Below are 55,146 nucleotides of genomic sequence, written 5' to 3' on the forward strand. Positions count from 1 at the left end.
GCGTCGATCGGCGCTTTACGTGCCCGCCAAGAACAAGCTGAAAAACAGATGCGATGGAGGTGACGGTGGAAGTCCTGCAAGCCAGCCCGATGCCCTTCCCGCCCTTGCCCGGTTCGGCGATCGCGCCGGTCGAGCGCGCACCGCGGACCATGACGACGTTGCTCGTCGGCAAGCTGCTGTGCGGCGCGGCGGGCGATCATCCCTGCCGCATTCGAAACCTCTCCGCGACGGGCATGCTCGTCGAGACCAGCCAGCCGCTTTTGCCCGGACAGCCGGTCACGGTCGAGCTGCGCGGCGGCGACCGGCTGGACGCCGCCGTCGCCTGGGCTGCGTCCGGCCGCGCCGGCTTGCGGTTCCTCGTCCCCGCCAGCGTCGACGCGATATTGGCCAACGCCCGGCCGCACGACGCCGTGCAGTCTTTCGCAAGGCTGTGGGCGCCAGCGCGCGGACCCTCCGCCGCTAGCTGATCACGCAAAAAGGGCCGGCGCGCTATCGCAGCCGGCCCTCCCTGGTCCGCCCCCTTTCCCTGGTCAGGTGGCGAAGCTCTTGATCAGCGATCCCGCGACCAGCGCCCATCCGTCGACGAGCACGAAGAAGATGATCTTCATCGGCAACGCGATCGTCGGCGGCGGCAGCATCATCATGCCCATCGCCATCAGCACCGCCGACACTGCCAGATCGATGACAAGGAACGGCAGCAGCAGCAGGAAGCCGATTTCGAACGCGCGGCGCAGCTCGGAAATCATGAACGCCGGGGCCAGCGTGCTCAACGGCGTCGCGGTGCGATCGGCGATCGGCTTGCCCGCCAGATCGGCGAACATCTTGAGGTCGCTGTCGCGCACCTGCCCCAGCATGAATTTGCGGAACGGCTCTGCGGTGCGCTCAAACGCCTGGGTCTCGGTGATCTTGCCCTTGGTATAGGGATCGACACCCTGGTTCCACGCCGTCTCGAACGTCGGCGCCATCACGAAGAACGACAGGAACAGCGCCAGGCTGATGATCACCGGGTTGGGCGGCACGCCGGGCGCGCCGATGCCGGTGCGCAGCAGCGAGAGTGCTACGACCATGCGCGTAAAGCTGGTGACGGTCATCAACAGCCCCGGCGCGAGGCTGAGCACGGTCAGCATCAGCACGAGCTGGATCGCCCGCGCGGACATCGCGCCTTCGCCGCCGATGTTGATCGTGGCGCCTTGCGCCTGGGCGTGCGCCGTCAGCGGCAGCAGCACCAGCAGCAGGGCGGCCCCGGCGAGCTTACGCATTCAGTGCCTCGCGGACCGCCGCGCGGTTCCACCGCGCCGTCACGCGCGGCGCGCGCGCACGCGGGCGGCGCGGAGCATGGGGCCGCTGGACAGGGGGAAGGTCGATATAGGTCTCAAATGCAGGCACGACGGGCGCAGGCTGGGGTGCAACGGGCGCAGGCTCAAGGGCCGCGACGGGCTCCGGCTGCGGCGCAGGCTGAGGCGGGGATGCGACGGCCTGCGCGGGTGTCGTCGGCGCCGTCGTGATGCCGGTCTCGATCATCGCATGCCCCTCCGGCCCCATCAGGATCAAATGCTCGCACCCGTCGCGCCGGATCAGCGCGACCGATCGCTTGGCATCGACCGTCAGCCGCTCGACAAGCTCGACTCGCTTGCCGCGCCCGCCGGCGATGCGCCCGGGCAACTTCAGGTCGTACCGGCGCACCGCCCATAGCGAACCCGCGAGCATGCCGAGCACCAGCCCGAGCGCCCCGAGCGTGCGGACCATCGAAAAGATATCCATCAGTGCTGCTGCTTCCGGACGATCTCGGAAACCTCGATCGACATCTGGTCCTCGTCGACCAGGATGCGTCCCATCGCGACGAGTTCGCCGTTGACATAGATGAGGCTGGGGTCGTCCTGCCCGCAATCGAGCGGGATCATCGCGCCGCGGCTCATCTGTAATATCTGCTTGATCGGCACCTCCGCCGATCCGAGCACGATCGACAGGTCGATCATAATTCCATCGAGTACCGACATGGGTTCCCCTTTCAGGATAACTTATAGGAACCTTTTTTCCGCCCCAGCGGCCCCTCCCGGCAAAAATTGCCTATTATGCTCGCAGTGACAGCAACGGCCCGGAAGGACGTGACGGAATGGACTTGAAGGCATCGCTCGGCGTCTCCGCATCGGGGCTTCGCGCCCAGTCGTTGCGGATGCGCGTGATCGCGGAGAATCTGGCCAACCAGGATTCGGTCGCGACCACGCCGGGCGGCGACCCGTATCGCCGCCGCGTCGCCAGCTTCCAGGCCGAAGTCGACCGCAACACCGGCGCCACCGGCGTCAAGCTGACCGGCATCCAGACCGACAAATCCAACTTCACCCGCGTCTATCAGCCCGGCCATCCGGCGGCAGACGGCGAGGGCTATGTGCTGAAGCCCAACGTCAACGGCCTCGTCGAGGCCGCCGACATGAAATCGGCGCAGCGCAGCTACGAAGCCAATCTCAATGCCATCGAGGCCGCGAAGAGCCTGACGATGCGCACCATCGACCTGCTCAAGTAACTCCAGGGGAGCATCATCATGTCTATCGGAGCATTGGACGCGACGTCCGCCTATGGCCGCGTCGCGGGGCTGGGCAACAGCATCGGAAAGTCGGTCGGCAAGACCGAGGAAAGCGGCGGCTTCGGCGCGATGGTCGAGGGGCTGGTCACCGGCACCGCCGACCAGATGCGCGTCGCCGAAAAGGCCTCGACCGCACAGGTCGCGGGCAAGGGCGACCTGATCGACGTCGTCACCGCGATCGGCGCGGCGGAAACCGCGCTCGACACGATGGTCGCGGTGCGCGATCGCGTCGTCAGCGCCTATTCCGACATCATGCGCATGCAGATCTGACGTGACGCCGGACCAGGTCGTCGAGTTGGCCGAAGCCGCGCTGCTGCTCGTCCTGACCGTGGTCGGGCCGCTGCTGCTGACCTCGCTCATCGTCGGCAGCATCATCGGCCTGCTCCAGGCGCTGACCCAGATCCAGGAAACCACCCTGACCTTCGTGCCCAAGCTGTTCGCGATGGGCATCGTGTTCCTGCTCACCCTGCCCGCAATGGGCCAGGCTTTGTCGGGATTCATGGCGAAGATCAGCGACCTGATCATCACCGGATGATCGTCCCCGCCGACCTGGAGCTTCAGGTCACTGCCTTTTTCATCGTGTTCGCGCGCGTCGGCGCGGTGCTGATGCTGTTGCCCGTGTTCGGCGAAGACGCCGTGCCGGGCCGCATCCGGCTGATGATCGCCTTTGCGATGTCGGCGGCGCTGTACGGCATCCTCGGCGCCCCTGCCCGCGCGGCGGTTGCGGGCGGCGCGGTGCTGCCCGCGGTGATCGTGGCCGAGCTGATGACGGGCCTCGCAATGGGGATGATCGTCAAGATCCTGTTCTTCTCGATCTCGATGGCGGGATCGATCGTCAGCATGCAAATCGGGCTTTCCGCCGCCATGATCTTTGATCCGGCCCAGTCGAGCCAGGCGCCTTTGCTGTCGAAATTCGCTGGGATCGCCGCGGCTTTGGTGTGCATGGGGATGCAGGTCCACCATCTCTGGCTGGGCGCGATCATCAACAGCTATCAGAGCTTCCCCATCGGCGGCCTGCCCCCGATGCAGGATTTCGCGCAGCTCGCGATCGAGGCGATCGGGCGGTCGATGACGCTGGGGATCAGCCTCGCGGCGCCGCTGATCGTGTACGGCATCGCGTTCAACGTCGCGCTGGGGCTCGCCGCGCGCATATCGCCTGCGATCCAGGTGTTCTTCATCGCCCAGCCGCTGAACCTGCTGCTCGGCCTCAGCCTCGCCGCCGCGACGATCGGGACGATGCTCACCTTTTTCGGCCAGGCGATGGGCGACGCGATGCAGGGCGGCTGGTAAATGGCCGAGGGCAGCGAAGAAGACAAAACACTCGACCCGACCGACAAGAAGCTCGACGATGCGCGCCAGAAGGGCGACGTGCCGATGGCGCCGGAAATGCGCCATGCGACGATGTTCGTCGCGATGCTGGTCGTGATGGGCGGATTGGGCGTGATCACCGTGCAGGGGCTGGGGATGATCCTGGTCCGGCTATGGGGCGGCGCCGACGAGTTTCGGATGAGCCCCGACGGCGCACAGGCCTTTGCCACCGGCATTTTGGGCGCCTTTGCCACCGCGATGGTCCCGGTGCTTTCCGCAATGTTCGGCTTCGCGCTGCTCGGCGGCATCCTCCAGGGGCGACCGATGATCGCGTGGACGCGGATCAAGCCCAAATTCTCCAAGCTCAATCCCGTCAGCGGCGCGGCGCGGCTGTTCGGCAAGCAATCGCTGGTCGAGTTCCTAAAGACCCTCGCCAAGCTCTGCATCGTCGTCGGCATCACCTATTCGGTCGCATGGCCGCACGCGGCGGGGATCGAGCGGCTGGTCGGCGCCGACCTCCAGGCGACCGGCGCCGCCGCCAACGGCATCGTCTGGGCAATGCTCCAGCCGATCGCGACGCTGGTCGGCGCGCTGGCGCTGTTCGATTTCGTCTGGCAGCGCCGCGCCTATCTCAAAAAGATGCGGATGAGCCTTCAGGAAGTGAAGGACGAGCATAAGGAAAGCGAAGGCGATCCCAAGATCAAGGGCAAGATCCGCCAGATGCAGATGCAGCGCGCGCGCAGCCGGATGATGGCGAACGTGCCCAAGGCCAGCGTCGTGATCACCAACCCGACGCACTATGCGATCGCGCTCCAATATGATCACGGCGCAATGGCGGCGCCGGTGGTGGTGGCGAAGGGCGTCGACGCCGTCGCGCTCAAGATCCGCGAAATCGCTGCTGCGAACAATATCCCGCTGGTCGAGAACCGCCCGCTCGCGCGCGCACTATACGCCAGCGCCGAGCTGGACCGCCCGATCCCGGTCGAACATTATGCGGCGGTGGCCGAAGTCATCAGCTTCGTGATGCGGATCGCGCGCAACCGGCGGTAGGCTTGCGCGGACATGCGCGGCATCGCGCATGCGCCGCCCGCCCCGCTCCTCACGCCTCGACGTCGAACTTCGCCAGCTCCACGCGCACGCGCAGGTCGATCTCCGACAAAATGTCCTTGAGCACCGGATCGTCGGGATTGGTGAACCCCTGCGACCATTCGGCGATCTCCTGCAACCGCGCGACGCTGGGCGTGCCGGCCAGCACTTCGCGGTGCAGCCGGTCGAGCGCGTCGAGGCCGCGTTCGGCATCCACGGCCTGTTTGCGCCGCCGCTCGATCCCCGGATCGCCGGCGGCGAGCGCCACCAGCATCTGGACGCTGGGCATCGGCGGGGCGCCCGGCCCGGACACCGGCGGTTGCGGCATCGCGCGCGGCCCGTCCTCGTTCATCGGAAAGCTCGGCACGACCTTGGGCAGCGCCGCAAAGGCGCCGCGGAGCAGGATCGTGGAAAGGCCTTCGATGCGCACGAAATACGGTCCCCCGGGCCATCACGGCCCACCTTTATCCTATAAGAATATTACTGCGGCTTTTCCACTTTCCCGAGGGTTTATGAAGCGCATTGCCGCTCTGATACTGGTCCTGATCGCCACGCTGGCATTTGCCCCCTACGCGGCGGCACAGACGCGCATCAAGGACGTCGTCGATGTCGAGAATGTCCGCGAGAACCAGCTCGTCGGCTATGGCCTCGTCGTGGGTCTCGCGGGCACCGGCGATCGCATGCGCAACGCGCCGTTCACCGAGGAATCGATGCAGGCGATGCTCGAGCGGATGGGGGTCAACATCCGCGGCACGCAGATGCGGACCCAGAATGTCGCCGCCGTCTCGATCACCGCAACGATGCCGCCCTTTGCCCGCTCGGGCTCGCGGATCGATGTGCAGGTCGCAGCGCTGGGCGATGCCTCCAGCCTTCAGGGCGGAACGCTGATCGCCTCGTCGCTGCGCGCGCTCGACGGCGAGATCTACGCCGTCGCGCAGGGCAATGTCGCGGTGTCGGGCTTCAAGGGCCAGGGCGCCGCCGCCAGCGTCAGCCGGGGCGTCACCACTTCCGCGCGCATCGCCAATGGCGCGATCGTCGAGCGCGAAGTGCCCTATGCCCTCACCTCCGCCGTCAGCCTGAAGCTGGCGCTCAAAAACCCTGATTTCGCCACCGCCGCGCGGATTGCTGCGGCGATCAACGGCAAATATCCGGGCACCGCCGAGGTGCTCGATCCCGGCACGGTCGAACTGTCGCCGGGCACCCGCTTCGCCGGCGGCGTGATCGACCTGGTCACGCGCATCGGCGACCTCGAGGTCCGCGTCGACCAGCCCGCGCGGATCGTCATCAACGAAGCCTCGGGCACCGTCGTGATGAACAACGACGTGCGCGTGACCCCGGTCGCGATCGCGCAGGGCGGGCTCACCATCACCGTGAGCGAAGCGCCGCAGGTCTCGCAGCCCGCGCCGATGTCCAACGGAGAGACCACCGTCGTCCCCCGCACCCAGGTTCAGGTCAATGACGGCAACGACGCCTCGCTGGCGACGATCACGGGGGAATCGCTGCAATCTTTGGTCAGCGGGCTGAATACGCTCGGCGTGTCCCCCCGCGACCTGATCACCATTCTCCAGGCCGTGAAGAGCGCAGGCGCGCTCCAGGCCGAAATCGAGGTCCAATAATGCCCGACATCGCCCCCGTAACCCCCGCCGCGCCGCCCCCTGCCATGCCCAGGGTCGATGCCAGGAACGCCGCCACCGCGCGCAATTTCGAGGCCGTCTTTCTCGGCCAGATGACCCAGCTAATGCTCGAGAGCGTCGATCGCGAGGGCGGTTTCGGCGGCGGGCATGGCGAAGACATGTTCCGCGGCGTGCTCGCGGAGAAGCTGGGCACCGAAATGGCCAAGCGCGGCGGCATCGGCCTCGCGCCGGCGGTGCTCGATCAGATCCTCAAGCTGCAACAGGGCCGATAATGACCGCGCATCTGATCGACGCCATGCTCTCGCTGACTTCGCTGATGGAGGAAGAAAGCGAGAAGCTGTCGCGCACCCCCTATTTGCCCGAACTGCCCGAGATCGCCAACGCAAAGCTCCGCCTGACCGGGCGGATCGAGGCCGAAGTCGCGCGGCTCAAGCGCGGGTCGGAGGATTGGCTGACCCAGCTCGACGCCGACACGCGGCTCCAGCTGGCGGACGCCAGCCGCAACCTGCGCGACGCCTGCACCGTCAACGCCCAGATCCTGTCGCGCCAGATCGAGCTGTCCGTCGAAATGATGGCCGCAATCGCCGCCGAGGCCCAGCGACTGACCGGCAGCCGCAGCAGCACCTATGGCGCCGGCGGCGGCCTGGGCGGGCTGGAGGCCCCCGCCCCGATCTCGATCAACGCGCGGCTCTAGAGCGGGGTGACGTCGACGCCCGTCAGCTTGATCGAGCGATCCCAAAGCCGTTGCGCAATCGTCGCATCCACAGCGTTCGGACTGCGGCCCGACGGCCCAGAGGGCCCTTTCAATTCATTCCATCCGATCGGGCCATAATAGCCCCCCGGGTTGACGACGCTTGTCGCAGCCTGAAGCGATGGCCATGCCCCCATCGCTGCCGTGTTGAACCGCAATAGCTTTGCCAGCGGGACAACGATCGATCTCAACAGCCGCTGCTCTCGGCCGAGACTCGTTATCGCCAAGCCTGGATGAGAGCCGATCGCGATTATCGGCGAACCCGCGGCCCTGAGACGCTGGTCGAGTTCGAAGAGGAACAACATGTTCGCGAGCTTGCTGTTGGCGTAGCGAGACGAGTGACCGTATCCCTTTCCCGCGTTGTCGAGGTCGTCGAAGTCGATCACTCCGGTCCTGTGCGATGCGCTGCCGGTGATCACCACGCGCGGTACTGAGGCTTCTGCCAATTTTGGAAGCAGCAGGCAGGTGAAGGCGAAGCTTCCCAGGTGATTTGTTCCGAAGTGCTGCTCGAACCCTTGTTTGGTTTGGGAGAGAGTAAACTCCATCACGCCTGCATTGTTGATCAGCACGTCGATCACAGGGCCTGCGGAAAGCGTTTCAGCGGCAGTGCGGATGCTGTCGAGATCGCTCTGATCGTATGCGAGAAATTCCAGCTCGGCGCCCGGGTTCAGCGCGCGGATACGCATGATCGCGGCGTCCGCTTTGGGCTTGCTGCGGCAGGCCATGACGACGCGCGCGCGCCGAGCCGCTAGTACGCGCGTTATCTCAAATCCCAATCCGGAATTCGCGCCAGTGACCACGAATGTCTTGCCGCTCTGATCTGTCACGTCGCTTTCGGAAAATCCGCTCATCCTGCGCTCTCTTTCACTTCAAGTCATCGTCGAATGACGCACGGAACGCCGAGATCGCGCCTTAACATCTCGATTTGAACGATGTACAGATCGACCATAGAGGGTATCTGAACAATGTCTAGATTGGAAAACGATTGAGCGATTCTGGTCCTGTGCGCGGCTACCATCATGGCGAATTGCGGACGGCCATGATTGACGCCGCCGCCGCCATCATTTCCGACGAAGGGGTAGAGGGCTTTACATTGCGCGCAGCGGCACGCCGGGCTGGCGTTTCTCCCGGGGCACCCGCCCATCACTTCGGCAACATAAAAGGTTTACTGACCGAGGTGGCCACGCTCGCCTATAAGGAGCTTTATCACTGTTTCAGTACGGTCGAGCGCGGCGCCACGCCTGGGGCGACGCTGCGGTCCATGGCGCGGGCCTATATTGACTTCGCCCTGAACAACCCGGGCCGTTTTCAATTGATGTACCGCAAAGATCTCGTGAACCGGTTGGATGCGCGATACGCACAAGCCAGCAAAGCCACGCTGGAGATGTTCGCCCTTGCAGCAGCAGACGTCTACGGGGTCTCCGACCTTGCGGTCGAAGGCCAGAGCACGGGATATGCAGGCATCATCGCTGCGTGGTCCACTGCCCACGGCATCGCTCACCTGGCTCTGGAAGAGAAGCTGGATTTCGTGACGCAGGGCGAGCACAGAATGCGCGACTTCATGGATCGCGCTTTGCCATCGATTCTTGAGTCCCAATGGCCTGGGTGAGTTGCCCTCTTGCTAACAGAGAAACGTTGATACGGCCTCCCGAGTCGGCAACTGTAGGAACATCCGCTTTCGAAGGTACCTGTCCAAAAGCAGTCAGAGCACTCCCCACCCAATTCCGGGCACTCGCGGCGAGCTTCGCCCGTACCGTCCGACGCACCAGTCGCCCCCTTGCAATCGCGGCGATGTTCCCCATATGTACCGAACTTGTCCCCTTCCGGCGACCGCTCTTTGATTCCGTTAGTAACCCCTCCTGTGCGCAAGGCGGCGCGCTTCGCAGGCTCGACCCATGTTCCGGCTGGCGGTTCCCGCCAACGCTCCACGAGCCTAAACTTCCTAAACTTCGCATCCCCGCGCCGGCCCGTGGCGAGGCCTGCCGAAAAACGCGCATACGCCTAAACTTCCTAAACTTCGCTCGGTGGCCACCACCCCGGCGCGGTGGTTCTCCACCAAAATCGGTCCACAAATTGTGAGTGTGTCGCCGCAAAAAAGGCGCCACCCCAAACCGGGCAGCGCCTTCCGCAGCATCCGTCCCACCACGCCGGCCTCAGCCCCCGCCACCACGCCCCAGCGCAGTCTTCAGCATCAGTTGCTGCTTCCGATACAAACTCGTCATCGCCGTAAAATCCGCCTGGACCTGCCCCAGCTTGAGCAACTGGTCTTCCAGCGTCACGTTGTTGCCGTCCGGCTTGGTCTCGGTAATGTCCTTGTCGAGCACGATCCCCGCCCCCACCGGCTGCACCGCGCCCAGCCGCTTCATCGCCGCCGTCAGTTCGACCTTCGGGCGCGCGACCATGCCGCTGCCGCCGACCATCGCCGCGAAGTTCGGCTCGGCGACGTCGCGCGTCTTGTAGCCTGGGGTTTCGCTGTTCGCGATGTTCTGCGCGATCACGCGCTGGCGTTCGGACAGGTTCATCATCCGCTCGCGGATGCCGGCAAGCAGGGGCAGCGTGCTCATGTCAAAGTCCCGTGATGCTGGACGAGGTGCTGTTCAACCGCTTCAGCGCGGCGGTGTAGTTGGCGAGCTGGGCGGTCTCGCGCACCGTCGATCCCTTGCCGGTCTTGGTGTTCTTGACGCCGTCGACCAGCCTGGCCTTGCCATCGTCCCAATAGAGCGATCGATAGGCGGTCTGGCTCATCGACACCGCCTCGCCCATTTTCTTGAGCGCGACCTTGGCGTCGTCGAGCGTCGTCAGGTTGAGCGCCTCGCTCAGTCCCAGCCCGAACGTGCCGCCGGGCCGCACGCGCGGCGCGCCGCTGGCGACGGTCGGATCGGCCTGGATGCGCTGCGGGTCCAGCCCAAGCTTGGCGAGCGCGTCGGTGCCGTCCGGCCCGGCGAGCAGCTCGATCGCGTTCCCCGCCTTCATGTCGATGCGGAGCGATCGCCCCTCGCCGATCTTCGGCGTCGTCACCGTCGCCTTGCTCGCCCCCGCAATCCCGCGGATGCGATCGGCAAGCGTCGTCAGCGTGTCGTCGGCGGAGATCGTGATCTTGCGCACCGTGCCCTCGTTGACGCGGATCGAGAAGCTGTCGCCGGGGCGCAGCGCGGTCTGGGTCGTCAGCTTCTCCGAAACCTCGGGGTTCACCGTCCCGCGCGCAAAGCCCAGCGCGGAGAGCGCGTTCGCGCCCCCGACATTCGCCGCGATCCGCACGGGCTCGGTGCGCAACAGCGACGCGCCGAACTGGTTGGTGTCGGCGATGCCGCCCGTCGCCGGATCGATCCGCGCGACGAAGCCGTCGGTCGCGCCCAGCTTCGCAGCACCTAGCGTGCCGGTGGTGCGCCCGCCCGCGTAGAGCGTGCCCCCCATGAAGGCGAGCGAGTCGACCTGGTCGTCCGCCGACGATCCCAGATAGGTGACGCTGGCGCTCGACAGCGCGGAATCGATCCGCGCGACAAAGCCGTCGCGGCCGCCGCCGGTGGCGTTGACCTGCGTCCCCGTCAGCGCGGCGTCGGTCGCCCCGCCCACTGCGATGCTGCCATCCGCGCCCACTGCGATCACCCGCGCATCGGCACTGCCCAGGCTGATCCGCCCCAATTCGGTCGACAGGGCGGCGGCATCGAGCTTGCGCACCTCCGCGACGCCGTCCGACGCCATCAGCGCCAGCACATTGCCGTCGCCATCGATCGCCAGCCCGTTGAGCGTCTCGCTGCCGGTGCCGGAAAGCGTGCTGCGCTCGGCAATCGCGCCCGTGCTGTCGATCCGCGCGACAAAGGCGTCGCCGCCGCCGGTCGACACCCGTCCGCCGACAAAGATCGACCCGTCCGCGCCGACCGCCAGCGCACGCGCGGTATCGGCGCCGACTGCGCGGACCACGGTGGAGAATTGCTCGTCGCCCTCGGCGTCGAACTTCGCGACCGCCATGTCGCCATCGGCAGTCGCGCCGTTGAAGCTGCCGTTGACGGTTGCCGCGACGACGATCCCACCGTCCGGCGCGATCGACACCGCCGCGCCGGTGGACGAACCGCCCGCACCCAGGCTGCGCTGCCAGACGATCTTGCCCTCGCCGTCCATCTTGGTCAGGAACAGATTGTCGTCGCCATCGGAGCGGTTCGCGCCCAGATCGCCCTGCGTCGTGCCGACGACATAGCTGTTGCCCTGTGCATCGGTGGCGACCGCCGCCGCGTCGGTCGGGGCATAGACGTTGTTGGTCTTGGTCGTCTGGGTCTTGATCTTGCCGTCGAGGTCGGTCTTCGTCGTCGTCAGCGTCGTGGTCTTGCCGAGCAGCGTCGCGCGCGCGGTCTCCTGCCGATCGAGCGCGGAGAGTGTCGCCATCGTCTTGCGCGTCGCGGCGCCGCTGGGGTCGTCGATCCGGAACACGCTGGTCGCGGTGGGTGCGTCGAGCGCGGTCTGGCCGGTGGCGACGACCAGCGCGTCCTTCGCGCCGACCTGGTCGAGCGTCACGCGCTCCAGCCCGCTGGGCGCCTTCAGCGTCAGCCCCCATTTGTCGGTGCCTTTCTGCACCTCGAACTGCGCCAGCCAGCGCGGCGCGGACTCGCCATTTTCGTCGAGATAGACGCTGCCATCGGCGTTGCGCCGCGGGATCGCGGTGATCGCCGCATTGATCGCGGCGGCGACCGAGTCCAGCGTCGGCGGCTGCGTCCCCTGCGCCAGATCGACGGTCACGGTATCGGTGGCGCCGGGCTTGTCGAGCTTGATCGTGAAGACTTCGCTGCCGGTCAGCCCGGGGATCGCGTCGGTGCGGTTCTTGACCAGCCCGGGCCCTTTGACGGCATATTGGTCGGGCGCGGACAGATCGATCGTCTTGGCGCTGCGGCTGGGCTGGGCAAAGGCGAGGTTGACCTTGTCCGACGGCGCCTTGGCGAGGAAGGCCTGGACATCGGCCAGCCCCTTGGCAAAGCTGGTCTGGAGCGTGGCGCGCTGCGCCGACGACGCGGTCTTGACCGACGCCGCCTCGGCCAGCAGCCGCAGGCGATCGAGCGCCTTGTACGCGATGAAGCTTGTCTGGACGTCCTCGGGCAGCAGCTCCGATCCGGTGCCGGCCTTGTCGATGACGGTCTTCATCGCCTTGATCGTCGATACCTGGCTCGACAGCGGCGCGCTGGTCTTGGTTTCCTTCCAGGGCGGCGTCGTGGCGGCGAGCGTGAACTGCGCCTTGGCGGTGCGTACCGCCTTGCTTTCATAGGCAATCGTCTCAAGCGAGCTGCTCGAGACGCCCGTCCCGGTCAGCAGGCTCAGCCCCGCCAGACTGTTCGATAAATTCACCGCCATGCGACTGCCTCTGCCCCCTTGATCCTATAATAGACGAGCCGGCGCCTCCGCAGAGTCGCGCGGGCGCAAATTTATAAGAGGGACGAGAATGAGCCTGATGGCGCCGATCGCAGAGCCGGCCGAACTCAAAAAGTACAGCGGGGCCCAGCGCGCGGCCGCGCTGATGCTGGCGCTGGGCCGCGAACATGGCGCGCCGATCTGGGAACAGCTTTCCACCGACGAGATCAAGGAATTGTCGTCGACCATCGCCGGGCTGGGGCGCATTTCCTCCGCGGTGGTCGAGCATCTGCTGATCCAGTTCACCGGCGAAGTCGCCAGCATGGCGTCGCTCCACGGCAGCTACGAAACGACCGAGCGGCTGCTCGGCGGCATCCTGCCCGGCGACAAGGTCAAGGAGATCATGGAGGACATCCGCGGCCCCTCGGGCCGGACGATGTGGGACAAGCTCTCCAATGTCAGCGAGTCGGTGCTGGCGGGTGCACTTCGCCACGAATATCCGCAGACGGTGGCAGTGATCCTGTCCAAGCTGCGCGCCGATCACGCCGCGCGCGTCATCGCCGAGCTGCCGCGCGACTTCTCGGTCGACGTGGTGATGCGGATGCTGCGGATGGATACCGTGCAGAAGGACGTCATCAACCAGGTCGAGCAGACGCTGAAGAGCGAGTTCATGACCAACCTGTCGCGCTCGAACAAGCGCGACCCGCACGAGGCGATGGCGGAGCTGTTCAACTCGCTGGATCGCGCGACCGAGGAAGCGATGCTGACCGCGCTCGATGGCCGCGCGCCCGAAAGCGCCGAGCGTATCCGCGCGCTGATGTTCACCTTCGAGGATCTGTCGAACCTGCTCCCCGCCGCGATCGCAGTGATCGTCCGCAACGCCGACAAGCGCGAAATGGCGCTGGCGCTGAAGGGCGCGCCGGAGCAGCTCAAGCAGCTCTTCTTCGGCGCGATGACCGAACGCGCGTCGAAGCTGATGCGCGAGGACATGGCCGGGATGGGCCCGGTCCGCGCCCGCGACTGCGAGGAAGCGCAATCGTCGCTCGTCCGCCTGGCCAAGAGCCTGGCAGATCGCGGCGAAATCATGCTCGTCGACCCCAAGTCCGACGACGCGATGATCATCTGACGAGGACGCCAAGATGAGCCTGCACAGCGTCGAGCGTTTCGCTTTCGATCGTATCTTCACCGTCGCCAGCGGCGATTCCGCCCCGACCGGCGACAGCCTGCTCGAACTGGCGGCGCTCCGCGTCGAGATGGCGGCGCTGAAGGCCGAGCAGGGCGCGCAGGTCGCGCTCGCCCGCGCGCAAGGGTTCGACGCCGGGCTGGCCCAGGCGCGGGCGGAGCGCGAGGTCGCGTTGCTGAGTGCCGTCGATGCGCTACAGGCGGGGATCGAGACGCTCGACGAACGCTTCGCCGACGTCACTCGGCGCGTGACCAGCGACGCCGCCGAGATCGCACTGGCAGCCGCCGACATGATCGCGGGCCGCGCGCTCGAAACCGCGCCCGGCGACGCGATCGACGCCGCGATCGGCCGCGTGCTGGCCCAGGTTGCGCGCGGCACCGAACTCGAAATCCGCGTCCACCCCGACATTATCGACGCGGTCGAGGCGCGCATCGCCGAGCGCCAGTCACGCGACCGGCGCAAGCTGTCGCTCACCGTCATCGGCGACGTCACGCTCGCCCCCGGCGACGCCATGATCGGCTGGGAACAGGGCGGACTGGCGCTCGACGCCGCGGCACGCCGACGCGCAGTCGAGGCCGAACTACACTCGCTGCTACACCCCTAAAGACGGGACTTCCCCCTCCTGATTGCGGGAGGGGGAAGACGGGCGAGCGAAGACGCAGAGCCACTAGGCAAAAAATTCCCACCCGGCACAATCTGCCGTCCAACCCCTCCTATAATTAGGATAAGGGGCACCCAGCCCCCGGTCACGCAACGGGGCGGCTTTGGAAGCGATCACAAACTTTGCCGGGCAACTCGGCCCCAAAAGGCTGCTGCTGATGGGCGGCGTCGCCTTGGCGCTGCTCGCCGCGCTCGCCTTCGTCGCCTCCAGCGGCTCGAACGCGCAGATGGGCTTTCTCTACACCGATCTGGATGCGTCCTCGGCCGCGACGATCACCGACAAGCTCAAGGCACAGAATATCGATTATACGCTGTCCGCCGACGGCACGTCGATCATGGCGCCACAGGACAAGCTCGCCGAACTGCGGATGAGCCTGGCCGGCGAGAAGCTGGGCGGCAAGATCGGCTATGACGTGCTCGACGCCGAACAGCCCTTCGGCGTCTCCTCCAGCCGCGCCAAGATGAACGAGACCCGCGCGATCGAAGGCGAACTCGCCAAGTCGGTCGAGACGATCCAGGACGTCACGGCGGCGCGCGTCCACATCGTGATGCCCGAACGGACGATGTTCGCCAGCGAAACCCGCAAGGCGACCGCCGCCGTCACCGTCAAGACCAAGGGGCGGATCTCGTCCGAGACGATCGCCGCGATCCGCTATCTCGTCGCCTCCTCGGTGCCCGAGCTTTCACCCGACGCAGTGTCGGTGGTCGACCAGACCGGCGCCTTGCTGGCGCGCGCGGGCGATCCGGGCACCGCCGGCGCCGGCGATGCGGACGAGCGCCAGGCGGCGGTCGAGGCCAAGCTTCGCTCCGAGATCGAATCGCTGCTCGAGCCGATCGTCGGCCAGGGCAAGGTCCGCGCCGAAGTCTCGGCCCAGATCGACCGCGACCAGACCCGCGAGGAATCGACGATGTTCGATCCCGACAAGCAGGTCATCTCGCGCCAGGTCAGCGTCGAGAGCGGCGACCAGAACAGCGAGACCGATGCAGCCCCCGGCACCACGTCGATCGGCAACCAGCTTCCCGAGGCGCAGGGCCAGGGCGGCGGCGGTGCCGGTCCTTCGAAACAGACGACGAGCAACCAGACTTCCGAAGACACGACCTATGACAACAGCGCGACCAAGACGGTCACGCTGCGCGCGCCGGGCAAGGTCACGCGGCTGTCGGTCGCGGTGATGGTCGATGGCGGCGAAAAGGGCCTGCCCCAGCCGCAGATCCAGCGGCTCCAGCGGCTGGTGGAGAATGCCGTCGGCGCGGATGCCGAACGCGGCGACAGCGTCGTGGTGGAGAGCATGGCGTTTTCGGGCGGCGACGCGCTGGCCGACAAGGATGCCGGGCTGCTGTCGCTGCTCCCGATGGACCGCATCTGGAGCCTGTTGCAGCTCATCGTGATCGGCGTGGTCGGATTGGTCGCGCTGCGGATGCTCAAGCCCAAGACCGTGCCCGGCATGGCGGACGGTGCCCCCGCGCTCGCCGGCCCGACGCCGGAGATGCTCGCGCTCGCGGAGCGCGCCGCGGGCGGCGACGCCGAGGCGCAGCAGCAATTGGAGGCGCTCAACGTCGATCCGCCGCTGCTCGACCAGGAAATCGCCCTCGCCCAGGTCGACGGACGCATCAAACTTTCCGCGCTCAAGCGCATCGGTGACGCGATCAACGCCAGCCCGCCCGAGGCGGCTTCGGTGATCCGTCAGTGGATGAACACATAGGAACCCCGACGATGAGCATCGATCCGCACGACATCATCCCCGCCGAGCCCGGCGAACAGCAGGGCCCGGTCTTCGAAGACTTCGAACCGCTCCCGATGGGAGACACCAGCACCACCGGCTCCGAAGGGCTGGAGGCCGTCCATGACGTGCCCGTCAAGGTCCAGGCGATCCTGGGCCGCGCGCGGATGCCCGTCGGCGAATTGCTCCATTTGCGCGAAGGCCATGTCGTCGAACTGGATCGCCGCGTCGGCGAACCCGTCGACATTTTCGTCAACGATCGGCTGATCGCGCGCGGCGAAGTCGTGCTGATCGACAACGCGCTGGGCGTGACGCTGACCGAAATCGTGCGGGCCGATCGCTGATGGCGTCGATCCGAATGCTATTGGTCGGCGCGCCCGGCACCGAGTTCCGGCGCGCGGCCGAACTGGCGCGCGAAGCCGGTGCCGATGTCGCGATGGCGGACGGCCCCGGCGACGCGCTGGGAATGTTGCGCGCCTCCGGCGGCGACCTGGTAATGATCGATGTCGAGACCGACGTGCCGCTGTTCATGGCCAGCCTGCGCGCCGAACGCTTCACGATTCCGGTGCTCGCCTGCGGGATCGGCGCCTCTGCCGAGCGCGCCGTGGCGGCGATCCGGGCAGGCGCGCGCGATTATGTGCCGTTGCCTCCGCAACGCGACCTGATCGCCGCGGCGATCGCCTCGGTCGTGCAGCGCAAGCCGCCCGAACTGATCGGCGACAATCCCGCGCTGGCGCGTGCGCTCGCGCTCGCCTCGGCGGTCGCGCCCAGCGGCGCGCCGGTGCTCGTCACCGGCGAGCGCGGAAGCGGCAAGGAGACGATGGCGCGAACGATCCACGAGGCATCAGGGCGCGGCACCGCGATGCTCGTCGTCGAATGCGCCGGTGTCGCCGCCGACGTAATCGAATCCGAACTGTTCGGGCATGAGGAAGGCGCCTTTGTCGGCGCCGTCGCACGGCGCATCGGGCGGTTCGAAAAAGCGGGCACGGGAACCATCCTGCTGCGCGAAGTCAGCGCGCTGGCCCCCGCGACCCAGGCGCGGCTGCTGTCCACGCTCCAGGAACAGCGCTTCACGCGCGTCGGCGGACGCGAGCCGGTGCCGTTCCACGCCCGGCTGATCGCGACCACGACGCTCGATCTCGAGGCGGCAGTGAGCGCCGGTGCATTTCGCGCCGACCTGCTCGTCCGGCTGGGGCTGGTCCGTGTCGACGTACCGCCGCTGCGCGCGCGCGGCGACGATGCCGCGCGGCTCGCGCGCCACTTCGCCCAGCGCCTCGCCGAAGCCGACGGCACCCGCGAGCGCGCGTTCAGCGACGACGCGCTGGCGCTCGTCACCCGCTATGGCTGGCCGGGCAATATCCGCGAGTTGGAGGATTGCATCCACCGCGCCGTCCTTCTGGCGCGCGGCACCCGGATCGAGGCGAGCGACCTGGTGCGCTCCGACGGCAGCCGCCTGATCGACCTGGAGACCAGCGAGCCGCACCGTTTCCAGGTGCAGGGGCTGGTCGGCCACACCGTCGAGGAAGTCGAGCGCGAGCTGATCCTGCAGACGCTGGAGCGGTGCCACGGCAACCGCACATCGGCATCGAGCATCCTCGGCATCTCCGTGCGCACGATGCGCAACAAGCTGCGCACCTTTATCGAAGCCGGCATCCCGGTTTCGCCGGCGCCCTAAATGCCCAACGCGCTCACCAATCTGCTCCAGCGGCTCGGCGTCAATCGCGACATGGCGCTGGCGTTCGGCGTCCTGGCGATCATCGGCATGCTCATCCTGCCGATGCCCGGCTGGATGCTCGACATGGGGCTCGCGCTGTCGATCACCATTTCGGTGATGATCCTGATGACCGCGCTGTTCATCGACAAGCCGCTGGAACTCAGCGCCTTTCCGACGATCCTGCTGATCTCGACGATGCTGCGGCTGGGGCTCAACCTCGCCTCCACCCGGCTGATCCTGAGCCACGGCCATGAAGGCCCCGATGCCGCCGGCGGCGTGATCGGCGCGTTCGGCGAGTTCCTGATGGGCGGCGAGACGATCATCGGGCTGACGATCTTCATCATCCTGATCGTCATCAACTTCGTCGTGATCACCAAGGGCGCCGGGCGCATCGCCGAAGTCGCGGCGCGGTTCAGCCTCGATTCGATGCCGGGGAAACAGATGGCGATCGACGCCGACCTCTCGGCGGGGATGATCAACGAGGAACAGGCCAAGGCGCGCCGCGCCGAAGTCGAGGCCGAAAGCGGCTTTTACGGCGCGATGGACGGTGCGTCGAAATTCGTGAAGGGCGACGCGGTCGCCGCGCTGCTGATCACCGCGATCAACATCGTCGTCGGGCTGGCGATCGGCGTTTTCTCGCACGGCGTGCCGGTGGGCGAGGCGTTCCATACCTATACCGTGCTGACCGCCGGCGACGGGCTGGTGAGCCAGATCCCGGCGCTGATCGTCTCCACCGCGGCGGGTCTGCTGGTGTCGAAGGGCGGCGTGGCGGGCAAGACCGGCGCCGCGCTGGGCGACCAGCTTGGCCGCTATCCCAAGGCGTTCGGGATGGTCGCGGTGCTGATGGGGGTGCTGGCGATCGTGCCGGGGATGCCTTTCGTGCCCTTCGCCGCCTTCTCGGCGCTGTCGGGCTATGCCGCCTGGACGATGAGCAAGCGCGCGCGCGCACGCGCCGTCCACGAACAGATCGTCGCCGCACACGAGGACGCACAGGCCGCGATCGTCGAACAGCCGATTTCCGCGACGCTCGCGATCGACGCGGTGCGGATCGAGATCGGCTATGCGCTGCTCCCGATGATCAACGACAACCAGCGCGAACCGCGGCTGGACGATCAGGTACGCGCACTGCGCCGCCAGATGGCGACCGATTTCGGCTTCGTGCTGCCGTCGGTGCGGATCATCGACAATATGGGCCTGAAGCCCAATGAATATGTCATCACGATCAAGGAAACCGAGGCGGCCCGCGGCGAGATCCGGCTCGACAAGCTGTTGCTGATCAATCCCGGCGGCGGTCCGGTCGGCCTGCCCGGCGAGAATACGCGCGAGCCGGTGTTCGGCCTGCCTGCTTTGTGGATCGACCGCGAGCTTCGCGACGAGGCCGGGTTCCGCGGGCTCACCGTGGTCGATTGCGGCACGATCATCACCACCCACCTGACCGAGCTGGTCAAGGACAATATCGCCGACCTGCTGTCGTACACCGAGACGCAGAAGCTGCTGATGGAGGTCCATCGCGACGCCGAGAAGCTGGTGGCGGACATCGTGCCGTCGAAGGTTTCGATCTCGAGCGTCCAGCGCATCCTCCAGAACCTGCTCGCGGAGGGCATTTCGATCCGCGACATTCCCACGATCCTGGAGGGGATCGCCGAAGCCGCGCCGATGACCAGCAACCTCACCCAGATGACCGAGCATGTCCGATCGCGGCTGGCGCGCCAGATCAGCGCGACGCAGGTGCGCGGCGACGCAATCCCGGTGGTGACGCTGTCGGCGGAATGGGACCAGGCGTTTGCGGACTCGATCCTGGGCAGCGGCGACGATCGCCAGCTCGCCATGGCGCCCTCGTCGCTTCAGCGCTTCATCGCGTCGGTGCGCGACACCTATGACCGGCTGGCGGCGGACGGCGAAATCCCGTGCCTGCTGACCAGCCCGGCGATCCGCCCGTTCGTGCGATCGATCATCGAGCGCGTCCGCCCGGCCACCGTCGTGCTGTCGCAGAATGAAATCCACGCCCGCGCGCGCATCCGTGCGCTGGGCACGATCGGCTGAGAGCCTGTTTGGAAATTCGCGAGAGAGCGAATTTCAAGGCGGCACCGGCCCGTTCCCAACCATCCTATAATGAAGAAACGGGCCCACGCGGCCAGCAAGAGGCGCCTGGATGAACATCACTCCGTTCGGTTTTCCGATTGCGACTCCCGCGCTTGCCGTGCCGTCCTTTGCGGGCGGCGTGCAGGGATTCGGCGCGCTGCTCGACGCGACGCTGGCGCAACCCGCCGGGACAGCGCCCGTGGCGCTCCCCGTGCAGCCGACCGCGCTCGCGCCGATCGAGGCCACGGCGCTGGCCGCCGCCCCGCAGCTTGGCCGCGGGCTTCGCGCGCCGCTGCTCGGCATGGCTCCGACGGACGCCAGTGAGGCTACCACACCGCCGGCACTGGCCCCCACGATACCCGCAGCGATCGAGGGGCAGATGAGGGTCGCCGGGAACGTTCCGCCGCCCGCCGCCGCGTCCATCGCGGCTGCCCCGCTTCTCGCCGAGGCCGGCCCCGCGCCCGAAGCGGCGCCCGCCGCGAAGACAAGCACGCCCCCCAGCAGCGCCGTACCGCCCCCCGCCACGCCGATCCGCGCGCCCGAAGCGCCCGTCGCGCGTGCGCAACCCGAAGCGGCGCCCGCTGGCGATCCGCCGCCGGGGACCGCTGCGACGCCCGCTGCCGACACCCCCGCGCCGCGCGCGCCGATCCGCGAACCTGCCGCCCGGTCGCGGCCTCAGCCGAAGACGTCGCAGCCCGCCGCTGCCCCGGCTGCGGCGATGGATACGGCGATGGATACGCCGGAGGACGCTGCCACGGGCACGGCCCCCGCCGCCGCCGTGCAGCCAATCGCTATCGACACGCCGGCACCCGCACCCCTACCCGCGGACGCTGGCGCACCTCCGCCCGCGGCTCCTGATTTCAGCGCAGTCGCGGTTGCCGCCGCGACCCAGCAGCCGATCCAGCCGGCACCCGCCCCCGCAACCGCCGCCCCCGCGCCGCGCAAATCTGCGACCGCCCCCGGCACGACAGCAGCGCCAGCCGATGCGCCCGCCATGGCCCGCACCGCCACCGCGCCCGGTGCGCCCGCCGACACCGCGCTGAAGCCGACACCCGCCCTGTCCCCCGATGCGGGGACGGAGCATGGCGACACGCGCCCCGATGCCACGCTCCCGGAGAGCGGCGACCTGCCCGCACCGCTCCCCCCCGCGAACCAGTCCGCGCCGTCCTTCGCCACCCGCCTCGCCGCCGCGACGCCGCCCCCGGCGCTTCCCGCCGAGGTCGAGATCGCCGCGCGGCCCGGCCATCTGGGCCAAACGATGGGCGTCGAGATTGCCCGCCGCGTCGAGGCCGGCGACGATACGCTGCGCGTCCGGATGAACCCCGCCGAACTGGGCCGCGTCGATGTGACGCTCGCGTTCGATTCCGCGGGCAGCCTGAAGGCTACGGTGAGCGCAGACAGCGCCCGCGCGCTTGATCTGCTGCGCCAGGACCTGCCCGATCTCGCGCGCACGCTCGACCAGGCCGGCGTCCGCACCGACGCCCAGAGCTTCCGCTTCGAAAGCCGCACCGGCAGCGACGGCCAGCAGGGCCAGCCGCACCCGCAGCGCGGCGACGATGCCCGGCGGCATCAGGCCGCGAACGATGAATTCGAACCCACCCCCGCCTATCGCGCGATCCGCGGCGATGGGCAGGTGGACGTTCTCGCTTAGGATGATTGCATGACCAGCATTGCCCCGACCACCGCCACGAGCGCGGTCTCCGCCGCGACCGCCACCACTGCGGGCGCGAAGCTCAGCGCCGACTACACCATGTTCCTGAAGCTGCTCACCGCGCAGATGCAGAACCAGGACCCGCTCGATCCGATGGACACCGCGCAATATACCCAGCAGCTGGTGCAATATTCGCAGGTCGAGCAGTCGATCGAACAGAACACCACGCTCAAATCGATCCTCGCCAGCCTGGGCACGCAAAACCTGACTCAGGCATCGGCGCTGATCGGCAAGACCGTCGAGTCCGCCGATGCGGTTTCCGGGCTTAGCGAAGCCACCCCCGCGCAGTGGAGCTGGACGGCGGATCGCACCGTCGCTGCGCTCACCGCCAGGATCACGGACGCGGCGGGCAAGACCGTCGACACGCGCACGGTCGACGCCGGCGACCTGTCGGGCGGCATACGCTGGGACGGGACCACCACCAGCGGCCGCACGATGCCCCCCGGCGAATATGGCATCGCGCTCGAAGGCGTCGATGCGTCAGGCAACGCCCTTCCCGTGACGGCGCACGCGATCGGTACGGTCAGCGATGTCGAGCTTGCCAATGGCGCCATCACCGTGACGATCAACGGCGCCAAGATGCCCGCGAGCAGCCTGGTCCGCATCGGCCAGTGAGCGCGCCACGCGCTACGGCCTAGCCCGCTCAGGACAATATCGGAGCGCATCGCTCCCTGCCGCCCACCGGGCTCCGCTATAATGAAGGTAAGAGAGACGGGCGGACGTTCCGATCCCCTCTGCGGTCGCCCGTCTCTCCCCCGACCGGATGTCTCCCCCGACCCCGACCGGCACAAACTGAAACGGCAGGCGAAACGCCTGCCGTTTTTTTTGATGTGGAGCGGTTGGGCGCCCGCGAATGTCGGTCTCGATCAGCCAAAGGCGACGGGGAGCATCTCCATGCGGCGCGGATCGGCCTGGCTGGGCAGCTGGATGCGCGGCGAGGCGGAGGGCGTGTTGGCTTCGCGTACGGTGAAGCTGTCCATCCCGCATCCCGGGATCGCGCGCGGCGCGGTCAGCATGGCGATGCACTCGGCGATCGCGGGGTCCTCGCGCGGGCCGATCGTGTCCAGCACATCGGCCAGCGTCGCCCCCGGGGCGGCCATGGCGCGCTCGGCAGCGGCGGCCCAGAGCAGCCCGGCATCCTCGACGACCAGTGCGACCGTGACGGTATAGGCCGCGGTCTGGTTCGCCGAAGCGGAACCGAAAGTACGTAGATCCATGCTGGGAGCCCTCTGTTGCTCAAGTCGGTGTTCGAGGGTCGAAATGCCCGAGTGCCCCGGCGCAGCGTAGTCCGGTTTTTGCCCCGTACGTAGTTTTCCAAGGACTGGAAATCGGCGCCGGTGAAAGGAAAACAGGGCGCGTTAGTGGACCCGCGCCTCGGCGCGCCGCCCCAGTTCGCGGGCATGCGCCGCTACCAGGCAAAGCTCGGCATAAAGCCTGTCCCAGAACGGGGCAGAAATCTCCAGCCTGGCATCCCCACCCTGGCTGAGCGTGAGCGAGGCACTGGGCTCCAGCTTGAGCTGGAAGCGCGTACCGAACGTGCCGTCGACATGCTCGTCGGGAAGCGCGTGCGGCACCGACAGTCGCGCCGACATGATATAGCCCGAAAGCACGTCGACGCCGTAGCCGTCGAGCAGGACGCGCGGGCGCCCGGACAGATCGGGGCGATCGAGCACGACCAGCGCCCCCGAAGGATGCTCCTCCACGCTGACGCGGAGCCGGCCGCCAAAGGCGTCAGTGATTTCTCGGATACGAGGGAACAAGCGAATTTCTCCTGTCTTCCCATCATTATAGAGCGATCAACCATCGTCCCCGGCTTCCTCCCACGAAAAAGAGGCCGGGATGGTTTCCCATCCCGGCCTCCGCTTGGGCCATTCTTCCAGGGATAAGACTGGCCTTAACGGAACAGCGACGTGATCGTCTGCGGCGCCTGGTTGGCGATCGACAGAGCCTGAACACCCAGCTGCTGCTTGACCTGCAACGCCTGCAGCTTGGCGGATTCCTTCGCGAGATCGGCGTCGACAAGATTGCCGATGCCTGCCTCGATCACGTCCGACAGCTTGGTGGTGAAGGTCGCCTGGGCGTCGATCTTGCGCGAAGCCGCGCCGAGCGTGCTCAGGCTGGTCTTGAGGTTGTCCTGCGTGGTCGTCAGCGTGTCGATCATCGTCTGGGCCGAAGCCTGGCTCGAGATGTTGCCGCTGGCGGCAACGGTCACGACCGAACCACCAAGGTCGAGACCCTGGTTGGCGACGCTCAGCGAGTCCGGGTTCCAGGTCGATGCCGAGCTGGTGTCCGAATCCTTGAGCGACTGCAGCGCCGAAACCGAACCGCCCGAAGCCTTGAGCAGGTTGGTGCCGTTGAAGTCCGACGAGTTGACGATGGTCGTGATCTGGTCACGCAGCGCGACGAAGTCGTTGTTCAGCGCGGTGCGCGTTGCCGAATCGATGCCCGCGTCGGCAGACTGATAGGCCTTGGCCTTCATCTGGTTGACGACGTCGGAAATCTGCTCGGCACCAGCCACGGCAACATCGGTGACGCTCTTGGCACGGCTCAGCGAGTTGGAGACGGACTTGAGGCCGCCCATATCGCCGCGCAGGCCCTGCGCGATCGTGTACGATGCCGAATCGTCCTTGGTGGACGAAACGCTCAGGCCGGTGTTGATGCGAGTCTGGACCTGCGAAAGGCCCTTACCCGTTTCGGACAGGCTCTGAAGCGCAGCCATCGCGCCGACGTTGGTGTTGACAGAGAAACCCATGATGTTCTTCCTTCTTGGATATAGGACCGCTTCTGCGATCCGGGCCGGTGGCGCCGACCCTCGGCAAAGCGCGATCGGTGCGCCTGCACTTCCATCTTGGGAAGAATTATAGGAGTACCCAAATTTCCACCTGCATTTTGGTGGTTAGCCGGTATTTACTCCGTCGGAATGGCATGGCGGTCCCATATCGCACCGGGGCCTTCTCCCTCACTCTCCGTCATGCTGAGAAAAAGGCAGGTCTATTAATACGGAATTGCTCGTCAGAACGGGAACAGCGCGTCGTAAATCTGCTGGCCCCAGCGCGCCTGCTGCGCTTCGGTAAGCTGGCCCTTGCCGCCATAGATCACGCGCGCCTCGGCGATCTGGCCGTGCTGGATCGAATTGTCGCGGGCGATGTCCTCGGGCCGGATGAGGCCGGTGACGATCAGCTCGCGCATCTCGAAATTGACGCGAACCTCCTGCTTGCCGCGGATCATCAGGTTACCGTTGGGCAGCACCTGGGTCACGATCGCCGCCATGGTCATGTTGATCGTCTCCGCCCGCACCGTCGATCCGCCGCCGGCATAGTTGGAGCCCGAATCGGTCTCGACCACCTTGTTCGCGTCGGCACCGAGCAGCTTGGCGACCGGGCTGATGCCGAGCAGTCCGCCCAGCCCGCCATTTTCCGATCCGCCGCGCGTGCGCGAGGTGTTGTTGCCGAGATCGGCCTTGTCCTGGATGTTGATCTTGATCGTCAGGATATCGCCGAGCTTGGTCGCGCGCTGGTCGCGAAAGAACGCGCCCGCGCCGGTGCGGAACAGCGAGGCGTTGGCCGCCGGCTGTTGCGGCGGCGAGGTGCGGCCGCCGCGATCGGCGGGGGTCGAGAGCGACGCCTCCAGCTCGGGCGCCGCGACCGGCTCGATCCCCGACAGCTTCGGTGCCTTGCCGACCTGTTTCAGCCGGCCCACCGCACCGCATCCCGAAAGCGCGACGCCGATCGACGCCAGCAGCATGAGCTTGCGCATATCCATATCCCTGAAATCCCTGTCTTTAAGGCGTGGCGATCCGGACGGTGCCCGATCCTTCCACCATTGCATCCAGCGTGCGGCTGGTCGCGTTGACCACCACCCGCACCATTTCACCCTCGGCACCGCCGCCCAGCGCACGGCCCGACGCGGTGATCGACAGCCGGCCCTGGACGATGCGGATCGTCACCGGCTCGCCGCGCCGCACCAGTTGCGGGCGGATCACGTCGCCGCGGCGGACGATTGCACCGGCGGACAGGTTGCGCACCGCCTCCATCCCCGCCGCGTCCTCGATCGTCAGCGCACCGCGCGCCGCCGCCAGAGGCCGCGCCTCCATCGCGAAGTCGCCGCGCTCGATCCGCTCGCCCTTGGCGATGGCATGGTCGAGCACCGCGACCTGGGGCACCTCGTCCGGCCCTGCGGCAAGCAGCGCGAGCGCGAGCAGCGCCAGCATCAGCGCAGCTGGCTGGTGGTGGCCAGCATCTCGTCCGCGGTCTTCACGACGCGGCTGTTCATCTCATAGGCGCGCTGGGCAGAGATCAGCGCGGTGATCTCCGACACCGGATTGACGTTCGATGCCTCGATAAACCCCTGGGTCAGCGTCCCCAGCCCCGGCTCGCCCGGCGCCGCGACGGTCGGCTGCCCCGATGCCGAGGTTTCTAGGAACAGATTGCCCCCCCGCGCCTCCAGCCCGGATTCGTTCATGAACGACGCGAGTTCGAGCTGGCCCAGCACCTGCGGCTGCGCGGAGCCCGCGATCGTCACTTCGACCTGGCCGGTCTTGGAGATCGACACGTCGAGCGCGCCTTGCGGGATAGTGATCCCCGGCTGCACCGGATAGCCGTCCGCGGTCACGATCTCGCCCTGGTCCGAAAGCTGGAACGAACCGTCGCGGGTATAGGCGGTGTCGCCCGAGGGCAGCGTCACCTGGAAATAGCCCTTGCCCTCGATCGCGACGTCATAGGGATTGCTGGTCTGGGTCAGCGCGCCCTGTTCGTTGATGCGATAGACGCCGCCGGTCTTGACGCCCGCGCCGATCTGGATGCCCGAGGGCGCCTTGGTCTCGCCGCCGGTCGCCGATCCGGGGCGCGAGACCTGCTGGTAAAGCAGGTCCTGAAACTCGGCGCGCTGGCGCTTGTACGCGGCGGTGTTCATGTTCGCGATGTTGTTCGAGATCACGTCGACATTGGTCTGCTGGGCGAGCATTCCGGTGGCGGCGATGGAGAGCGTACGCATGGAATATCTTCCTTCGTGAAATTCAGCTGATGCGGCTGAGCTTGTCGATTGCCTGCTTGCGCATGTCGGACATGCTGTTCGCGAGGCTCTGGCTGGTCTGGTAGGCGCGCAGGATCTCGACCATGTCGGTGGTCTCCTGGATCGCATTGACGTTCGATCCCTCGACCCCGCCGCTCACCAGCCGGGTTTCGGCGGCGGGCAGCTCGCGCCCGCCGGTGCCGTTCATCAGCCCGTCGCCGCGCGGATCGACCGATGTCTCGTCGGCGAACACCGTCACCGCGATCCGGCCCAGCGGCCCCGCGGCGCCGTTCACGGTGCCATCGGACAGAATGTTAAGCTGGCCCGCCTCTTCGGGGGGCACATTGATCGGCTTGCCGCCTGCGCCCAGGATGCGCTGCCCGCCCGCGGTGGCGAGGTCGCCATTCTCCAGCACCTTGACGAAGCCCGCGCGGGTATAGGCAGTGCCGCCACCCGGCGCCTCGACGCTCAAATAGCCGGGGCCATCGATCATCACGTCCAGCGGATTGCCGGTCGGCTGAAACGCGCCCGCCGACGTGTCATGGACAGCGCCGTAATCGAGCACATAGGAGGTCTTGCGCGTCGGCTCGACGGCAGTATCGCCCTGGTCCACATATTCGCGGAACACCGGCTGTTCGCGCTTGAACCCCACCGTATTCATATTGGCGAGGTTATTCGCGGCGACATCCAGCCGCCGTCGCAGCGCCTGTTCCTGGCTCAGCAAAACATAAGAGGAAATGTCCAACGGGACGGTCCTTCAATTTTCGTCGCTAGGCAGAAATTGCCGGGTGACGATCCTATAATAGGAGAAATTGAGCCGACCCGGATGCACGCGGGGATTTTTCGAAGGGACGGGAATGTCGAGCGAGATCGCCGAAGTCGATGCAGAGGGAGCGCCTGTCGCGCCCCCGGCAAAATCGAAGAAGAAGCTTATCATTATAGGCGCGGCTGCAGCGGCAATGCTGCTGGGCGGCGGCGGTGGCGCGTTCATGATGCTGTCGGGCGGGTCCACGCCCGAGGGCGAAGAGGCGCAGGTCGAGGCCGGGCATGCCAAGCCCGCCAAGGCCGAGGGCGACCATGGCGGCGAGGGCGGTGAAGGCGAGGCGGCATTTTTCGACGTGCCCCCGATGATCGTCAACCTCCGCTCGCCCGATGGCGCCGCGCGCTTCCTGAAGCTGCATTTCATGCTGGTTCCGGGCCCCGACGCGACCGAGGAGGTCCTGAAGGAAAAGGTGCCGTTGATCCTCGACGCCTATCAGCCCTTCCTGCGCGAACTGCGGCCCGAGGACCTCGCGGGATCGGCCGCAGTATTCCGGATCAAGGAAGAGCTGCTGGTCCGCGCCACGGCGGCGGTCGGCGACGGCGTGGTCAAGGACATCTTGATCCAGGACCTGATCCAGCAATGATCGACCTAGACGATTTCGAGCTGCCCGAACCCCCGATCGCCGCAGGCGGCGGTGGCGGCGATGCGCGGTTCGACCAGTCCGACATCGACGCGTTGTTCGGCGACTTCGGCGGCCCGACCGAGCGCAAAAAGGGCCTTCGCGCGGTCATCGAGTCCAAGGTCATCAGCCATGAGCGGCTGCCGATGCTGGAGGTGGTGTGCGACCGCGTCGTGCGCGCCTTTGCCAGCTCGATGCGCAACCTGACCTCGGACGCGATCGACGTCAGCCTCGAGGAAGTCACCTCGATCCGCTTCGGCGAATTCATGAACCGTGTCGCGCTGCCCGCGATGGTCGGCGTGTTCCAGTTCGTCGAATGGGAAAGCTATGGCATCGTCACGGTCGAATCCGGGCTGATCTATGCCGTGGTCGACGCGCTGCTCGGCGGGCGCGGCGGGCATCCGCCGATGCTGATCGACGGGCGCGCCTTCACCACGATCGAGACCGGGCTGGTCTCGCGCATGCTCGACCTCGCGCTGCGCGACTTTGCCGAGGCGTTCGCCCCGATCGAGCCGATCACGATGAACCTCGAGCGGATCGAGACCAACCCGCGCTTCGCCGCGATCGCCGGCCCCAGCAACCTGTGCGCGGTCGCCACCTTTCGCGTCGACATGGACGGGCGTGGCGGACGCTTCACACTGCTGTTCCCCTATGCCGCGCTCGAGCCGGTGCGGCACAAGCTGCTCCAGCGTTTCATGGGCGAGAAGAGCGGGCGCGACAGCATCTGGGAGGCGCATATGGGCGCCGAGATCCGCAAGACCAATGTGTCGGTCAACGTCGTGCTGGGCGAGACGCGGATGCCGCTCAGCGCGCTCGAGCATCTCGCGGTGGGCCAGACGATCCAGCTCCACAAGAGCCCCGACGACCCGCTCGATATCGCGAGCGGCGGCGTGACGCTGGCCCGCGCCCAGATCGGCCAGCGCAGCGGCAAGGTCGCCGTGCGGCTGGTTTCGAATGTTTCCAACGAAAGGACCAAGGCATGAGCCCCGCAATTGTCGCCGATGTGCTGACGATGATCCTGTGTACCGCCGTGCTGATCCAGAGCGTGCGGATGATGCGCAGCCTGCGCACGGTCAAGGACGGCGCGCTGACTCAGGTGGTCGACGCGCTGGAAAAGGCGACCGGCCAGGCGCGGATCGTGCTGTCCGACATGAAGAAGACGCTCGCCACCGATTGCGCGCAGCACGCGCGCGTCGTCGAGCAGGCACGCATGCTGTGCGACGAGCTGAGCGTGATGACCGGGATCGCCGATTCGGCGTGCGAGCGCATCGTCACTGCGGTCGGGCTGGCCAATGGCCAGCGCAACGCGACTGCCTTTGACGACGAAGCGCCGGCCGAGGATCCCGTCGCCGCACAGGCGGCCGCGTGATGGCACGCCCCTCGCTTTTGCTGATGATGGCGGGCGCCGCCGCGCTGACCGTGGTGGCGAACGCCGCCGCGCTCACCGCGCCGCAGGATGCCCAGCCCAAGACCCGGCTCGGCAATTCGATCGAGAAGGACCTGAAGGCGAACGATGCCGCAGCCGCGCGGCGCAACCGCGGGCTCGACCTGCGCGAGCAAGCGGCGAAGGCCGCCGAGGCACGGCTCCAGGCCGAGCTGGAGGCGCGGCAGAAGGAAGCGGCGGGCCCCGCCGGCGCCGAGGCCGCCGAGGCGCAGTTCGACGGGCTCGCGCGCATCTATCAGGCGATGAAACCCGCCAAGGCTGCGGTCGTGTTCGAACAGCTCGACATGGAAGTGCAGATGAAAGTGGCGCAGCGGATGCGCGACCGCTCGACCGCGATGATCCTCGCCGCGATGTCGCCCAAGGGCGCGGCGGCGCTGAGCATGGCGCTGGCCCGCAAGAGCGCGAAGGCCGGGGCGGCGGCGCCGGGCAAGGCGCGGTAGGCGCCATTCGCACGGAGGTCCCCCTCACCCTTCCGCGCCTCCGGCGCTCCCTCCCTCTCCCACAAGGGGAGAGGGACGCTTAAATCCCTCTCCCCTCGGAAGAGGGAGGGAGCCGCGAAGCGGCGGAAGGGTGAGGGCGACGACGCTGCAAATGCGATCCCCCGCCCCACCAGCCGCAAACCACAGCAAAAGGCCTCGGCACGCCAAGCGCGCCGAGGCCTTTTGCTGTTGTCCACGGGGGCGCTAACTCACCCCCGATTGGCCCCCACCTCCACGATCAGCACGCGCGATACCCCCGGCGCACTCGCGTGGATCGCGGCAGTCAGGTCATGGTCCATTTGCGCGACATCGACGGCCCGCAGGCCAGACACGTTCAGCCGCGCGAACTCCAGCGCAGCCGCAACGGTCGCCGCGCGCAGCGCCGGCAGTTCGGTCGTCACCTTGGCCGCCGCCTCGGCATTCGCGGCCTCCAGCACCAGCTTGAAGCGCAGCGCGCCGGTAACGCGGTCGAACTCGACCACCGGCACGGTGATTTCCTCCATCGGGACGAGATGCAGCCCTTCGGCCCCCGCACCGCCGCCGCCGCCGCCCGACGCCTGCGCGCCCGCGCCCAGAAAGGGCACCAGCGCACTCGTTATCGCGAGTGCCGCCAAGCGTCCCCTGCGCACCATAAATCTCCCGTCCTCCAGCGCGCCAGAGCGGCGGCCATCGCTCTATAATAGAGGAAATTCATCGCGAAGGTGCCCGTTTGAGCTACGATCAACGCCCCGGCAAACTGCGTGTCGTCCAGGAACACGCCGGTTCGGGCCAGCGCCGGGGCGAACAGCCCCCTACGTCCGACATGGCGGCTGCCGGTACGGTCGACCCCGCCAATCCCGGTGCCGCCACGCCTTCCGCCCCCGCCGCAGGCGGGCTTCCGGTGCTGGGTGCCGCGCTGTTCCTCCTCGCCTGCGCGGGCGGGGGCGTTGCGCTTGCGGTCATCCGCCCCTTCGGGATCTGGTGATGCGCGCAGCCCTGATCGCACTCGCGGCCAGCACCGCCGCGGCGTCGCCGTCTGCGTCCCCTCCCCACGCCGCCGAGACGCACGCAGCCGAGCCCGCCGCCAAGCCGAGCTCGCAGACCCCGACCGGCCTTCCCTTCGCGGCCGAGCTGGCGCAGCAGCCCGCAATCACCGGCCCCGCGGCGTGGCACGGCGACATCGGCGCGACCGCCTGGGCAAAGCTCGCCAAGGCGAAGCCCGAGCGCCGCCAGCAGACGCGATGGAACTACGCGGTCGGGCTGATCGCCGCCGGGCGCGGCCCCGAGGCGCTGGGCGTGCTCGACACGATGCGCACCGGCGATCGCGACCTGATGCTGGTTCCCCAGTTCCAGCTTGCCCGCGGCGTCGCTCTCGCGCTGGCGGACCATCATGCCGACGCGCTGGCCGCGCTGGAAACCGCCGAACTGGCCGGCAACCCAGAGGCGTGCACCTGGCGGATGCGCGCCCATGCCGCACTGGGCGAGGCAGTGGAGGCAGTGCGCACGATCAACTGCGCGCTGCCCGCGATCAATGCCCGCAGCCGCGACGTCCGCGCGCCGTTCGTGCTCGCCGCAGCCGAAGCGGCGATCGCGGCGGGCCAGCCGCAACCGGCGCTGGCATGGCTCAAGCTGTTCGAAGACAATGATTCAGCCGCCAATGCGCTGCGCGGGCGGGCGCTGCTGGCGCTCGGCAAGCTTCCCGAGGGCACGCTGCGGCTCGAGCGCGCGCTGCGTGACGCCGACGCCACGACAAAGCCGGCGATCCAGCTCGCGCTGCTCGAATCGCGGATTGCCACGCACCGGCTTCCGCCCGCCGATGCGATCAAGCAGCTCGAGGTGCTGCGCTATAGCTGGCGCGGCGGCGAGACCGAGGAACGGGCGCTGCGGTTGCAGTTCAAGCTGGCGAACGAGGCGCACGATCTGCGCGGTTCGCTGCGCGCCGGCGCGACGCTGCTGCGCTGGTTCAAGCTCGGCGCCGAATCCGCACCGATGCTCGCCGCGCTCCGCGCGATGCTGAGCGCGACGCTGGGACCCGATAGCGGCGTGCCGCTGCCCGAAGCGGCGGGGCTGTACTGGGATTATCGCGAGCTGGCGCCGGCCGGCGTCGAGGGCGATGCACTGGTGCTCCGCCTCGCCGATCGGCTGGAGGCCGCCGGGCTCTATGCCCGCGCCGCCGAACTGCTCGAATATCAGCTGATGCAGCGGATGCAGGACGTCGCGCAGGGGCCGATGTCGGTAAAGGTCGCCGAACTCCACATCCTCGCGGGCAAGCCCGAGCGCGCGATCCAGGCGCTGCACGACACCGAACAGCCCAGCTATTCGGATGCGATGCGCCGGGACCGCAAGCGCATGGAGGCCGTCGCGCTGCACCGGATGGGCAAGGACGAAGCCGCGATGGCGGCGCTCGACGATGTCGGCGACGATGATGCGCTGCGCGCCGAGATCCAGTGGCGTGCCAAGAATTGGGCGGCCTTTGCGAGCGCCAACGAAGCGCGGCTGCCCGCGCCGCGCGGGCTGAGCGAACCCTCGCAGGCGGCAGTGCTCCGCCAGGCAGTGGCGCTGGCGATGCTGGGCCGCGAGGATGCGCTGAAGGCGTTGCGCGCGCGCTACGCCGCCGGCTTCGCCAAGCTGCCGAGTGCGGAGGCGTTCGACGTGCTGACGCAGGGCGCGGCATCGGTCGACCCGGCCCGGATCGCCGCCGCCATGGCCGCGATTCCCGAGGCCAGCCCGGCGGGCGAGATCGGCGACCTGCTCGACGCGACGCAGTGAGCGCGAGGTTGGCGGGGCAGCGAAGCACGCAGTCCCGCCGCCGCCACATATATCGCATTTATATCATTGATTAATAACGTTTTTATAAACGAGCGCCTGCCGCGACGATCGCTGCCGGATCGCATCGCTATGGGCAACGTTCGCCACGTTCGCCGGATCATCGACCCGGGGGGAAATCCGGCGCGCGCGCGTCAGAGGTAGCTGACGAGGCTCAGGCTGGAGAGCTGGGCGAAGACCGAATAGCTCGCCTGGAGCATCGTCTTCTGCTGCGCCAGGTCGACCGCGACCTGACCCAGATCGGCGTCCTCGTTGCTTTCGATCACGCCCGAGAGCAGCAGCCCGCGCGCTTCGCCGCGCTGGGTGAGCGTCTCGACCTGGACCTGCTTGCGGCCATTCTCCGCATTGACGTCGCGCAGGCTGCCAAGCCCGTTGTCGAGTTCGCCGACCGCCTGTTGCAGCGCAGTCAACTGCGCCGCATTCGGCGTCTCGGTGATCGAGCCGGCCTGGGCCAGCGTGCGGAAGGCGGCGTACAGGTCCTTGCCCATCGCGCTGGCGGTGATGCCATAGGTCACGTCGACGCCGTCGGCGACTCGCGCCTTGGCACGGACCGTGTCGTCTCGGAATGCGGAATCGGCGTCGGTCGTAGCGACGGCGCTCAGCGTGTCGGGGACGAAGGGCGTGGTATCCGACTGGGCCCCGCCGAACAGCGGCGTGCCGCCCTCGGCCGAATTGAGCGACGAGCGATATTGCGCGAACGCGGTCTCGATCGCCTCCTGCAAGCCCGCAGCCTTGCCGGTGCCGACCGCCGTGATGATCTGCTCGCGCAGGCTGGCGACCGCCGATTCGACGCCCTCCAGATGCCCCTGATAGAGCGAAAGCGTGGTGCCGACGCGCTTGGACACCGTCGATTGCGCCTCCTGCCGCGCGAGCAGGCTGTGTGCCGAGAGGTTGCGCACCGTCTCGGTGCCGAGATCGGCGAAATCGGACGCCTTCTTGCCGGTCGACAGCCGCGTCTGGCTGATCGCCAGCTTCTGCTGCGAACGCTGGATCGCGTCCGACATGGTGCGCTGGAGCGGAATGGTGGCGACGCGGTTCATGGTTCTTCCCTCAGCGGATCATGTTGAGCAGCGTGTCGTACATTTCGGTGGCGGTGGTGATCACCCGCGCCGCGGCGGAATAGCTGTTCTGGAGCACCACCATCTGCGCCAGTTCCTCGTCGATATTGACGCCGGAAAAGCTGTCGCGCCGGTTGACGGCGTCGTCGCGCCGCGCGCCCGCATCGTCCAGCTTCGACTGGGCCTGTGCCGCCTCCAGCCCCGTGCGCCCCAGCAGCGTCGCGGAGAAGCGCTCGACGGTGGTGACACCGTCCTTGCCGAGGTCGACGGCGGTGGCGAGCTGGTCGACGAATGCCGTCGCGCCGCGCACATCGCCCGTCCCGAGTGCCTTCGCGCCCACCGCCGCGCTTTCCTGAAGCCGAGCCAGCGGCAGCCGCGCGGGGTCGTTGAGCATCGTCGGATCGACTTCGCCCGTGCTCAGCCCGCTCGCCGCGCCGCTCAGCCCCATCAGCGCCGAAAAATTGCGGCCCGTGCCCTGGCGATCGGTCGAATCCGAAGGGATCGACAGCGTCGCCCCCGCCACCGTCGCGGCGGCGGTGAACCCCATCCGCCCGCGGCTGTCGAGCGCGAAGGTGCCGAAATTGCCGAGCGGGCTGGCGTTGAGATCGTCGGCAAGGTCGCCGAAGCTGCCCCCCGCCGCCGCGGTCAGCGTGTAGCTGGTCAGCGCGCGCCCGGTGGTGTCGCGCAGCACGATCTGCGTCGTCTCGCCCGCAGCGAAGCCATGGGGGTCGCTGCTTGCGAAACCCGAGGGGACCAGCGAACTGGCGTCGCTGCGGACGAGGTCGTTGAGCCCGAAATATTGCGACACCCCCACCCCGGCGCGCGCGCTGGGGGTGGTCGCGTCCTGCGCGACGACGACGCCGTTTCCGCTGCCGGTCGCCGTCAGCGTCAAGGCACCATTGGCGAAGCTCGCGGTCGCCGCGCCGCCCAGCCCGCTATTGATCGCGGTGACCATGTCGTCGACCGTCGCCGTCGCCGGAAGCGCGCTGAAATCCACGCTTGTCTTCGCGACCAAAGTGCCGTTCGCCGCCGTAACCGCAAAGGTCGCGGCGCCGGTGAAGCCCAGCCGGTCGCTCCCCGCCAGCCCGGTATTGCGCCCTTTGAGCGACGCGGGCGCGGGAACCGTGGTGCCGGCATTGGACACGGCGTTGAGCGTCTCCGCCAGGCCCGAGAACAGCACGCCGAGCTTCTCCGAAAAGGCCGGCAGCGCGCGGTCGCGCAAGTCGAGCAGCCCGCCCAGCTTGCCGCCGACCGCCGAGGATTCGAGCGCCTCGCCGGTCGATGCGCCGGGCGTCCCGTCGTCATTGGCGAAGCGCACTTCGATATTGGGATAGATTGGCTGCGACGTCCCCTGCCCGCCAATCGGGTAGGAGAGCTGGCGGAGCCGCTTGTCGAGCAGCACCTGTCCCGAAGCCGTGTCGATCGAGACCCGGCCATCGGGCTGTTCGCGCACCGTGACCGAGACCAGGCTGCTCAGTTCCTCGATCGCGCTCATCCGCTGGTCGGCGGAGCCGCCGGCGCTGCGCCCCTGCCCGACCGCAGCCGATACCGCGCCGTTCAGGTCATGGATGCGCGACAGCAGCGTGTTGATCTTGTCGACCGAATAGCCGACCTCGGACTCCACGTCGCCGCGCAGCCCTTCCACGTCGCTGTCGAGCTGCTGCATCGACGTGATCGCGTCCTGGACGTCCGCGGTGAACGCCGCCGCCGTCTGGCTCGTCGACTGCGATCCGGTCATCGCCACCGCCGATGCCGAGATCGCGTCGAGCCGCGCGGGCAGCCCCGAGGCGGCGCCGGGTTCGCCAAGCAGCGACTGGAGCCGGTCGAGGTAATTGGCGGTCACTTCCGCGCGGCCATGATCCCCCGCACGCCGATAGACGGTCGCCTCGAGGAAGCGATCCGCGACGCGCGTCGGCTCGCCGACGACGACGCCGTTGACATGCCCCGACGTAACCGCGGTCGTGAGCGAAACCCGCTCGCGGGCATAGCCGGAGACGCCGACATTGGCGATGTTGTTCGATACCGAGCGGAGCCCGGCCTGGGCTGCTGCCAGGCCGGACACCGCGGAGCCGAGAACTTGCGAGAGCGACACGCCGGGGTTCCAATCCTAAGTCAGGAGATCAGCGCTTGAGGTCGCTCACTTCGCGCAGCATGTCGTCGACCGTCGTGATGATCTTCGACGACGCGCTATAGGCACGCTGAAACCGGATCATGTTGGTGAACTCGCCCGCGAGATCGACCGTCGAAGCCTCCAGCGCATTGGCCGAGACCGCGCCCGCGCCCAGCGCGCCCGGCGGGTTCAGCGTCATGCTGCCCGATTCCTGGCTGACCGTGTAGGCGTTGCCCGACAGGCTGCTGAGGCCGTCGGGATTCTGGAACGTCGCGATCGGCAACTGGAACACCGAGCGCGACGTGCCGTCGTCGAAGATCGCCTTGACGACGCCGGCCTTGTTGATCTCGATCGACGACAGGTTGCCCAGCATGCCGCCATCGACGTTCGATGAGATCAGCGCGGATTCGCTGCCGAACTGGGTGATCCCGTCGATCCCGCCGTCATTGCCCAACTCGACGTTCAGCGGCACCGAGGCCGCGTCGTTGGTCCAACTGATGCTCAGCGGGTCGAACAGCGCTGCGGTCGATCCGGCGCGATCCAGACTGCCGTCCGAATTGAACTTTAGCGTGCCGCTGGCCAGCACGCCGTCGGTCGCGGTCACGTCGGTGGCGGGCACCGCATAGGTCTCCGCCGCCCAGGTGTTCGACCCGGTTTTCGCATATGCCATCGTGATCCGGTGCGCGCTGCCCTGCGCGTCATAGACGTCGAACGAGCGCTGGAACTGGGGCGTCACCGTGCCCGTGGCCATGTCGCCGGCGGTATAGGCACCCGCGATGGCGGTCGCGGAGGATTGCAGGTTTGCCCGTACCTGGATCTTGGTGGTCGGCGCCGCGGTCCCGGTCAGGTCACTGACTCGCACCGTCTGGAGCGCCGCCACCGCGCCGGTGTTGGTATAGGCGCCGGAGGCGTCGAGCCGCCAGCCATAGAGATACAGCCCGCTCGAATTGCGCAGATAGCCCTGTTCGTCGGGCTTGAACGATCCTGCGCGGGTAAAGGCGACTTCACCAGAGCCGGCCGCGCCGGTACGCGTCACGAAGAAGCCGCCGCCATCGATCGCGATGTCGGTGTTGCTCGACGACGCCTGGAGCAGGCCCTGCTTCGAAATCTGCGCGGTAGAGGCCGCCATCACGCCGCCCGCGGCATAGGTGCCGCCGGAATTGTTGCCGGTGACGAGCGTGCGGAACTGGGCTTCGGTGCCCTTGTATCCGATCGTGTTGATGTTGGTGATGTTGTCCGCGACGGTCGCCATCGCGCTGGCATGCGCGCTGAGGCCGGACACGCCGGCATAAAGAGCGGAATAAAGGCTCAAGGTTGTGCACTCCCGACGAAGCCCGCGCCTGGACGCGCTGGGCCATGGTCTATTGTAGGATGATCGCCGCCGACTCCCAACGCTCGGCAAAAATTGCCGGGTCCGCGCCCGCGTTCGATCATTGCTCCTATAATAGCAGCAGCGACACTCGATAACGGGATTATCCACCATGCTGCGCATCACGCTTCGCGACGGGGAAAAGGCGATCGTCAACGGCGCCGTATTGCGCGCCGTCGGCCGCACCCAGATCGCCGTCGAGAACCAGGTATCGATCCTGCGCGGGCGCGAAGTGATGCAGCCCGAGGAAGCGACGACCACCGCGCGCCAGCTCTATTTCTCGACCATGCTCGCCTATATCGATCCCGCCGGCCGCGCCGGGCACCAGGATGCGATCATCCGCTCGATCGGCACGCTGGTGACGGTGATGGCCGCGCCCGAAGCGCGCGCCGCGTGCCTCGCCTTCGCGCACGACGTCGCGCAGGGGGATTATTACAAGGCGCTGGCGGCGGCGCGCGAGCTGATCGCGTTCGAAACCGCCGCGCTCGATTCCGTACAGGCCGCCTGAGGGCCGGACGATGCAGACGCTGGCCAGCGCCGCCCGCGCGATCCGCGACATGGTGCCCGATCGCCGCTTTGGCCGGGTCGTCGCGGTGCGCGGCGCGCTGATCGAAGTCGAAGGGCTCACCGGCGTCGCGCAGATCGGCAGCCGCGTCGAGATCATGACCGCCAATGGCTGTGTCCAGGCCGAAGTGACGGCGCTAGACCGCGATGTCGCGCTGTGCCTGCCGTTCGTCGATCCGCAGGGCGTCGGGCTGGGCGCGCGCGCCGATCTGGGCGCCGGGCAGTTCACGGTCCGCCCGTCGACCGCGTGGCTGGGCCGGATGATCGACGGCCTGGGCCGCCCGATCGACGGCATGGGCAGCCTCGCCAATGGCGCCGATCCGCAGCCGATCAAATCCCCTCCCCCCGCCGCCGCCAATCGCGCGCGCGTGGGTGCCCGGATCGAGACCGGCGTCCGCACGCTCGATCTGTTCGCGCCCCTTTGCCTGGGCCAGCGGCTCGGGCTGTTCGCGGGTTCGGGGGTCGGCAAGTCGGTGCTGCTGTCGATGCTCGCGCGGTGGACGCAGTGCGACGTGGCGGTGATCGGGCTGATCGGCGAGCGCGGTCGCGAAGTGCAGGAATTCATCGAGGACGATCTGGGGCCGGAGGGCATGGCGCGATCGGTGGTGGTCGTCGCCACCTCCGACGAACCCGCGCTGATGCGCCGCCAGGCGGCGTGGACGACGCTCGCCGTCGCCGAGCATTTTCGCGACCGCGGCCTCAACGTGCTGTGCCTGATGGACTCGGTCACGCGCTTCGCCATGGCCCAGCGCGAAATCGGGCTAGCCAGCGGCGAGCCCCCCGCGACCAAGGGCTATACCCCCACCGTGTTCGCCGAACTGCCGCGCCTGCTGGAGCGCGCCGGGCCGGGTGAGCCGGGCAAGGGCATGATCACCGGACTGTTCACCGTGCTGGTGGACGGCGACGACCATAACGAACCCGTCGCCGATGCCGTGCGCGGCATTCTCGACGGCCATGTCGTGATGCGCCGCGCGATCGCCGAGCGCGGCCGCTACCCGGCGATCGACGTCCTCAAATCGGTGTCGCGCACGCTGCCGCACTGCCTGTCCGCCGAGGCGAATGCCACGCGGATCGCCGCGCGCAAGCTGTTGTCGACCTATGCCGATATGGAGGAAATGGTGCGGCTGGGCGCGTACAAGGCGGGATCGTCGCCCGAAGTCGACCGCGCCGTCGCACTCGCTCCGCGCATCGAGGCGCTGATCAATCAGGGCAAGGACGATCCCGGCAACGCCGATGCCGCGTTCACAGCCCTTTCCGAAATCGTCGCCGAGGCGGCGCTGGAGACCGTGCAATGACTCCGTTCGATACCGCGCTTCGCGTGCAACGCCGCGAAGTGGACGCCGTCCGCGTTTCGATCAGCGTTGAAATCGAGCGGATCACCGAGATCGAGACGCGCAGCCGCGCGCACGACACTCGCATGATCGATGAGCGCGCGCTCGCCTATGCGCTGCCGGTCGCATCCGATGCCTGGACGGCGCGGATGCGGAGCGAGCGGATGCGGCTGCACGACGCCGCAGTGCTGGCCGACGCGCGGCTCCGCCGGCTGCGCGAGCAGGCGGTCGAGGCCTATGGCACGATGCGCGCGATCGAGGGTGCCGCCGAGCGCCATCAGGACGAAGAGGATCGCATCGTCGCCAGCGCCGAACAGAGCGCCGCCGACGACATCGCCGCCGCGCAATTCCTGCGCGCCCGCCGCATCCGGGGAGCACGCCGATGATCCCGCGCCCCGATCTCGGCACGCTGACGCCGACCCAGCGCGCGCAGGTCATCTACACCGAAGCGCGCTCCGAACTATCGAGCCGTCTGTGGCGCGCGGCGCTGGGCGATGCCGACCAGCCAGCGCGCGACGGCGGATCGATCACCTCCCCAGGTATGGCGATCGATTCGCTGCTCGAGCTGGTGCGCGGCAAGCCGCAGGCCGAAGCAGCGATGCCCGCCCCCGCACTGGCGGGCGCGCAGGAGGCGCCGACCGGGCACTGCGCCTGCACCTGCACCTGCGCATGCCATGCCAACCGCTCCCACGCCGCCGACCCTGGCGCGCGCGACGTGCTGTCCGCGCCCGCGGCGATGGCGCGCGCGCCGATCGCCGGGATCGCCGAGACGGCAATGCAGCTGGGCAGCAACGCGCGTTTCGCGGGCGCGTTCGCGGTGGCCGCACAGCGCAGCGGCATCCCCGCATCCGCGCTCGCGGCGATCGTCGATGCCGAAGCCGCCAAGGGCCGCGACGGCAGCTGGAACATCCATTCGCGCAATCCGCGTTCGAGCGCCGCAGGGCTTGGCCAGTTCCTGAGCGGGACCTGGCAGGATCTGGCGCAGACCAAGGGGAGCTGGCTCAACGACGAAGCCGCCCGACGCGGCTGGCTCGATCCGCAGGGCAAGGTCGATCCGGCGAGCCGCGCCGAACTGCTCGCGCTGCGCTATGATCCCGCGGCGGCGATCGTCAGCATCGGCGATCTGGCCAAGCTCAATCTCGACCGGCTGGAGAAATCGGGGGTGCGCGTGCGCGCCGATTCGGAGACCTTGGCCAAGGCGGCGTATCTCAGCCATCATCTCGGGCTCGGCGACGCGCGCCGGTTCCTGGCGGGCGGGATCGATTCGGATCGCGCACGCACGCTGCTGGCGGCGCAGATCGGCTCCGACGCGGCGCAGCAGCGAATCGCGTCGACCGGCGACGCGAGCGCGGCGCACCGGCAATGGCTGCTCGGCTTCATAAACGACCGGATCAAGCCTCAGCAGTTCGCCAATTCCTAAGATTCGGTCGAATCTCATCCACTAATTTATTAACAGACGCCCGCGGCCCAGACCGCGGGCGTCGTGCTTTCGGCGCGCGCGAAGTCGACTTAAACATCTGTGATAGCGATATTATATTCCACTCACAGCCCGCGCAGCACGAGCGCATCGTCGTGGCGCGTTAAGTATAGGATAGGTAGTAGTCCATACGGCGCCGGTAACTTTCTGATAGGATGACCATGCGCAATGTCTGTCCATGGGAAGCGGCTTTGGTGCCGCGGACCCAGGTCCAACCAGGGGGACACACCGCAATGTCTAAGATCACGATCGCGCTAGAATCTGCCGTCGCCGCCGTTCTCGAGAACAGCCCGAAGGACGCGCCGCAGACCAACCGCCAGCGCGTCAACGTCGATCGCGCCTTCGCGCAGATCCTGAAGCTGATCGCGCCGCGCATCCGCCACTTCATCCGCCAGTACGGCCTGATCGGCCATTGGGACGATGCCGAACAGTGCTGCGCGATTGCCGTCCACCGCGCGATCCAGGCCTATGAGCCCGAAAAGGCCCAGTTCACCACCTTCGTCAACTGGCAGATCCGCGGCGAGTTGCAGAGCCTGCGCTTCCGCCTGATGACCGACCAGCGCCCCTCGGCGAAGAAGGTCGAGGCGACCACGGTTTCGCTCAGCGCCATCGCCCTGTCGCCCGACGGCGACGAAATGTCGCCCGAGGCAATGATCGAGGACGAAGACGCCCTCGCCCGCACCGAAGCCGCCGCATCCGACTATCTCGCCGACGGCGCGATCGACTCGCTGATCGACGCCTATGTCGACCAGCTCCGCCAAGTCGGCGTCGAAGCGCTCCGCCGCCGCCCGCGCCCCAAGCGCGAAGAAGCCGCGCTGCGCCGCGAAGGACCGCGGCTGCGCCACGCGACGCACGGGATCGACCCGACCGAGCTGGAGAAGCTCGAAGCCAAGCTGTCGCGCGATCGCGAGATCGTCGCCCGCCGCGTGTTCCAGACCGCGACTCTTGACGACCTGTCGACCGAGACCGGCGTCACCAAGGAGCGCGTCCGCCAGATCACCAAGCGCGCCGCAAAGGCGATTGCCGAGATCGCCGCCGCCGATCCGCGCTTCGCAGTGATGGCCGAATACGGCGTCCGCGCCGCAAAGCGCCGCCAGCCGGCGCCGTCGACCCTCGCGCCGCTGCTTCCCGACGCCAGCCTGCCGCACAACCGGCTGGCGCGCGTTCGCACGATCGATCCCGTCGAGCTGCGCACGCCCAGCGTTGCGCCCGTTGCGTCCGAAGGCGTCGAGGCGATCCGCCTTGCCGCCGTGCCGCCCAGCGCCGGGCTGCACTGAGCCGGAGCGGCGCAAGACGATCCTATAACCGTCATTCGATACTCTGATGCGACGCCGAGGGGGATTATGCGGACCGACATCGACGGCAATGGCGGCGGTGGCAGCCAGGACTGGGGGACATTGCCGCGCCCGAACCGGCGGCTGACCGAGCTTGCCCAGGAGACCGCACGCTGTGCGCGACCGCTGCTGCCAAGCCCGGAGCTGTTCATGGGGCTCGAGATCAGCGCGGCGGGGGAATTGCGCTTGCTCTGGTGGCGGCACCAGGACCTCGGCCTCGTCGCCGAAATCTCCGCATCGCCTGCGGGCTATTGCCCCGAGGACAGCGACGAAGGCGCGCTACAGGATGTCGCGACTGCGCTGCTGGTCTATCTGTCGGGCCGCTGGCCCAGCCCGCCCGCCGGGCTGGGGGTGATCACCGACGGCACCGGCGTTGCCTTTGCCCCCGATCATCCCGCCCCGTCGGCGCCGGGCTGGCTCGAACGCCAGGCATCGGGGCAATCGCAGCTGCTTACCATCGTGCCGCTCGACCCGACCGGCCCCTGCGCGCTTCTTTGCGGAGCGACTATGGCGACAAGGCTCCATTAAAAGGACAGCCGCCGCGCTTGCGTTATCCAGAAATTAATTCGACATGGCTTCAAAGCGATCGGGAGATGCGCCGCGGAGACCAAGACAATGGTGAAGCTGGAGGACAAGGGTAAGACGCGCATCAGCGCCGCGCGGGCAGTCGTGCCCATCGACCCTTTCCGCGCGCATGTGTTTCCCAACCGCGTGCGCGAACAGCGGCGGCGGCGCGGCTTCCCCAAATTGCTGCGGCTTTCGACTGCGATCCCCGAAATCCCCTATATCCGGTTGTCGAAGATCGAACGCGGCGAAGTCTTCGCGCGCGCCGACGAACTGCGCAGGATCGCCGCGGCGCTCAAAATCCCGCCCGCCGAGCTGTTGCTCGACATCGATGAGCCCGGTTTCGACATTGCCAACTGGGCGATGCCGTTCGCCGATGGCGAAGGCGTCGATCTCGATGAAGAGCGGTTCGCGGTATTGCTGGCGGCGGCGCTGCGCGCACGGCGCAGCGGCGATCCGGACCTCACGATCGCGCGGATCGAACGCGATTTCGGCCTGCCGCCGGTCAATCTCTCGCGGCTGGAGAATGCGCAGAAGCCGTTCGGGCGCTGGAACGCCGCGACACGCCAGGCGCTGTACCGGCTTTTCGACATGCCCAGCGAGCATGGCCTGCGCGCCTGGGTCGACGGCCGGCACCGCGCCGGGACGCTCGATCCGTTCCTGGGTGCGATCGCCGATCCCGCGGCGCGCCATGCGCGCAGCCGCATGCGGATCGCAGAACTGGCAGCGGAGTTGCGCGGACCGCCAAGCGCCGAGCCCGACGCCGCCCCGCCCCCGCGCCTGGCAGCGGCCCCCGCACCAGCAACGGTCCCGCTGCTCCCGATCGCACAGCATGAGCGCCGCATGATCGCGGTGCGCGGCGCGCCGCTGGCCAACGGATTGATCGCCGACGCCGCCACCGATCGCCGAGTCGAAGCGCCCGCCGCGGCGGGTCCGAATGCGTTCGGGCTGAAAGTATGCCGCGCGACGCTGGGCGCGGGGTTGCCTGCGCAGGCGACAGCGATCGTCGATCCCGATCGCTTCCCCGCCCCCGGCGGGCTGGCCGCGCTCAAGGAAGACGAAGGGTGGCGGCTATTGTCGGTCGGCTCGTCGCGCGACGGGCGCATGATCGGCTATAGCGTCAATCCCGACCTGGAAATCGCGCTCGACGATTGCGATCCGGCGCGCCTGGCCGCGGTGGTCGGTGCGATCTTCCTAGACTAAGTATCTGTCCACATGCAGTTCCGCACCCCGCCTCTCCTCCTATAATATGAGGAGGCGGCGCAGGGCCGTCGGGAGAGGTGCGTGCCCCGCATATTGCGTCGACTCTGGAGTTCCTGCCGCGACCTCCTGGTGGCGGTGCTGCCGATCCTTCTGGTCGGCATGATCGGCGGGCAATTCAACGCGTCCGAGCACTTCCACGATTTTATTCATGGCGCAGAATTTGTCGAGCTCGACGAATATGAGCTCGGGCTGCTGGTCTCGGGCCTGTTCTATCTCGGATTGCTCCTGCGCAGGACACGCCGGCTGCGCACCGAATTGAGGATGCGCCGATCCGCCGAACAGGAAGCCAAGCAGCTCGCCGATCATGACGCGCTGACCGGGCTGTCCAACCGACGCTCGCTGACCGCCTATATCGGCGCCGCGCTGCACCCGATCACGCCCGGGACGATGATCAGCGTGCTCGCGATCGATCTCGACCGGTTCAAGCCGATCAACGATACCTATGGCCATGAAGGCGGCGACCTGGCGCTCTGCACGATCGCCAATCGCATCCAGAAGCTGGTCGGCGAACGGGGTGCGGTCGCGCGGATGGGCGGCGACGAATTCGCCTGCGTGATCCGTCATCCGGAGGGGTCGGCACTGCCCATGGAGCTGGCCGAGGCGATCCTGCACGCGGTTGCAAAGCCGATCCAGTTGCGCGGCGGGTTGGCGGAAGTCAGCGCCTCGATCGGCGTCCTCACCGCCGCTCCGGGCAGCCGCAGCGCCGAGGACATATTGGGCGCCGCCGATTTCGCGATGTACCGCGCCAAACGCGCCGGGCGATCCTCCTGTTGCGAGTTCGTGCCCGCGATGGAGGCCGAGATGCGCGACCGCGCTCAGCTTGAACTCGACATGCATGCGGGGATCAACCGCGGCGAATTCATCCCCTATTTCCAGCCGATCGTGATGCTCAGGTCGGGCGAAGTGACGGGGTTCGAGGCGCTCGCGCGGTGGAAGCACCCCAATCGCGGGCTGATCGCGCCCGACATCTTCATCCCGATCGCCGAGGACGCCGGGATGATCCAGGATCTAGGGTTCGCAGTGCTTCGCAAGGCCTGTGCCGAAGCGCGCCACTGGCCCCAGCACCTGACGCTGTCGGTCAACATCTCGCCGCTCCAGCTCAATGATCCGTGGCTGGCGCAACGCATCCTCCAGGTCCTGTGCACCACGGGCTTCCCCGCGGGCCGGTTGATCGTCGAGGTCACCGAGAACCGGCTGGTGCAGGATATGGAGGCCGCGCGCACGATCCTGATGTCGCTCAAAACTGCCGGAATCCAGGTCGCGCTCGACGATTTCGGCACCGGCTATGCCAGCCTCAAGCATCTGCGCGAACTGGCGTTCAATCGGATCAAGATCGATCGCAATTTCGTCCAGGACATGGACGCCGAAGAGAATGGCCAGATCGTCCGCGCGATCCTGAGCCTGAGCGAGGGATTGGGCCTGCCCGTCACTGCCGAGGGAATCGAGACCGACGACAATGCGACGGCGCTGGCGCTGCTCGGCTGCGATTTCGGCCAGGGCTATCTGTTCAGCCGCCCCGTCGATGCCGCTGCCGCACTCCTGATCGCGCGGTCGAGAGCCTATCCCGGCCATGGCACCGACGCGCAACCGCCCGTCCATATCGCCGAACCCGCGATCGGCCAGGCCTCGGCACGCTACGGCACCTGATCGCGCCACGCCCGGCGTGACATCGCGGAAGCGCATGCTAGGAGGGCGGCATGGGCAAATTGGTTGCGATCGAGGGCGCCGATGGCGTCGGCAAGAACACCGCATCGCGCGGGCTGTGCGACGCGCTGAACGCCGCGGGCCGCAGCGCGACGGTGATAGGGTTTCCGCGCTATGGCGAGACTTTGGCGGGGGTGACGATCGGGCGCTTCCTGGCCGGTGAGGTGCCCGTGCCGGTGACGCCGCACGCCGCCGCAGTGCTCTATGCGCTCGACCGCTTCGAATGGCTTCCGCGCATACAGGAAGCGCTGGCGGCGCATGACGTGGTCATCTTCGACCGCTATATCGCCTCCAACATGGCGTACCAGGCCGCGCGGATGCAGAGTGGCGACACCGACGCGATGATGGCGTGGATCGCCGCGCTGGAAACCGGGCAGTTCGGGCTGCCGGTGCCCGCGCTATCGATCTATCTCGATACGCCCTGGGAGCTTGCCCGCGCGATGATCCTGCAAAAGGCACAGCGCAGCTACACCGACCAGAGCTTCGACGCCTATGAGGCCGATATCGCGCTTCAGCAGCGCGTGCGGGCCAATTACGAATCGATGGTGGCGGCGGCGTTGCTGGGGCCGTGGCGGGTCGTCCGCGCGAGCGAAGGCGGCGCGATGCGTCCGCCCGCCGCTATCGTGGATGAAATTATCGCGCATATCTGAAACATTAGGGCGACTTACCTGCGTTAACGCTGCGTCCTGCTTGACAGTGCCGCCTGCCTGACACCATGGTAGCGCTATCAAAGCACCATTTGTTGGGCGAGAGGGTATTTGAAAGCGTCTCCTGTAGCATTGCTGCCTGCCGATCATGCGCAGGCCATTCTCGTCGGTCGGGTTCAGCGCGACGCCGGGCCCTGCCCTGTCGTCGTCCGCGGAGGCAACGTCTATGACGTGTCGCAGTCCGCGCCGACGGTCGCCGACCTGCTCGAGCGCGGCGACGCGGCGACGATCGCGGGCGAATTGCTGTGCGCCGCCGATGCGCTCGGCACGCCCGAAGGGCCGCAGTTGCTGGCGCCGGTCGACCTGCAGTGCATCAAGGCGTGCGGCGTCACCTTCGCGGTCTCGGCGATCGAGCGCGTGATCGAAGAGCGCGCGCGCGGCGATTCGGCCAAGGCGGCGGAGATCCGCGGCGAACTGGAAGCCAAGGTCGGCTCGGGCATCCGCTCGGTCGTCCCGGGCAGCGACGATGCCGCCAGCCTGAAGGCCGCGCTGATCGACGCCGGCATGTGGTCGCAATATCTGGAAGTCGCGATCGGCCCCGATGCCGAGGTGTTCACCAAGGCGCCCGTGCTCTCCGCGATCGGATGGGGCGGCGATATCGGCATCCGGTCGGATTCGGATTGGAACAACCCGGAGCCCGAAGTCGTGCTGGTGGTCGACCGCGACGGCGTGCCCCGCGGCGCGACCCTGGGCAACGACGTCAACCTGCGCGATTTCGAAGGGCGCAGCGCGCTGCTGCTCGGCAAGGCCAAGGATAACAACGCCTCGACATCGCTTGGGCCGTTCATCCGGCTGTTCGACGACAGCTTCACGATGGACGATGTCCGCTCGGCCGAAGTCGACCTCGTCATCGACGGGCCGGAGGGCTATCGCCTGACCGGCACCAACAAGATGAGCCAGATCAGCCGCGATCCCGAGGACCTCGTCCGCCAGACGCTGAGCGAGCATCAATATCCCGACGGTTTCGCGCTGTTCCTGGGCACGCTGTTCGCGCCCGTCCAGGATCGCGACCATCCCGGCCGCGGCTTCACGCACAAGGATGGCGACGTCGTCGCGATCTCGACGCCGAAGCTGGGCGCGCTGGTCAATCGCGTGACGACGTCCAAGGCGGCGGCGCCCTGGACGTTCGGCATCCGCGACCTGATGCGCAACCTGGCGGCGCGCGGCCTGCTGGCATGATCGCCGCGCCGCTGCGCGCACTTCCTCATAGCGCCCCGTGGCGCGCCCTATCCTTTTCTGTTCAGGTATCCCGATCCCATGTCCGACGCTGATCCCATGCACGCCACGCTTTCGGGCGACCGCCGGGCAACCTACCCCAGCCTGCGCGGCAAGCGCGTGCTGATCAGCGGCGGCGGATCGGGGATCGGCGCCGGGCTGGTCGAGGGTTTCGTGCGTCAGGGCGCCGACGTCACCTTTTTCGACATCGCCGAGTCCGATTCACAGGCGCTGGTCGACAGCCTTGCCGGTGCCGAGATCGCCCCGATCTTCAAGCATGCCGACCTTACCGATGTGAAGAGCGTGCAGTCGCTCATCGCCGGGCTGATCGAGGATCACGGCGCGTTCGACATATTGATCAACAACGCCGCGAATGACGACCGTCATTCGATCGAGGAAGTCACCGAAGCCTATTGGGAGAACCGCATCGCGGTGAACCTGAAGCATCTGTTTTTCGTCGCGCAGGCGGTGATCCCGGGGATGAAGGACAAGCAGGCGGGGGTGATCATCAACCTCGGCTCGATCTCCTGGCACCTCGCGCTCGAGGAACTCACGCTCTACCAGACGTGCAAGGCCGGGATCGAAGGCATGACGCGCAGCTTCGCGCGCGAACTGGGCGGGGACAATATCCGTTCGGTGTGCATCGTCCCCGGCAATGTGAAGACCCCGCGCCAGATGAAATGGTACACGCCCGAGGGCGAGGCGGAGATCGTCGCCGCGCAGTGCCTGAAAGGACGGCTGGTCCCCGACGACATCGCCGCGATGGCGCTGTTCCTTGCCTCCGACGACGCTCGGCTGGTAACGGGGCACGAATATTTCGTGGATGCAGGCTGGAGATAAGATGACCAACGTAGCGACGTCCGAGCCGGTCAGCGTCTGGCAGCTTGGCGGCCCGCTGCTCGAAGGGCCGGTGTGGGTCGCGCGCGACGCCGCCTTGTGGTTCGTCGACATCAAGAGCCACAAGATCCACCGCTTCGATCCGCAGAGCGACTCGCCGCGCAGCTGGGACGCGCCGGGGCAGATCGGCTTCGTCCTGCCCATCGAAGCCGGCGGCTTCGTCGCGGGGCTCCAATCGGGGCTCGCGAAGTTCGACGAGCGCGACGGCAGCTTCCTGCCGATCGTCGCGCCCGAACCCGATCTGCCCGGCAACCGGCTCAACGACGCCACGGTCGATCCGCAGGGCCGCCTGTGGTTCGGCAGTATGGACGATGCCGAGGCCGACGCCACCGGCACGATCTACCGGCTGGGCGCCGACAGCGTGTGCGTACCCACCAGCCCGCGCGTCTCGATCACCAACGGCCCCGCGCTCAGCCCCGATGGCCGGACGCTCTACCATGTCGATACGCTGGGGGGCATCGTCTATGCCTGCGACGTCGACGAGGCGGGGATGCTGGTGAACCGCCGCGAATTCGCGCGGATTCCGAACGAGGACGGCTATCCCGACGGCCCCGCGGTCGATGCCGAGGGCTGTGTGTGGATCGGGCTGTACAAGGGCTGGTCGGTCCGCCGCTATTCGCCCGCGGGCGAACTGCTCGAAACCGTGCGCTTCCCGGTGAGCGCGATCACCAAGATCGCGTTCGGCGGCCCCGATCTCAAGACGGTGTTCGCCACCACCGCGAACAAGCATTGCTCGGTGATCGAACTGGAAAGCGAGCCGCATGCCGGCGACCTGTTCCGCTTCACGGTCGACGTCCCCGGCCTGCCCGGCACGCTGATCCGCGAAGGCGTCTGACGGCGCGCGAGCCTCACCCGCGGTAGATTGCCTCTGCCATCGCGGCGATGCCCGCCCGCGCGCGTTCCCACCCCGCCTCGTCGCGCAGGTCGATCCCGAGGAACCGCCCGCTCGATGCCGCGGCGAGCACCAGTTGCTGGACGCCCGCGATCATGAAGACGTTGAGCATCGGCGCGTCCACACCCGGCGGCCGATTGATCGTCCCCTTCTCGCGCGTGATCCATTGCGACAAGGCGCGGTCGCGCGCGGTGGCGAAGCGCGTCGCCAGCGGCCCCGGGTCGGCCAGTTCCCAGGCCAGGATTCGCTGGGCCAGCCGATTGCCGCGCAGCGCGTCGAGCAGCGCGATCGCGAGGCGCGACATAAGCTCGGCATAGGAGCGCGGCGGCGTTGCATAGGCGCGCGCGGACAGCGCCGCCTCCAGCGCGGCGGCAACATCCTCGCCCACGGCCTCCGCAAGCCCGTCCATCCCGCCGAAATGGCGGTAGATCATCTGCTTGTCATAGCCCGATGCGCGGGCGATCACGTTGACGCCCCAGGTCGCAAACCCCCGCTCGGCAAGCACGTCCTTCGCCGCCGACAATATCACGCCGCGCGTGCGGACCGGATCGCGCGGGCGGTCCTTCGGAATATCTTCGCGTTTCATGCCATTCCCCTTGGCGACCGAGTATCACCGCACGGTGAACAGCGTCATTTCGGGGAAATACGGTGGGCGCTCGCGCTATTGCCGTCGGCTACCCGACATCTGCCCGTTTTCGATCCTCGGCTATGGCGGAACGATTTAATCAAACCGCGACCGCAGCCTGTCGCACGCCGCCTTGCGCATCGACGCACTAAGGCAGATAAGGCGACATGGAGATTTTGCCTGGCAGTGCGCCGCGCCCGATTTCGAGAATACAGAAGAATATTCTAGCATCCTCGGAACGCAGACTTTTGACGTGGCTTTGCAGCCATCTGCCGCGTTGGGTGACGCCTGACAAACTGACCGCGCTAGGCGTGGCCGGCGCCTTTGCGATCTTCGCAGGATACGCCGCCAGCATCGCCAGCCCCAAATGGCTCTGGCTCGCACTGGCAGGCTATTTCATCCAATGGTTCGGCGACTCACTGGACGGAAGCCTTGCGCGCTATCGCCGAATCGAGCGCCCCTCCTACGGATATTTTCTAGATCATAGTTGTGACGGAATCGCGACATTGCTGATCCTCGCAGGGATAGGCTTCAGCCCCTTCGTGCGGGTGGACGTCGCGCTGCTCGCGCTCGCAGGCTATCTGCTGATGTCGATCCACGCCTATCTGTCGGCCCGCGTGCTGGGCGAACTCAAGCTCTCCTATCTCGCCGCGGGGCCGACCGAGATCCGCTTCGTGCTCATCACCATGACCATATTGATGATGACGCTGGGGCCGGATCGCATGGTCTTCCCCGAATTTTCGGGGTTCGACCTGTTCGTCGGCGGGGTCGCCACGCTGCTGATCGGGCTGTTCGTGGGACAGACGCTGGTGACGGCGAAGCGGCTTGCCCTGATCGACGTCAAGCGCGCCTGATCACTCGGGCGCGAGCACCGTCACCACGACGCCGCACCGCAGCCGAAAGCCCAGCGATTCGTACAGCGCGATGGCGCCGGGATTGTCGGCATAGGCGTGGAGAAAGGGTTGCTCGCCGCGCGCGAGCATCCGTCCCGCAACGACTCGCATCAGCGCCCCCGCCAGCCCGCGCCCGCGAAAATCGGGGTGGGTACACACGGCGCTGACTTCGCCATAGCCCTCGAGCCGCAGCCGCTCGCCCGCCATCGCGACCAGCCTGCCGCCTTCACGGACGCCGATGAAGCTGCCCAGCCTATGGGTGTTGGCGAAGAACGGGCCGGGCCGGGTGAGCATCGCCAGCGCGAACATCTCCGGCGCGTCGGCATCGCCCAGCGCCAACGGCTCCAGCGGGGCCGCAGCCGGCGCGAGCGCCTCGGCGACCATCTGCACGCCCGCCCTCGCGCTCTCCACCCGCGTGCCCGGCACCGGCGGCAGTGCGTCGCGCTGCATCACGATCGCCGGCCCCGTCGCCCGGACGAGCGCGCCCAGCGCGTCGAGCGAATGCGGGGCATGATCCCCGACCGCAGCAAAGATCGCATAGCCCGGATCGAAGCGCAGTGCCGCGCCTTCCCCCTGCGCGAGCCCCGCCTGGCGGGTGTGGAGCGCGGCCCAGGCGGGCCGGTCGAGCGGATGCGCGCGGTTCGTCATCCCAGGATGCTATCGTAGCGCGGGCCGCACGTCATACCGCTTCGTGCGGCCAAAGCCCTTCACCGGTCAGTGATTGTGGCGCGGCACCTTCTCGCTCGTCCGGCGATATTTGAGCGCGAAGTCGAGCACCCCGCCCTCGCCGAGTTGGCCGACCTTCTCGCGGTACAGTTCTTCCCACGGCGTCGCGCTCTCGGGGATCGGCGGCGCGGGCTCGGCCTTGCGGCGCGCAATCTCGTCGGCCTCGACCAGCGCGTCGCAGGTGCCGGCGTTGAGGTCGATGCGGATCGTGTCGCCGGTGCGCAGCCAGGCCAGCCCGCCCCCCGCCGCGCTCTCGGGCGAGGCGTTGAGGATCGAGGGGCTGTCCGACGTCCCCGACTGGCGCCCGTCGCCCAGCGTCGGCAGGCTCATGATACCCTGTTGGATCAGGTGATCGGGCGGCTGCATGTTGACGACTTCGGCCGAACCGGGCCAGCCGAGCGGGCCGGCGCCGCGGATGACGAGGATGCAATCGACGTCGATGCCGAGCGCGGGATCATTGATCCGGTGGTGGTAATCGTCCGATCCGTCGAACACGATCGCGCGCCCCTCGAACACGCCCTCGCGCCCCGGCTGCGACAGATAGCGCGCGCGGAAATCGGGGGAGATCACGCTGGTCTTCATGATCGCCATGTCGAAGAGATTGCCCTTGAGCACCAGGAACCCGGCCTTCTCCAGCAGCGGCGCGTCATAGGGGAAGATGACTTCGGGATCGAGGATGCGCGCGTCGGCGACATTCTCGGCCATCGTGCGGCCCGTGCAGGTCGCGACGCTGCCGTCGATCACCCCGGCCTCGATCAGCACGTTGAGCACCGCGGGGATGCCGCCCGCGCGGTGGAAACGCTCGGACAGGAATTTGCCCGCGGGCTGCATGTTGACGATCAGCGGCAGGTCATAGCCGGTCATCCAGTCCTCGGGCGTGATCTCGATGCCCGCATGCGCCGCCATCGCGACCAGATGCGGCTGCGCGTTGGTCGATCCGCCGATCGCGGTCAGCAGCTTGATCGCATTGAGGAAGCTCTGCTTCGACAGGATCGTGGACGGGCGCAGATCGTCATAGGCCATGTCGACGATGCGCTTGCCGGTCTCATAGGCGATCTGGCCGCGCTCGCGGTACGGCGCGGGGATCATCGCGCAGCCGGGCAGGCTCATCCCCAGCCCCTCGGCGATGCTGTTCATCGTCGAGGCGGTGCCCATCGTGTTGCAATGGCCCGACGACGGCGCGCTTTCCATCGCGCGGCGCAGGAACTCGGCCTCGTCGATCTCGCCCGCCGCCATCTTGCGGCGGCTGCGCCAGATGACGGTGCCCGATCCGACCAGCTCGCCTTCATGCCAGCCATCGAGCATCGGCCCGCCCGACAGCACGATCGCGGGGATGTCGACCGTGGAGGCGGCCATCAGCGATGACGGCGTGGTCTTGTCGCAGCCGGTAGTCAGGATCACCGCATCGATCGGATAGCCGTTGAGGATCTCGACCAGCCCCAGATAGGCGAGGTTGCGGTCCAGCGCCGCCGTGGGCCGGCGGCAATTCTCGAAGATCGGGTGGAGCGGGAACTCCATCGGGATGCCCCCCGCCGCCAATATGCCCGCCCGCGCGCGCTTCACCGTCTCCAGGTGGATGCGGTTGCACGGCGCAATGTCGCTGCCCGATTGCGCGATGCCGATGATCGGCTTGCCCGAGGTCAGCTCCTCGGGCGTGATGCCATAGTTCATGAAACGCTCCAGATAGAGCGCCGCCATGTCGCTACGGCCCGGCGCCGCGAACCACTCGCGCGATCGGAAAGGGCGGACGGGGGTACGGGTCATGATACCTCACAAAAAACTCCCCTTCCGCTTGCGGGAGGGGTCGGGGGAGGGGCTGGAACCGCCGTCTCCCACCTGATCCGATGTCCCCTCCCCCAGCCCCTCCCGCAAGCGGGAGGGGAGCGATAGAGGAGGGGATTGCCTTCGTTACCCTTCCATCGCTTCCAGTTCCTTGCCCTTGGTTTCCTTGATGAAACGCTGGACCAGGAAGAAGCTGATCGCGGCACACACGGCATAGAAGCTGTAGCTATAGGCAAGCCCGATCGTACCCAGCATCACCGGGAACGACTGTGCGACCAGATAATTCGCGAACCATTGCGCAAAGCCGCACACCGCCAACGCGGAACCGCGAAGCTGGTTCGGGAACATCTCGCCCAGCATCACCCACATGACGGGGCCCCAACTGATGTTGAAAAACGCGGAATAGGCCAGCGCGGCGACCACCGCGACCTGCCCCATATTGCCCGGCAGTACCAGCGTGCCGTTTTCGACCGTGCCTGTGGAAAAGGCGTAGACCATGGTGAAGAGCGTCACGGCCATGCCGGCCGATCCGATCAACAACAATGGCTTGCGCCCGATCTTGTCGACCAGGCCGACCGTTACGAAACACGCGACGATCGAGATGCTGCCCGAGATGATGTTGGTCATCATCGCTTCGGATTCAGAGAAGCCGGCAGCCTGCCACAGCGTCGCGCCATAATAGAAGATCACGTTGATACCGACGAGCTGCTGGAACACAGCAAGCAGCAGCCCGGCCCAAACGATCGAGCGCACCCCCAGGAAGCCGCCAGGGGCAAGGACGTCCGAAAGACGCGGACGGTGATCGTGCGAGAAGCTGCCCTGGATCTCAGTCAGCTTCACCGCGCCTTCCTTAGGCCCGAACAGACTGTTCAGCACGTGCAGCGCCTGTTCGTTGCGGCCCTTGGCGACGAGGTAGCGGGGGCTTTCCGGGATGAAATACAGCGCGATAAGGAAGACGACTGCGGGCAGCGCCTGCATCAGATACATCCAGCGCCAAGCCTCGATCCCCAGCCACAACGGGTTGAGCGAGGGAACGTCACCAGCCACATCGGGGCGCGCAGCAGCCTGCGCCAGATAATAATTGGCGAAGAACGCTGCGGTCAGCCCGGTGATGATCATGATCTGCTGGACGGTGGTCATCCGCCCGCGGATGTTCGCTGGGGCGACTTCGGAGATATAGGCAGGCGACAGCACCGATGCGGCGCCCACCGCCATGCCGCCAACGACGCGGGCGAGGACGAACAGGGTGTGATCGTGCGCGAATCCCTGGACCAGCGCACCAGCCAGGAACAGAACCGCCGCCAGCCGCATGACATTGCGTCGGCCAACGCTGTCAGCCAGGGTTCCCGCGAAAAAAGCGCCGATGAAGCAACCGATCAGCAGCGAGCCGACCGTAAAGCCGAGCCCGGCATCGTCCAGCAGGAAAGCCGCCTTCAGCCCCTCCTGCGTGCCGTTGACCGCGCCGCTGTCATAACCAAACAACAACCCCCCGATCGTCGCCACCGCGACGATCGCCCCGATAAGGCCGATATTGGCCCTCTCTGCCGTATGATTCATCCCCAGTCCTCTCCAGTGCCCGAACGGAAAGCCGGGCTGTTAGCGGTAACGGTGACGTGTGCCGCACCGAAAAGCAAGTCGCGCGTTCAGCCTGTTTCGCCTGCGCCACCGGCCGGGCGCCCCGAGGATTCGC

The 55,146-nt window shown here is 67.4% G+C and carries 61 protein-coding genes (1 of these 61 only partly in view); 38 read left to right on the top strand and 23 right to left on the bottom strand.

Going from position 1 to position 55,146, the window contains the following annotated elements:
- Positions 1-65 precede the first annotated feature (65 nt).
- Positions 66-467, top strand: coding sequence for a PilZ domain-containing protein (locus tag TS85_RS10960; RefSeq protein WP_162184714.1), 402 nt, complete (start codon positions 66-68; stop codon positions 465-467).
- Positions 468-530: 63 nt separating this feature from the next.
- Here TS85_RS10960 and fliP read toward each other — a convergent pair whose 3' ends face one another.
- Genes fliP through TS85_RS10975 form a run of 3 tightly spaced genes read right to left on the bottom strand, consistent with a single transcriptional unit; the run spans position 531 to position 1,997 of the window.
- Positions 531-1,259 carry a flagellar type III secretion system pore protein FliP gene (fliP, locus tag TS85_RS10965; protein ID WP_044332148.1) on the bottom strand — a complete coding sequence of 243 codons (729 nt, stop codon included), beginning with the start codon at positions 1,257-1,259 and terminating at the stop codon, positions 531-533.
- On the bottom strand, positions 1,252-1,761 hold the full coding sequence (locus TS85_RS24645) for a flagellar biosynthetic protein FliO (RefSeq protein WP_077228563.1): 510 nt from the start codon (positions 1,759-1,761) through the stop codon (positions 1,252-1,254). The genes fliP and TS85_RS24645 overlap by 8 nt, the downstream gene beginning before the upstream one ends.
- Positions 1,761-1,997, bottom strand: coding sequence for a FliM/FliN family flagellar motor switch protein (locus tag TS85_RS10975; protein WP_044332151.1), 237 nt, complete (start codon positions 1,995-1,997; stop codon positions 1,761-1,763). Before TS85_RS10975 ends, TS85_RS24645 begins: the two co-directional genes overlap by 1 nt.
- 116 nt (positions 1,998-2,113) lie before the next feature.
- Between TS85_RS10975 and flgC the strand changes: the two genes are divergently transcribed.
- The 5 genes from flgC to flhB are packed head-to-tail and all read left to right on the top strand — an operon-like array spanning position 2,114 to position 4,939.
- Entirely contained in the window at positions 2,114-2,521 is a 408-nt protein-coding gene (flgC, locus tag TS85_RS10980) for a flagellar basal body rod protein FlgC (RefSeq protein ID WP_044332154.1), read from the top strand.
- Between the two features lie 18 nt (positions 2,522-2,539).
- A complete protein-coding gene (locus tag TS85_RS10985; protein WP_044332157.1) occupies positions 2,540-2,851 on the top strand; it encodes a flagellar hook-basal body complex protein FliE in 312 nt (103 codons plus the stop codon).
- Between the two features lies 1 nt (position 2,852).
- On the top strand, positions 2,853-3,116 hold the full coding sequence (locus TS85_RS10990; protein WP_044332158.1) for a flagellar biosynthetic protein FliQ: 264 nt from the start codon (positions 2,853-2,855) through the stop codon (positions 3,114-3,116).
- Positions 3,113-3,871, top strand: a complete 759-nt coding sequence (gene fliR, locus TS85_RS10995; protein WP_044332160.1) for a flagellar biosynthetic protein FliR — start codon at positions 3,113-3,115, stop codon at positions 3,869-3,871. The genes TS85_RS10990 and fliR overlap by 4 nt, the downstream gene beginning before the upstream one ends.
- On the top strand, positions 3,872-4,939 hold the full coding sequence (gene flhB, locus TS85_RS11000) for a flagellar biosynthesis protein FlhB (RefSeq protein WP_044332161.1): 1,068 nt from the start codon (positions 3,872-3,874) through the stop codon (positions 4,937-4,939).
- A gap of 49 nt (positions 4,940-4,988) precedes the next feature.
- Here flhB and TS85_RS11005 read toward each other — a convergent pair whose 3' ends face one another.
- A complete protein-coding gene (locus TS85_RS11005; RefSeq protein ID WP_044332163.1) occupies positions 4,989-5,405 on the bottom strand; it encodes a flagellar assembly protein FliX in 417 nt (138 codons plus the stop codon).
- Positions 5,406-5,487: 82 nt separating this feature from the next.
- On the opposite strand from TS85_RS11005, the gene TS85_RS11010 reads away from it, so the two are divergent.
- Genes TS85_RS11010 through TS85_RS11020 form a run of 3 tightly spaced genes read left to right on the top strand, consistent with a single transcriptional unit; the run spans position 5,488 to position 7,303 of the window.
- Positions 5,488-6,591 (top strand): flagellar basal body P-ring protein FlgI, encoded by a 1,104-nt coding sequence (locus TS85_RS11010; RefSeq protein ID WP_044332164.1) that lies wholly within the window; start codon positions 5,488-5,490, stop codon positions 6,589-6,591.
- On the top strand, positions 6,591-6,881 hold the full coding sequence (locus tag TS85_RS11015; protein WP_044332167.1) for a rod-binding protein: 291 nt from the start codon (positions 6,591-6,593) through the stop codon (positions 6,879-6,881). Before TS85_RS11010 ends, TS85_RS11015 begins: the two co-directional genes overlap by 1 nt.
- Entirely contained in the window at positions 6,881-7,303 is a 423-nt protein-coding gene (locus TS85_RS11020; protein ID WP_044332169.1) for a hypothetical protein, read from the top strand. Before TS85_RS11015 ends, TS85_RS11020 begins: the two co-directional genes overlap by 1 nt.
- Here TS85_RS11020 and TS85_RS11025 read toward each other — a convergent pair.
- Complete coding sequence (locus TS85_RS11025; RefSeq protein ID WP_044332171.1) at positions 7,300-8,211, bottom strand: oxidoreductase; 912 nt, start codon at positions 8,209-8,211, stop codon at positions 7,300-7,302. The two genes, TS85_RS11020 and TS85_RS11025, sit on opposite strands and share 4 nt — an antisense overlap.
- Before the next feature lie 188 nt (positions 8,212-8,399).
- On the opposite strand from TS85_RS11025, the gene TS85_RS11030 reads away from it, so the two are divergent.
- On the top strand, positions 8,400-8,969 hold the full coding sequence (locus TS85_RS11030; protein WP_052507854.1) for a TetR/AcrR family transcriptional regulator: 570 nt from the start codon (positions 8,400-8,402) through the stop codon (positions 8,967-8,969).
- Between the two features lie 544 nt (positions 8,970-9,513).
- Here TS85_RS11030 and TS85_RS11035 read toward each other — a convergent pair.
- Both TS85_RS11035 and TS85_RS11040 read right to left on the bottom strand, forming a co-directional pair.
- Complete coding sequence (locus TS85_RS11035; protein ID WP_044332173.1) at positions 9,514-9,924, bottom strand: flagellar basal body protein; 411 nt, start codon at positions 9,922-9,924, stop codon at positions 9,514-9,516.
- A 1-nt stretch (position 9,925) separates the two neighbouring features.
- On the bottom strand, positions 9,926-12,697 hold the full coding sequence (locus TS85_RS11040; protein ID WP_044332174.1) for a PQQ-binding-like beta-propeller repeat protein: 2,772 nt from the start codon (positions 12,695-12,697) through the stop codon (positions 9,926-9,928).
- A gap of 88 nt (positions 12,698-12,785) precedes the next feature.
- Here TS85_RS11040 and TS85_RS11045 point away from each other — a divergent pair, with 88 nt between their 5' ends.
- The 8 genes from TS85_RS11045 (at position 12,786) to TS85_RS11080 (ending at position 22,380) form a co-directional block, all read left to right on the top strand.
- Positions 12,786-13,820 carry a flagellar motor switch protein FliG gene (locus TS85_RS11045; protein WP_044332176.1) on the top strand — a complete coding sequence of 345 codons (1,035 nt, stop codon included), beginning with the start codon at positions 12,786-12,788 and terminating at the stop codon, positions 13,818-13,820.
- A gap of 13 nt (positions 13,821-13,833) precedes the next feature.
- A complete protein-coding gene (locus tag TS85_RS11050; RefSeq protein WP_044332178.1) occupies positions 13,834-14,481 on the top strand; it encodes a FliH/SctL family protein in 648 nt (215 codons plus the stop codon).
- 160 nt (positions 14,482-14,641) lie between these two features.
- The gene (gene fliF, locus TS85_RS11055) at positions 14,642-16,240 is read left to right on the top strand and encodes a flagellar basal-body MS-ring/collar protein FliF (protein WP_044332179.1); all 1,599 of its coding nucleotides are present in this window, start codon (positions 14,642-14,644) and stop codon (positions 16,238-16,240) included.
- Between the two features lie 11 nt (positions 16,241-16,251).
- On the top strand, positions 16,252-16,602 hold the full coding sequence (gene fliN, locus TS85_RS11060; RefSeq protein ID WP_044332180.1) for a flagellar motor switch protein FliN: 351 nt from the start codon (positions 16,252-16,254) through the stop codon (positions 16,600-16,602).
- Positions 16,602-17,933 carry a sigma-54-dependent transcriptional regulator gene (locus TS85_RS11065; protein ID WP_052507855.1) on the top strand — a complete coding sequence of 444 codons (1,332 nt, stop codon included), beginning with the start codon at positions 16,602-16,604 and terminating at the stop codon, positions 17,931-17,933. Before fliN ends, TS85_RS11065 begins: the two co-directional genes overlap by 1 nt.
- Positions 17,934-20,015 (top strand): flagellar biosynthesis protein FlhA, encoded by a 2,082-nt coding sequence (flhA, locus tag TS85_RS11070; RefSeq protein WP_044332181.1) that lies wholly within the window; start codon positions 17,934-17,936, stop codon positions 20,013-20,015.
- A gap of 109 nt (positions 20,016-20,124) precedes the next feature.
- A complete protein-coding gene (locus TS85_RS11075) occupies positions 20,125-21,705 on the top strand; it encodes a flagellar hook-length control protein FliK (RefSeq protein ID WP_044332182.1) in 1,581 nt (526 codons plus the stop codon).
- Positions 21,706-21,714: 9 nt separating this feature from the next.
- Complete coding sequence (locus tag TS85_RS11080; protein WP_044332184.1) at positions 21,715-22,380, top strand: flagellar hook assembly protein FlgD; 666 nt, start codon at positions 21,715-21,717, stop codon at positions 22,378-22,380.
- Positions 22,381-22,631: 251 nt separating this feature from the next.
- On the opposite strand, the gene TS85_RS11085 is transcribed toward TS85_RS11080, so the two are convergent.
- The 7 genes from TS85_RS11085 to TS85_RS11115 form a co-directional block, all read right to left on the bottom strand.
- On the bottom strand, positions 22,632-22,982 hold the full coding sequence (locus TS85_RS11085; RefSeq protein WP_052507856.1) for a hypothetical protein: 351 nt from the start codon (positions 22,980-22,982) through the stop codon (positions 22,632-22,634).
- Positions 22,983-23,123: 141 nt separating this feature from the next.
- The gene (locus TS85_RS11090; RefSeq protein ID WP_044332186.1) at positions 23,124-23,525 is read right to left on the bottom strand and encodes a hypothetical protein; all 402 of its coding nucleotides are present in this window, start codon (positions 23,523-23,525) and stop codon (positions 23,124-23,126) included.
- Between the two features lie 134 nt (positions 23,526-23,659).
- Positions 23,660-24,517 carry a flagellin gene (locus TS85_RS11095; protein ID WP_044332188.1) on the bottom strand — a complete coding sequence of 286 codons (858 nt, stop codon included), beginning with the start codon at positions 24,515-24,517 and terminating at the stop codon, positions 23,660-23,662.
- Positions 24,518-24,777: 260 nt separating this feature from the next.
- A complete protein-coding gene (flgH, locus tag TS85_RS11100; protein ID WP_044336171.1) occupies positions 24,778-25,521 on the bottom strand; it encodes a flagellar basal body L-ring protein FlgH in 744 nt (247 codons plus the stop codon).
- 25 nt (positions 25,522-25,546) lie between these two features.
- A complete protein-coding gene (flgA, locus tag TS85_RS11105) occupies positions 25,547-25,975 on the bottom strand; it encodes a flagellar basal body P-ring formation chaperone FlgA (RefSeq protein WP_044332190.1) in 429 nt (142 codons plus the stop codon).
- Positions 25,975-26,757, bottom strand: coding sequence for a flagellar basal-body rod protein FlgG (gene flgG, locus TS85_RS11110; protein ID WP_044332192.1), 783 nt, complete (start codon positions 26,755-26,757; stop codon positions 25,975-25,977). Before flgG ends, flgA begins: the two co-directional genes overlap by 1 nt.
- 22 nt (positions 26,758-26,779) lie before the next feature.
- Positions 26,780-27,520 (bottom strand): flagellar hook-basal body complex protein, encoded by a 741-nt coding sequence (locus TS85_RS11115; RefSeq protein WP_044332194.1) that lies wholly within the window; start codon positions 27,518-27,520, stop codon positions 26,780-26,782.
- 112 nt (positions 27,521-27,632) lie between these two features.
- On the opposite strand from TS85_RS11115, the gene TS85_RS11120 reads away from it, so the two are divergent.
- The 4 genes from TS85_RS11120 to TS85_RS11135 are packed head-to-tail and all read left to right on the top strand — an operon-like array spanning position 27,633 to position 30,101.
- Positions 27,633-28,181, top strand: a complete 549-nt coding sequence (locus TS85_RS11120) for a flagellar basal body-associated FliL family protein (protein ID WP_052507857.1) — start codon at positions 27,633-27,635, stop codon at positions 28,179-28,181.
- Positions 28,178-29,200 (top strand): flagellar motor switch protein FliM, encoded by a 1,023-nt coding sequence (fliM, locus tag TS85_RS11125; protein WP_044332196.1) that lies wholly within the window; start codon positions 28,178-28,180, stop codon positions 29,198-29,200. The genes TS85_RS11120 and fliM overlap by 4 nt, the downstream gene beginning before the upstream one ends.
- Positions 29,197-29,586 carry a DUF6468 domain-containing protein gene (locus TS85_RS11130; protein ID WP_044332197.1) on the top strand — a complete coding sequence of 130 codons (390 nt, stop codon included), beginning with the start codon at positions 29,197-29,199 and terminating at the stop codon, positions 29,584-29,586. The genes fliM and TS85_RS11130 overlap by 4 nt, the downstream gene beginning before the upstream one ends.
- The gene (locus TS85_RS11135) at positions 29,586-30,101 is read left to right on the top strand and encodes a magnesium transporter MgtE N-terminal domain-containing protein (RefSeq protein WP_044332198.1); all 516 of its coding nucleotides are present in this window, start codon (positions 29,586-29,588) and stop codon (positions 30,099-30,101) included. Before TS85_RS11130 ends, TS85_RS11135 begins: the two co-directional genes overlap by 1 nt.
- Before the next feature lie 248 nt (positions 30,102-30,349).
- Here TS85_RS11135 and TS85_RS11140 read toward each other — a convergent pair whose 3' ends face one another.
- The gene (locus TS85_RS11140) at positions 30,350-30,754 is read right to left on the bottom strand and encodes a hypothetical protein (RefSeq protein WP_227698762.1); all 405 of its coding nucleotides are present in this window, start codon (positions 30,752-30,754) and stop codon (positions 30,350-30,352) included.
- A gap of 95 nt (positions 30,755-30,849) precedes the next feature.
- Here TS85_RS11140 and TS85_RS11145 point away from each other — a divergent pair, with 95 nt between their 5' ends.
- Both TS85_RS11145 and TS85_RS11150 read left to right on the top strand, forming a co-directional pair.
- Positions 30,850-31,104, top strand: a complete 255-nt coding sequence (locus TS85_RS11145) for a hypothetical protein (RefSeq protein ID WP_044332203.1) — start codon at positions 30,850-30,852, stop codon at positions 31,102-31,104.
- The gene (locus TS85_RS11150; protein WP_044332205.1) at positions 31,104-32,888 is read left to right on the top strand and encodes a hypothetical protein; all 1,785 of its coding nucleotides are present in this window, start codon (positions 31,104-31,106) and stop codon (positions 32,886-32,888) included. Before TS85_RS11145 ends, TS85_RS11150 begins: the two co-directional genes overlap by 1 nt.
- A 191-nt stretch (positions 32,889-33,079) precedes the next feature.
- Here the strand turns inward: TS85_RS11150 and TS85_RS11155 are convergent, their stop codons facing one another.
- From TS85_RS11155 to flgE, 3 genes are read right to left on the bottom strand one after another with little or no spacing between them, the layout of a single operon-like run.
- Positions 33,080-33,985 carry a flagellin N-terminal helical domain-containing protein gene (locus TS85_RS11155; RefSeq protein ID WP_044332207.1) on the bottom strand — a complete coding sequence of 302 codons (906 nt, stop codon included), beginning with the start codon at positions 33,983-33,985 and terminating at the stop codon, positions 33,080-33,082.
- Positions 33,986-33,995: 10 nt separating this feature from the next.
- A complete protein-coding gene (locus TS85_RS11160) occupies positions 33,996-36,095 on the bottom strand; it encodes a flagellar hook-associated protein FlgK (RefSeq protein ID WP_044332208.1) in 2,100 nt (699 codons plus the stop codon).
- Between the two features lie 28 nt (positions 36,096-36,123).
- Entirely contained in the window at positions 36,124-37,425 is a 1,302-nt protein-coding gene (gene flgE / locus TS85_RS11165) for a flagellar hook protein FlgE (RefSeq protein ID WP_227698763.1), read from the bottom strand.
- Between the two features lie 169 nt (positions 37,426-37,594).
- Here flgE and TS85_RS11170 point away from each other — a divergent pair, with 169 nt between their 5' ends.
- The 12 genes from TS85_RS11170 to TS85_RS11225 all read left to right on the top strand — a co-directional run bounded on the left by TS85_RS11170 (position 37,595) and on the right by TS85_RS11225 (position 49,373).
- Positions 37,595-37,990: a flagellar biosynthesis repressor FlbT gene (locus TS85_RS11170; protein ID WP_044332209.1), complete on the top strand. Its 396-nt coding sequence runs from the start codon at positions 37,595-37,597 to the stop codon at positions 37,988-37,990.
- 10 nt (positions 37,991-38,000) lie between these two features.
- The gene (fliI, locus tag TS85_RS11175) at positions 38,001-39,341 is read left to right on the top strand and encodes a flagellar protein export ATPase FliI (protein WP_044332210.1); all 1,341 of its coding nucleotides are present in this window, start codon (positions 38,001-38,003) and stop codon (positions 39,339-39,341) included.
- Positions 39,338-39,763 (top strand): hypothetical protein, encoded by a 426-nt coding sequence (locus TS85_RS11180; protein ID WP_044332211.1) that lies wholly within the window; start codon positions 39,338-39,340, stop codon positions 39,761-39,763. Before fliI ends, TS85_RS11180 begins: the two co-directional genes overlap by 4 nt.
- Positions 39,760-40,797 carry a hypothetical protein gene (locus TS85_RS11185; protein WP_044332212.1) on the top strand — a complete coding sequence of 346 codons (1,038 nt, stop codon included), beginning with the start codon at positions 39,760-39,762 and terminating at the stop codon, positions 40,795-40,797. The genes TS85_RS11180 and TS85_RS11185 overlap by 4 nt, the downstream gene beginning before the upstream one ends.
- Positions 40,798-41,087: 290 nt before the next feature.
- Entirely contained in the window at positions 41,088-42,131 is a 1,044-nt protein-coding gene (locus tag TS85_RS11190) for a sigma factor-like helix-turn-helix DNA-binding protein (protein ID WP_044332213.1), read from the top strand.
- 66 nt (positions 42,132-42,197) lie between these two features.
- A complete protein-coding gene (locus TS85_RS11195) occupies positions 42,198-42,716 on the top strand; it encodes a hypothetical protein (protein ID WP_044332214.1) in 519 nt (172 codons plus the stop codon).
- 87 nt (positions 42,717-42,803) lie between these two features.
- Positions 42,804-43,955 (top strand): helix-turn-helix domain-containing protein, encoded by a 1,152-nt coding sequence (locus tag TS85_RS11200; RefSeq protein ID WP_044332215.1) that lies wholly within the window; start codon positions 42,804-42,806, stop codon positions 43,953-43,955.
- An 81-nt stretch (positions 43,956-44,036) separates the two neighbouring features.
- A complete protein-coding gene (locus TS85_RS11205; protein WP_155006376.1) occupies positions 44,037-45,662 on the top strand; it encodes a putative bifunctional diguanylate cyclase/phosphodiesterase in 1,626 nt (541 codons plus the stop codon).
- 50 nt (positions 45,663-45,712) lie between these two features.
- Positions 45,713-46,369, top strand: coding sequence for a dTMP kinase (locus tag TS85_RS11210; protein WP_044332216.1), 657 nt, complete (start codon positions 45,713-45,715; stop codon positions 46,367-46,369).
- 129 nt (positions 46,370-46,498) lie between these two features.
- Positions 46,499-47,605 (top strand): fumarylacetoacetate hydrolase family protein, encoded by a 1,107-nt coding sequence (locus tag TS85_RS11215; protein WP_077228564.1) that lies wholly within the window; start codon positions 46,499-46,501, stop codon positions 47,603-47,605.
- Between the two features lie 78 nt (positions 47,606-47,683).
- Positions 47,684-48,481 (top strand): SDR family NAD(P)-dependent oxidoreductase, encoded by a 798-nt coding sequence (locus TS85_RS11220; protein ID WP_077228565.1) that lies wholly within the window; start codon positions 47,684-47,686, stop codon positions 48,479-48,481.
- Position 48,482: 1 nt separating this feature from the next.
- Positions 48,483-49,373, top strand: a complete 891-nt coding sequence (locus TS85_RS11225; protein WP_044332219.1) for an SMP-30/gluconolactonase/LRE family protein — start codon at positions 48,483-48,485, stop codon at positions 49,371-49,373.
- 13 nt (positions 49,374-49,386) lie between these two features.
- On the opposite strand, the gene TS85_RS11230 is transcribed toward TS85_RS11225, so the two are convergent.
- The gene (locus TS85_RS11230; protein WP_044332220.1) at positions 49,387-50,016 is read right to left on the bottom strand and encodes a TetR/AcrR family transcriptional regulator; all 630 of its coding nucleotides are present in this window, start codon (positions 50,014-50,016) and stop codon (positions 49,387-49,389) included.
- On the opposite strand from TS85_RS11230, the gene TS85_RS25385 reads away from it, so the two are divergent.
- Positions 50,015-50,155 (top strand): hypothetical protein, encoded by a 141-nt coding sequence (locus TS85_RS25385; protein ID WP_155006377.1) that lies wholly within the window; start codon positions 50,015-50,017, stop codon positions 50,153-50,155. The two genes, TS85_RS11230 and TS85_RS25385, sit on opposite strands and share 2 nt — an antisense overlap.
- A gap of 67 nt (positions 50,156-50,222) precedes the next feature.
- Positions 50,223-50,909 carry a CDP-alcohol phosphatidyltransferase family protein gene (locus TS85_RS11235; RefSeq protein WP_044332221.1) on the top strand — a complete coding sequence of 229 codons (687 nt, stop codon included), beginning with the start codon at positions 50,223-50,225 and terminating at the stop codon, positions 50,907-50,909.
- Here the strand turns inward: TS85_RS11235 and TS85_RS11240 are convergent, their stop codons facing one another.
- From TS85_RS11240 to TS85_RS11255, 4 genes are all read right to left on the bottom strand, one after another.
- Complete coding sequence (locus tag TS85_RS11240) at positions 50,910-51,596, bottom strand: GNAT family N-acetyltransferase (protein WP_044332222.1); 687 nt, start codon at positions 51,594-51,596, stop codon at positions 50,910-50,912.
- A 66-nt stretch (positions 51,597-51,662) separates the two neighbouring features.
- Entirely contained in the window at positions 51,663-53,438 is a 1,776-nt protein-coding gene (locus TS85_RS11245) for an IlvD/Edd family dehydratase (protein WP_044332223.1), read from the bottom strand.
- A gap of 144 nt (positions 53,439-53,582) precedes the next feature.
- The gene (locus TS85_RS11250) at positions 53,583-55,013 is read right to left on the bottom strand and encodes a sugar porter family MFS transporter (RefSeq protein ID WP_044332224.1); all 1,431 of its coding nucleotides are present in this window, start codon (positions 55,011-55,013) and stop codon (positions 53,583-53,585) included.
- Between the two features lie 86 nt (positions 55,014-55,099).
- A protein-coding gene (locus TS85_RS11255; RefSeq protein WP_077228566.1) for a LacI family DNA-binding transcriptional regulator crosses the window boundary here: on the bottom strand, positions 55,100-55,146 show its final stretch. 1,024 nt of this gene lie beyond the right edge of the window; 47 of the gene's 1,071 nt are visible here — the last part of the coding sequence; its start codon lies beyond the right edge, outside the window — the gene reads right to left on this strand; the stop codon is at positions 55,100-55,102.

The sequence above is a fragment of the Sphingomonas hengshuiensis genome (genome assembly GCF_000935025.1).
Classification (GTDB): domain Bacteria; phylum Pseudomonadota; class Alphaproteobacteria; order Sphingomonadales; family Sphingomonadaceae; genus Sphingomonas; species Sphingomonas hengshuiensis.

Coding starts and splice junctions, on each gene's coding strand:
- fliP (WP_044332148.1), bottom strand. CDS start 1,259: ATGCGTAAGCTCGCCGGGGCCGCCCTGCTGCTGGTGCTGCTGCCGCTG.
- TS85_RS24645 (WP_077228563.1), bottom strand. CDS start 1,761: ATGGATATCTTTTCGATGGTCCGCACGCTCGGGGCGCTCGGGCTGGTG.
- TS85_RS10975 (WP_044332151.1), bottom strand. CDS start 1,997: ATGTCGGTACTCGATGGAATTATGATCGACCTGTCGATCGTGCTCGGA.
- flgC (WP_044332154.1), top strand. CDS start 2,114: ATGGACTTGAAGGCATCGCTCGGCGTCTCCGCATCGGGGCTTCGCGCC.
- TS85_RS10985 (WP_044332157.1), top strand. CDS start 2,540: ATGTCTATCGGAGCATTGGACGCGACGTCCGCCTATGGCCGCGTCGCG.
- fliR (WP_044332160.1), top strand. CDS start 3,113: ATGATCGTCCCCGCCGACCTGGAGCTTCAGGTCACTGCCTTTTTCATC.
- flhB (WP_044332161.1), top strand. CDS start 3,872: ATGGCCGAGGGCAGCGAAGAAGACAAAACACTCGACCCGACCGACAAG.
- TS85_RS11010 (WP_044332164.1), top strand. CDS start 5,488: ATGAAGCGCATTGCCGCTCTGATACTGGTCCTGATCGCCACGCTGGCA.
- TS85_RS11015 (WP_044332167.1), top strand. CDS start 6,591: ATGCCCGACATCGCCCCCGTAACCCCCGCCGCGCCGCCCCCTGCCATG.
- TS85_RS11020 (WP_044332169.1), top strand. CDS start 6,881: ATGACCGCGCATCTGATCGACGCCATGCTCTCGCTGACTTCGCTGATG.
- TS85_RS11025 (WP_044332171.1), bottom strand. CDS start 8,211: ATGAGCGGATTTTCCGAAAGCGACGTGACAGATCAGAGCGGCAAGACA.
- TS85_RS11030 (WP_052507854.1), top strand. CDS start 8,400: ATGATTGACGCCGCCGCCGCCATCATTTCCGACGAAGGGGTAGAGGGC.
- TS85_RS11035 (WP_044332173.1), bottom strand. CDS start 9,924: ATGAGCACGCTGCCCCTGCTTGCCGGCATCCGCGAGCGGATGATGAAC.
- TS85_RS11040 (WP_044332174.1), bottom strand. CDS start 12,697: ATGGCGGTGAATTTATCGAACAGTCTGGCGGGGCTGAGCCTGCTGACC.
- TS85_RS11045 (WP_044332176.1), top strand. CDS start 12,786: ATGAGCCTGATGGCGCCGATCGCAGAGCCGGCCGAACTCAAAAAGTAC.
- TS85_RS11050 (WP_044332178.1), top strand. CDS start 13,834: ATGAGCCTGCACAGCGTCGAGCGTTTCGCTTTCGATCGTATCTTCACC.
- fliN (WP_044332180.1), top strand. CDS start 16,252: ATGAGCATCGATCCGCACGACATCATCCCCGCCGAGCCCGGCGAACAG.
- TS85_RS11065 (WP_052507855.1), top strand. CDS start 16,602: ATGGCGTCGATCCGAATGCTATTGGTCGGCGCGCCCGGCACCGAGTTC.
- flhA (WP_044332181.1), top strand. CDS start 17,934: ATGCCCAACGCGCTCACCAATCTGCTCCAGCGGCTCGGCGTCAATCGC.
- TS85_RS11075 (WP_044332182.1), top strand. CDS start 20,125: ATGAACATCACTCCGTTCGGTTTTCCGATTGCGACTCCCGCGCTTGCC.
- TS85_RS11080 (WP_044332184.1), top strand. CDS start 21,715: ATGACCAGCATTGCCCCGACCACCGCCACGAGCGCGGTCTCCGCCGCG.
- TS85_RS11085 (WP_052507856.1), bottom strand. CDS start 22,982: ATGGATCTACGTACTTTCGGTTCCGCTTCGGCGAACCAGACCGCGGCC.
- TS85_RS11095 (WP_044332188.1), bottom strand. CDS start 24,517: ATGGGTTTCTCTGTCAACACCAACGTCGGCGCGATGGCTGCGCTTCAG.
- flgH (WP_044336171.1), bottom strand. CDS start 25,521: ATGCGCAAGCTCATGCTGCTGGCGTCGATCGGCGTCGCGCTTTCGGGA.
- flgA (WP_044332190.1), bottom strand. CDS start 25,975: ATGCTGGCGCTGCTCGCGCTCGCGCTGCTTGCCGCAGGGCCGGACGAG.
- flgG (WP_044332192.1), bottom strand. CDS start 26,757: ATGCGTACGCTCTCCATCGCCGCCACCGGAATGCTCGCCCAGCAGACC.
- TS85_RS11120 (WP_052507857.1), top strand. CDS start 27,633: ATGTCGAGCGAGATCGCCGAAGTCGATGCAGAGGGAGCGCCTGTCGCG.
- fliM (WP_044332196.1), top strand. CDS start 28,178: ATGATCGACCTAGACGATTTCGAGCTGCCCGAACCCCCGATCGCCGCA.
- TS85_RS11130 (WP_044332197.1), top strand. CDS start 29,197: ATGAGCCCCGCAATTGTCGCCGATGTGCTGACGATGATCCTGTGTACC.
- TS85_RS11135 (WP_044332198.1), top strand. CDS start 29,586: ATGGCACGCCCCTCGCTTTTGCTGATGATGGCGGGCGCCGCCGCGCTG.
- TS85_RS11150 (WP_044332205.1), top strand. CDS start 31,104: ATGCGCGCAGCCCTGATCGCACTCGCGGCCAGCACCGCCGCGGCGTCG.
- TS85_RS11155 (WP_044332207.1), bottom strand. CDS start 33,985: ATGAACCGCGTCGCCACCATTCCGCTCCAGCGCACCATGTCGGACGCG.
- TS85_RS11170 (WP_044332209.1), top strand. CDS start 37,595: ATGCTGCGCATCACGCTTCGCGACGGGGAAAAGGCGATCGTCAACGGC.
- fliI (WP_044332210.1), top strand. CDS start 38,001: ATGCAGACGCTGGCCAGCGCCGCCCGCGCGATCCGCGACATGGTGCCC.
- TS85_RS11180 (WP_044332211.1), top strand. CDS start 39,338: ATGACTCCGTTCGATACCGCGCTTCGCGTGCAACGCCGCGAAGTGGAC.
- TS85_RS11185 (WP_044332212.1), top strand. CDS start 39,760: ATGATCCCGCGCCCCGATCTCGGCACGCTGACGCCGACCCAGCGCGCG.
- TS85_RS11190 (WP_044332213.1), top strand. CDS start 41,088: ATGTCTAAGATCACGATCGCGCTAGAATCTGCCGTCGCCGCCGTTCTC.
- TS85_RS11195 (WP_044332214.1), top strand. CDS start 42,198: ATGCGGACCGACATCGACGGCAATGGCGGCGGTGGCAGCCAGGACTGG.
- TS85_RS11200 (WP_044332215.1), top strand. CDS start 42,804: ATGGTGAAGCTGGAGGACAAGGGTAAGACGCGCATCAGCGCCGCGCGG.
- TS85_RS11210 (WP_044332216.1), top strand. CDS start 45,713: ATGGGCAAATTGGTTGCGATCGAGGGCGCCGATGGCGTCGGCAAGAAC.
- TS85_RS11220 (WP_077228565.1), top strand. CDS start 47,684: ATGTCCGACGCTGATCCCATGCACGCCACGCTTTCGGGCGACCGCCGG.
- TS85_RS11225 (WP_044332219.1), top strand. CDS start 48,483: ATGACCAACGTAGCGACGTCCGAGCCGGTCAGCGTCTGGCAGCTTGGC.
- TS85_RS25385 (WP_155006377.1), top strand. CDS start 50,015: ATGCCATTCCCCTTGGCGACCGAGTATCACCGCACGGTGAACAGCGTC.
- TS85_RS11230 (WP_044332220.1), bottom strand. CDS start 50,016: ATGAAACGCGAAGATATTCCGAAGGACCGCCCGCGCGATCCGGTCCGC.
- TS85_RS11235 (WP_044332221.1), top strand. CDS start 50,223: ATGGAGATTTTGCCTGGCAGTGCGCCGCGCCCGATTTCGAGAATACAG.
- TS85_RS11240 (WP_044332222.1), bottom strand. CDS start 51,596: ATGACGAACCGCGCGCATCCGCTCGACCGGCCCGCCTGGGCCGCGCTC.
- TS85_RS11245 (WP_044332223.1), bottom strand. CDS start 53,438: ATGACCCGTACCCCCGTCCGCCCTTTCCGATCGCGCGAGTGGTTCGCG.
- TS85_RS11250 (WP_044332224.1), bottom strand. CDS start 55,013: ATGAATCATACGGCAGAGAGGGCCAATATCGGCCTTATCGGGGCGATC.